Genomic DNA, 57,482 nt, shown 5'->3' on the forward strand with positions numbered 1-57,482 from the left:
ACCCATGTTGTTTTGTGCGTGTGGTTTCTGTGGTGCCTGCGTTATCGGCTTAAACCTGCGCTGATGTTATTTGCTATCCTCGCGGCTGCTATCCTTATCGGTCAGGGCATTAAGTCTGTTATTAAGAATAAAGTGCAGGAACCTCGCCCGTTTGTCGCGTGGCTCGAAAAAACTCACCATATCCCTACCGACGAGTTCTACAATTTAAAGCGAACACAGCGTGCTGAACTGGTCAAGGAACAGCTTGATGGGCAGCAAGAGATCCCCGTCTGGTTGCGTAATCACTGGCAGTTTGAGACCGGGTTTGCGTTTCCCTCGGGCCATACGATGTTCGCTGCCAGCTGGGCGCTTTTGGGCGTAGGGTTGCTTTGGCCTCGCAGGCGGACGTTTACCCTTGTGGTTTTATTAGTATGGGCAACGGGTGTTATGGGAAGCCGTCTGATGCTTGGAATGCACTGGCCGCGTGATTTAGCCGTGGCCACGGTTATCTCCGCTCTGTTGGTGATACTGGCGACCTGGCTTGCTCAGCGCTGGTGTGGTCCGCTTACGCCACAGGTTGAAGAAGCCCAGGAAATAGCCGAACGAAGCGAAAAAACTTGAGAATAGTGTTTTAACCCCCATTTCTTATGAATTGGCGGTGGTTTTTGGATTCCCCGGTTTCGCCTGAAATGGTAATTTATACCTCCGGGATTCACTTTTGGCCTGGCTGAGTCCTCTGTGACCACATAACGGGATGTAATGTGAAATATTTATTCATTTTCTTACTGGTACTTGCCATCTTCGTGGTGTCCGTCACGCTGGGGGCACAAAACGATCAGGTGGTGAACTTTAACTACCTGCTGGCGCAGGGCGAGTATCGTGTTTCAACTCTGCTGGCCACGCTGTTTGCCGCAGGCTTTATCATTGGATGGCTGATCTGCGGTCTGTTCTGGCTGCGAGTCCGCGTTTCGCTGGCCCGTGCCGAGCGCAAAATTAAACGTCTTGAGCAGCAGGTAACTCCCGCCGCTGATGTTTCGGCACCCGTTGTGCCGGCTGTGAAGGAATAAGCCTCTATGTTGGAACTGCTGTTTCTGCTGTTACCCGTTGCGGCCGCTTATGGCTGGTACATGGGGCGCAGAAGTGCGTTACAAGACAAACAGCAGGAAGCCAGCCGCCTTTCTCGCGACTACGTGGCGGGGGTGAACTTCCTGCTGGCCAACCAGCAGGACAAAGCGGTCGATCTGTTCCTCGATATGCTCAAAGAGGACACCGGCACCGTCGAAGCCCACCTTACGCTAGGCAACCTCTTCCGCCAGCGTGGCGAAGTTGATCGCGCCATTCGTATCCACCAGTCCTTGATGGAAAGCGCGTCGCTGAACTATGACCAGCGCCTGCTTGCCGTTCAGCAGCTTGGCAAAGACTACATGGCCGCCGGGCTTTATGATCGCGCGGAAGACATGTTCAGCCAGCTTATCGACGAGACCGACTTCCGGGTTAGCGCGCTGCAGCAGCTGCTGCAAATTCACCAGGCAACCAGCGACTGGCAGAAGGCTATTGACGTTGCTGAAAGGCTGGTGAAACTCGGTAAAGATAAACAACGCGTGGAAATCGCTCACTTCTACTGCGAACTTGCGCTGCAAAATATCGGCAATGATGATTCAGATAAGGCCATGTCGCTGCTGAAGAAGGGCGCGGCGGCGGACAGAAACTGCGCTCGGGTTTCCATCATGATGGGCCGAATCTTCATGGAAAAGAGCGAGTATGCAAAAGCGGTGGACTCGCTGAAGCGCGTAATTGAGCAGGACAGCGAGCTGGTCAGTGAAACGCTTGAGATGCTGCAGGTTTGCTATCAGCAGCTCGACAAGCCTGATGAATGGGAAGCTTTCCTCAAACGTTGTGTGGAAGAAAACAGCGGGGCGGTGGCCGAACTCATGCTGGCGAGTATTCTCGAGCAAAAAGAGGGCGCAGAAACGGCTCAGCTGTACATCAACCGTCAGCTACAGCGTCATCCTACGATGCGAGTGTTCCATCGCCTGATGGACTACCACCTGCACGAGGCGGAGGAAGGGCGAGCAAAAGAGAGCCTGATGGTACTGCGTGACATGGTCGGCGAACAAATTCGCACCAAGCCACGCTATCGCTGTCAGAAATGCGGCTTCACCGCCTACACCATGTACTGGCATTGCCCATCGTGCCGCGCGTGGTCGACGGTCAAACCTATCCGTGGGCTGGACGGGCAGTAGTCGTCCACGGTATTTTTTAAAACACTGCACTTTAGTTACAACATACTATTGTGTTCTGATTATCCCCATACCTCACCTCAGTGCAACTATCGCTTAGCAGGGCACAATCGCGGCTGTGAATTTGTCGGTCTGGCGGGTAGAATGCTGCCGTTTAACTTTTTTGCGCCGCGCTGGTGCCCAACAGTCAGAAGGTTTTGCCATGAACTCAACTGCGTCATCCTCCTCCCGTGTTGCCACTGAATCACCGATTGTCGTTGCACTTGATTACGATAACCGCGATAGCGCGCTGGCCTTCGTTGACCGTATCGATCCCCGCGATTGCCGCCTGAAGGTGGGCAAAGAGATGTTCACGCTGTTTGGCCCGCAGCTGGTGGGGGATTTGCATCAGCGTGGTTTTGACGTTTTCCTGGATTTGAAATTCCACGATATCCCTAACACCACCGCGCGTGCGGTTGCGGCCGCGGCGGAAATGGGCGTGTGGATGGTAAACGTTCATGCTACCGGTGGCGCACGTATGATGCGTGCTGCAAAAGAAGCGCTGGCTCCCTTTGGTGAAGATGCTCCGTTGCTGATTGCCGTTACCGTTCTCACCAGCATGGAAGCCAGCGATCTGGCTGATTTAGGCATTAATGCCAACCCGGCGGATTATGCTGAGCGCCTGGCTACCCTGACAAAAGAGTGCGGTCTGGATGGCGTAGTGTGTTCCGCGCAGGAAGCCGTTCGCTTCAAGGCTGCATTAGGTCACGAGTTTAAGCTGGTCACGCCGGGTATTCGTCCAGTAGGCAGTGATGCCGGCGACCAGCGCCGCATTATGACGCCGCAGCAGGCTCAGCAGGCAGGCGTAGATTTTATGGTTATCGGGCGTCCGATCACTCAATCCGCCGATCCTGCTCGAACGCTGCGTGATATCCGCGCATCTCTGGCGCTGGAGGCATAATGAAAGACGATAACAGCTGTCTTGTCTATTCCACGGCAATCGGCCGTATTGATGAGCCTAAAACCGAAGTCCAGCGTCCAAAAGGCGACGGGATCGTTCGTATCCAGAAGCAAACCAGCGGGCGTAAGGGGAAGGGCGTTTGCCTGATTACCGGTATCGATGCCGATGATACGACGCTTGCCAGCATTGCGGCCGAGCTTAAGAAGAAGTGCGGCTGCGGCGGAGCGGTAAAAGACGGCGTAATCGAAATCCAGGGCGACAAGCGTGATTTGATAAAGTCACTGCTGGAAGCGAAGGGAATGAAGGTTAAACTCGCGGGTGGTTAATCCGTTTAAAATATTAATTAATGGGCCACGGTAAATACCGTGGCCTTTTATTTTAACTGCTGTTAGTCAGACCTGAAAAATTAACACGTAATGAATTCGTCAAAGCGGGTTAGCTTTTGCCGGCGTCCTGCCTTATTTACCCACCTGGTGACCGATAATACCGCCTACCGCCGCCCCGCCAAGGGTTCCCAACGTGCTGCCATCGGTCAGCACTGCGCCACCCAGCGCACCGGCACCTGCGCCGATTGCCGTGTTGCGGTCACGCTTAGACCAGTTAGAGCATGCACTTAGGGACATTGCGAGGGTTATAGCCAGCATTGCAGCGGCCACTTTTTTGTTATTTAAGGTCATCATACTTTCTCCAGAATAATTGATTCACGGAAGCCAGTCTCAGTTAAGTATAGTAACAATTCACCACTTTACCGGGCGGGTCGTGAAACGATGTCGCGATATAAGCTCAAAAAACAGCAGGTGTGTTTATTACTCCCTGTTATATCGCTAAATTCTATTCTAAATCTCCCCTGAGATTAACACAGGTAAAAACTCTTAATTACAGCGTGGGATAATTCTGAGAGAGGAAAAGCCCGTGTCCGACACGGGCAAAAGGCTTTAAACGGCGGCGTAAGGATCGACGATATCGACCTGAAGATTGGCCGCTTTAAGCTGCGCCAGGGTTTCCTCGCTAATCGCCGCGTCGGTAATCACACGGTTGAAGCGTGCAATTGGGCCTAGCGTATAAGGGTGCATGTTGCCAAACTTGCTGCTGTCCGTCAGCACGATAGCCTCGCTGCCTTTCTCCAGCACCGAATTCACCACATCTGTACGTAGCATATCGCGACCGGTGAAGCCGGTTTCAGGCAAGAAGCCGTCGATGCCGATAAAAGCCTTACTGAAATGCAGCTGCTGGATAAACTGGCGGGTCAGCGGGCCGACCATACTTTCACTTTTCTTCTGATAGATACCACCGACCAGGATTACTTCGCAGTCGGTATCTTTCAGCAGATGTGCGATGTAGCTGCTGACGGTGATCAGCGTAACGTTTTTCTGTTCCGCCAACGTGCGGGCGAGCAGGGCGTTACTGCTGCCGTTCTCGATAAATACCGTTTCACCGTCATTCACCAGCGATGCGGCATATTGCGCAAGCTGCAGTTTGAGGGTGTAGTTATTCATCATACGGGTTTCAACGTCATCGCTATCCAGCGGGACGGCAAAACCATGGGTGCGTCGCAGGTAATTATTTTTTTCCAGCAGGTTTAAATCCTGGCGAATGGTGACTTCTGAAACGCCGGTTGTTTTCGCCAGGGAGGCCACGCTAACCCGGCCCTGATCGATGACCATTTGCAGAATAATTTGTTGTCTTGAGTTCATGTCAGCCAGTAGTCAGGCGGTGGGGTTAACCACCGCCTTCTCGTCAAAGAGTATGTTCCGTGCGGGCTATGATATCATCCTGAGCGTCAGGAGATAAGGCAGTAAAGAAGGCCGAGTATCCTGCTACCCTGACCACTAAATCACGGTATTTATCAGGGTTTTGTTTTGCCTCCAACAGTGTTCCACGTGAAACAATGTTGTACTGAACGTGCCAGCCTTTATGTGCTTCAAAGAAAGTGCGCAGCATAAACATCAGCTTTTCACGGTCACGTGGGTTGTCCAGCGTTGAAGGATTCAGTTTTTGGTTCAGTAAGACGCCACCAAGAATCTTAGTGGTGGGCAGTTTTCCGACCGAACTGATGACCGCCGTCGGGCCAAGGTGGTCGGTGCCTGACGCCGGGCTTGCTCCTTCTGCCAGCGGAGTGCGGGCTTTGCGCCCGTCAGGTGTCGCCATAGTGGCTGCGCCGAACGGCACGTTAGCCGAGATGGACGATGTTCCCGCGTAATATGTCCCACCGATTGGGCCGCGGCCAAAACGCGTATTGTGATACTGCTCAAGCTCGTCGATGTAGGTTTGATAGGCGCGGGCCAGCAGCATATCCACTTCGTCATCGTCATTACCGTACTTCGGCGCGCCGTTGATTAACCGCTGCCGGAGCTGCTCGCCGTTCAGCCCGGCAAAGTCATTGGCCAATGCATCCGCAAGTTGTTGCTGACCCATTATCCCTTGTTCGAAGACCAGTTTACGTACGGCAGCAAGGCTGTTGCCAAGGTTGGCAATACCAACCTGAAGGCCTGAAACCCAGTCATACTTTGCGCCACCTTGCTTAATGCTTTTTCCTCGTTCGATACAATCATCCACCAGTGCCGAGCAAAGAATGTCGTGCGCATTTTCCTCCAGCACGGTGTCTACAACGCACTCGATTTCGATAGATTTTTGCGTGTAGTAGCGAATCTGCCGATCCCATGCATCCAGCACTTCGTCAAACGAGGTGAAGTTGCCTTCAGACAGCGCTTTTTGTTGAGGAAGGAATATTTTACCGCTGGTCGCGTCGCGACCCTGTTCGAGGCTAGCCAGCATCACGCGGGCAAAGTTAATGAAGCTCATGCCGGTGCAGCGGTAGCCCCATTTCCCTCCGACGGCGGTTTCAATGCAGCCGATAGCTGCGTAGTCGTAGGCATCTTCCCGGCTGACACCCATTTTAATGAATTCATCGATAACAATTTCATCGTTGTTAAACGCCGGCATCCCGAACCCGCAGCGAATAACCTGCACGCATGCATCGAGGAAATCGTTGCTCATGCCCGCGTGGTAGCGAACGCTGAGGTTAGGCTGCGTGGAGCGCAGGCGGCCACAGGACTCGAGAATCGCGTAGGAGAGCGGGTTGACGGCATCAACCGCCACGCCGTGTACCAGCGTTTGCCCACCAATCGTTACGTTCTGGTAAAGCGGGCTGCCGGCGGAGGCTTTTGAATGCGAGCCGGAGCGAATTTTATTCACCTCAAGCAGCTTCAACCAGCAGCTTTGCAGCAGTTCGATGGCTTGTTCCCTGCTGGCTGTTTGCTGCAACTCAACGTCCCGGCGGTACCACGGATAAAGGTACTGATCCAGACGCCCGAAGGAAACGGAGTGGCCGTTGGACTCAATCTGCAGCACCAGTTGAATGAAGTAGCTCAGCTGCAGGGCCTGCCAGAAGGTGACCGGCGGATTGCTGGCGATATGCTCGCAGTTATCGGCAATCGCCAGCAGCTCATCCCGGCGTGCCTCTCGCGTTTCTTCAGCGGCCATTTTCTTCGCCAGCTCTGCGTAGCGCAGGATATGGTCACTCAGAGCGACAAAGGTCATATCGATAGCTTTGAGGAACTGCTCTTTATGCAGGTCGTCCCAGTCGGTTAGCTGTAGTCGCCCACGGCGCTCCGCGACTTTTTCTCGCAGGCCGCGAATACCAAGCTCCAGCAGCAGCGGGAAGTTGACCGCCAGGTGAGCATCGCCCGAAGTCATGTTGCCTTCGGCTTTAACTATCCCGGTAGCCAGCAGCGCTTTTTGTTCGTCGGTAAACATCCCGTAGCAGCGATCCTGCACGGTCTGGCCGCGCCACCACGGGCAAATTTCATGCATCACGGCTTTATCCGCCTCGGAAATCGAGAAGCCAGCGCCCGGACGATCGCCAAGTTCGTCTATTTCACTCTCAATCCAGCCAACGGTATATTCCGGGAAGAAGGGCGCGCCTCGCACGTGGCTTGCCTGATTCCCCACGATAAGCTCATCGTGTTTAATCCAGACAGTACGTTCGGCCAGGTGATGAGCAAGCGCCATCGCACGGCGAACCGGCAGCGGCTTGTCCTGATGCTGCTGGTAAACGGTGGTGTAGTGGCGGGCGCGTTCGGTGCAGACAGGGGGTTTAACGATATGTATCAACGCCTCTTTATGCGCCTTGATACGTGGGCTAAGCAAGTTCAGGTTCAGTGCGGTCATGATGGTTATCCTCTAATCCAGGCGGTCATGCCTTTTTGGCTGGCGTACTGTTCGGCAAAATGAAGAAGTTCTGGCGCATTAAGCGGTTTGCTGGCGGCCAGATAGGGCTGACCCAGCAGGTGATATTTGTTAATCCCTAAGGTGTGATAGGGCAGAAAATGGATGGACGTTGCGCCAATCTCGTCGGCGGCAAAATCGCTGATGGCGCGAATGGAGCGTTCATCAGCATTAAAGTCGGGAATGAGCGGTACACGAATCGTCATTTCTACATTGCGAGCCGCGAGCCTGCGAAAATTATCCATCACGCGTTCGGCATTGCCGTCGGTCCACTGCTGAAAACGCGCTTTGTCTACGTGCTTCAGGTCTGCCAGCAGCAGATCCAAAAAGGGCAGTGAAGGCGCAATATATTTCCACGGAACATGCAGACAGGATTCCACTGCGGTATGCAGTTCAGCCTCTTTACTGCGCTGCAACAGTTCCTGTGCCAGCCCTGGCTGCATAAAGGGCTCACCGCCGGAAAGCGTTATGCCGCCGCCGCTTCGGGCATAAAAAGGTTTGTCGCGCAGAACGGTAGCCATAATGGTGTCCGCCGTTTTTTCTTCGCCACAGACGGTTAAGGCCTGCGACGGGCAGCAGTCCCGGAGCGCGTTTACCGTGCCTTCGTTAAGCCTGCCGCGAGCGATGATCAACTCATCTCCAACACGAGAAACGGCATCTGGTGCGGCCTGCTGGCAGAGAACGCAGCCGTTCAGGCACAGGCGGTGGTCCAGCAGGACATCATATTCGCGGGAACGGCTTTCCGGGTTCTGACACCAGCGGCAACCCAGGGAACAGCCTTTAAGGAAGACGACCGTACGGATCCCTGGCCCATCGTGAGTTGAATAACGCTGAATATTGAACAGCATGGTAGCCTCTATTTTCTTCTTTCGTAAATTAAATTACTTTCGAATGAAGGTTATATTGATGTTGATCAGTTAAACAATCGACAGTCAGGTTATGATGCCGTCAGTGAGAGATGACTCTAATTCTGGAGAGCGTAATGGAACTGTATTTAGATACCGCTGATGTTGCCGCCGTTAAGCGTCTTGCCCGGGTTCTGCCGCTGCAGGGCGTGACGACCAACCCTTCGATCGTCGCTAAAGCCGGGATTTCCCTGTGGGAAGTGCTTCCCGCGCTGCAGGATGCACTGGGCGGCGAAGGTAAACTTTTCGCGCAGGTTATTGCCTGTCAGGCCGATGAAATGGTGCAAGAAGCGGAGCTGTTGACGGCTCGCGTACCAGGACTTGTCGTAAAGGTTCCGACCACGTCGGAAGGCCTGGCGGCGCTGAAACAGCTAAATGCACTGGGTATCCCAACGCTTGGTACGGCGGTTTATGGCGCGGCACAGGGCTTGCTGGCTGCACTGGCGGGGGCTGAATATGTTGCGCCGTATGTGAACCGCCTGGATGCGCAGGGCGGGGACGGTATTCAGATGGTGCAGGATCTTCAGCAGCTCTTAACGCTACATGCTCCAGGTGCGAAGGTGTTGGCCGCAAGTTTCCGTACCCCTCATCAGGCGATGTCATGCCTGCTGGCCGGCTGCGAAGCCATCACGCTGCCAATTGATGTGGTCGAGAAAATCCTGGTGACGCCTGCGGTGACGGCGGCGATCGGTGGGTTTGAAAAAGACTGGCAGGGCGCGTTTGGGTCACTGACCCTTTAGACTAAAACAAGGGCCGGAATCAGAGGCCCGTTAAAGATAAAAGCAGCCTTTCCTTAAGGCTGCTTTTATCGAGAGAGGAGATTTAAATTTCCCACGGTGATTTTTTTTGCTCACCGCCAGGTTTATTCCCGTCGTTATTTAAACTCAGCAGTTCGGCCTTGAGGATCTCAAGGTTGTTTATCGCTGAGGCATAATCTTTGGCAACCAAAATATCCAGCACGGTATCAATACGTTTGGCAAGCTGCTGCGGATCCAGTGTTGGCATTGTTAATCCTGTCAGTGTTAGCGAATGAATCATTATTCCATAATGCAAAAAATAGCCGCTAAAGAGAAGGGCGAGCGATGAATTCTTCGCCTTATCCTTCAATAAATTATCGCACAACATATAAGCAATAATTATTAATCACGGCTCCACATTCATCAAACAACGGCCGTGGATTAGTCTGATCCTGCGACTACCGCACATTCATTTTATGAGGATCTGGCTATGACAGTTATCAACCAACCAACCTGCAAGCTCTTTACCGATACTGCACGTTTTACACAACTGTCTGGATATTACGAAGAAGAGCGCCGTACCGTCTGGATGATGCTTCGTTCCCGCCCACGTCCCTGCTTTAATCACGGACTCATCGAGGAAATTATGAATCTGGGATATATCGTCCAGAATGCCGGATTTAAAGTTGATTTCTGGGTCACCGGCTCATTAGTCCCCGGAATGTACAATACCGGCGGTGATTTAGACTTCTTTGTCGAAACTATCCGTAACGGGCGCCGTGAGGCGCTGCGCGCCTACGCACGGGCATGCGTTGATTGCGTTCATGCCGCGTCTCGCGGTTTTGATACCGGCGCCATCAGTCTGGCGATGGTTGAAGGCAGTGCGCTTGGCGGTGGGTTTGAGGCGGCGTTAGCACACCATTTCCTGCTGGCACAGCGTGATGCAAGGCTGGGTTTCCCGGAAATTGCGTTTAACCTTTTTCCCGGCATGGGTGCCTATTCATTGGTAGCCCGTCGGTCCGGGATGAAGCTTGCGGAGGAGCTGATTTATAAAGGCGAGTCCCACACGGCGGAATGGTACCACCAGCATGGTTTAGTGGATCAGCTGTTTGAGCCGGGGCATGGGTATCTGGCAACACGCACGTTTATCGATACCCTGCAGCCCAAGCTCAACGGCGTGAAGGCCATGCTGCGCGCGCGTCAGCGGGTTTTACAGCTGCCAAGGTCGGAGCTGATGGACATCACCGAGGATTGGGTGGATGCCGCATTCAGCCTGGAGGCTAAAGACATTGCCTACATGGAACGACTGGTGCAGCTGCAAAACCGCCATACCTCGACGGCGTTACGTAAAGCTGGCTAGCGCTTTATTCTTGACTGATAGCGCTTAAACCAACGCTCGAATACGGCTGCGGGCATTGGTTTTGCAAACAGAAAACCCTGCCGTTCGTTGACGCCGTTCTTGGTAAGAAAGGCGTCTTCTTTTTGGTTCTCAACCCCTTCCGCAATCACCTGCAAATTCAGCGCCTGCGCCACGGCGACAATGGCCCTGACCAGTGACTGGGACACCGGGTGTTTATGCACATCGCGCACAAATGACTGATCCAGCTTGATGGCATCGATAGGGAAGTGTGCCAGTTGGGATAACGACGAATAGCCGGTGCCGAAGTCGTCCAGGTGAACCTGCGCGCCGAGCTGGCTGAACTGTTTAATAACGGATAATGCCAGCTCTTCGTTCTCTATAAGGCAACTTTCGGTCAGCTCAACGTCAATCGGGCAGTATTCAAAATTAAGATCTTTGAGCGCCTGCTTGAGATCGCTGAAGATCGTCTGATCGGCAAGCTGGCGGGCGGAAACGTTAACCGCCACGCGCAAATTAATCCCCTTATCCCGCCATTTTGCCACCTGCTGCACGACGCTAACCATCACCCAGCGCCCAAGAGGAACAATCAGGCCAGACTCTTCCGCGTAAGAGATGAAGCCCTGCGGTGGGATCAGGCCGCGTTCAGGGGACTGCCAGCGAACCAGTGCTTCCAGACTGCGAACTTCGCCGCGCCAGGTCATCTTTGGCTGGTAGTGGATAACCAACTGATCGTTATCCAGCGCTTTGCGCAAATTAGTGTCCAGCCACAAATACTCAAATACCCGCTGGTTCATTTCCGGGGAGAAAACGCAAAACTTGCCGCGTCCACTCTCTTTTGCGGTGTACATGGCGGTATCGGCATTACGAATCAGGTTCTCGCGCTCTTCACCATGCTGTGGGGCAAGGGAAATTCCCAGCGAACAGCCGCTGTAGACCTCAATCAGACCGATTCGGAACGGTTGTTTGAGGCGGGTTAAAATGCGTGAAGACATCGCCTCAAGCGACCCTTGCGAGGTGTTGGTTGCCAGCACAATAAACTCATCACCGCCGAGGCGCGCCAGCACCTGACCTTCTTCCAGGCAGCTTAAAATCGCTAACGACACGGCCTGCAACAGCTGATCGCCAAACATGTGGCCGTAGGCATCGTTCACTTTTTTAAAGTTGTCGAGATCCAGATAGACGATGCCGACCTGGGTGTCTTCGCGTTTTTCAATGGCCTCAGAGATCAGGTCGTAAATGGCGTTGCGGTTAGGCAATCCGGTAATGGTATCCGTGTTGGCCAACACCCGCAGTCGCTCCTGAGCGCGCCGCTCCTCGGTAATGTCGGTGCCGGAGCAGATCAGGTAGATCTCGTTTTTGCCGCTGCCGCTATGGACAAACTTATTGCGAAACAAAAACAGCCGCTGGCCTTTGCGTGTTTTTACCCAACGTTCAACTTCATAGGAGCTGCCGTTGCGAAAAAAACCGCTGATGTTACGCCTGGACGCAGCGGCTTCACTACGACTCATAAACAGCTTAAAGACGTTCTGGCCGATAACCTCATGCTCTTTCATCCCGGTGTACTCTTCGCTTAGCCGGTTGAAGCGCTGAATGTTTCCCTGCTTATCGAGAATAACGATCACTGAATTGGCTTCAGAGACAACCTGCTCGGCAAAGGAGAGCCCCTGCACCAGGTCTCGTGCGACAGAATGCGTATCGTGCCAGGCCGAAGCGGTGCCTGCCCATTCACGTTTAGACACTTTGCGGCCAACCATGTGTACCGGAACTTCTATACCGAATAGCGACAGCGTCATGGTTAAGCTGGAGGTGATCACCGTCATCTGCCGAATCTCGTCGGCCTGCGCGGTTTCCAGCGCCACCACCTGACCAGTGTCTGAATCTTCGCTGGCTGCCAGTTGCAAGGCATTGCTGTCTGCCGGTAAACGCCAGTATGGGCTTGTTGTTCCCAGATAACGATAAAGCAGGTTCTGCTCCAAATCGTCTTTCATTCTTGCTCCTGAGCCTCAGGGAAAAATATCACCTAAATCTATTATTTATAGTAGCAATAGAAAGCCGATGTTAAAGCCCCGGTTAAGAGGAAAAGATCTTGTTTTTGCAGAGGATGTCGAAAATAGCGGCACATTGAGAGGACGGCAAGAAAAAAGCCGGGCAGGGCCGCCCGGCTTTAAAGGGTTATATCAGAATCAGGCCGCAGGGCGTGCGATAACGCTGCGGGTTTCCATGCGAACTTCCGCGATGGTTACGTCGATAACGTCGGTCACTTTATAAACGGCTTCGCCTTTGATTTGCACGGTACCGTTTTCCTGGCTGCAGACCAGCTCATCACGCACCGCGTGAATGAACGGCGCAGGGATAAACGCGACAGCTCCGTTTTCAACAAGGCGCACGCGCATGCCGCCCCGGCTGACATCGATAATCTCTGCTGCGAAGCGAGTATCGGTACCGGCTTTCGGACTCAGGTAGCGGGCATACAGCCAGTCACCTACGTCGCGCTCGGCCATACGATTCAGCCGGCGGCGTTCTGCCATCTGGATCGTTGTTTCGTCTGCCGGGCGAACAGCGGTTTCACCTTTAATGATCGCCTTCAAAAGACGATGGTTAACCATATCGCCGAACTTACGAATCGGTGAAGTCCACGTCGCGTAAGCCTCAAGCCCAAGGCCGAAGTGCGGGCCTGGCTCGGTGCTAATTTCAGCGAACGACTGATAGCGGCGAATGCGGCTGTCGAGGAACCCGGTTGGCTGCGCGTCCAGCTCGCGGCGTAGCTTGCAGAAGCCGTCCAGGGTCAGCACTTCCTGTGCATCCACGGTGATACCGTGAGTTTGCAGCATAGCGGCCAGCTGTTCGGTATTGGCAGGATCGAAGCCGGTATGAACGTTATAAATCCCGAAGCCCAGCTTCTCGCGCAGCACGATGGCCGCACAAACGTTAGCCGCAATCATCGACTCTTCAACGATGCGGTTCGCGATGCGGCGAGGCTCGGCCACGATATCCAGCACTTCGCCTTTTTCACCCAGAATAAAGCGGTAGTCCGGGCGGTCTTTGAAGACCAGCGCGTGGGTATGACGCCATTCCCCGCGAGCCAGGCAAATGCGCTGCAACAGGCGAATTTGATTCGCAATTGCTTCGCTCTGCGGCTGCCAGTCACCTTTCTCTTCCAGCCAGTCAGACACTTCGTCATAAACCAGTTTGGCTTTGGACTCGATGTTGGCGGCGAAGAAATGCATGTCGCTGGCAATCGCGCCGTCCTGCTCAATGGTCATGCGGCAGGCGAGAACAGGGCGGACAACGTTGGCGCGCAGGGAGCAGAGGTCGTCCGACAGCTCGCGCGGCAGCATTGGAATGTTGAAGCCAGGCAGATAGTTGGTAAAAGCACGAATTTTGGCGATGCCGTCGAGCTTGCTGCCTTCAGCGATCCACGCCGTAGGGTCGGCGATGGCCACGGTAAGCTGCAGTTTGCCGTCGGCCAGTTCTTCAACGTACAGCGCATCGTCCATGTCTTCGGTGCTGGCGCTGTCGATGGTGACAAAATCAAGCGACGTTAAGTCTTCACGTACCAGACCATCGTCGAGCATCTCGGTGGCCACGCCGTCCGGTGCTTCGCGTTCAAGGTTGTGACGTGACAGTGTCACCCACCATGGCGCGAGGTGATCGTCGCCGAAAGTGATAAATTGCGTTAATTCCGCATAAAACCCACGATCTCCCTTCAGGGGATGACGGCGCATTTCAGCCACCGCCCAGTCACCGTTCTGGAATTCATGGCTGACGCCACGTGCCGCGCGGCACTGAATCGCGTCTCTCAGCAGAGGATGATCCGGCACAATCGACAGGCGGTCGTCTTTTTTCTGAACGCGGCCAACAAAACGCGTCAGGAAAGGTTCGATAAGCGTTTCCGGCTCGGCGGATTCACGATCTTTATCGGTGTGAATGACGGCGCTGATACGGTCACCGTGCATCACTTTTTTCATCTGCGGCGGCGGAATAAAGTAGCTTTTATTCGCGTCGACTTCGAGGAAGCCGAACCCTTTTTCCGTGCCTTTCACCACGCCTTCAGCGCGTGGAGTCTGGGAATGCAGTTGCTGTTTTAGCTGCGCGAGCAGCGGGTTATCCTGAAGCATATCGTTTCGTTTTCGTGGCCAAAAGAGCGGCTGACAGTTTTACGCGAAACCTCACCTTGCGGCAAGCGCTGATTGCCGGGAAGGCTTATGGATTCAGCGCTTGAGCGGTATTTCCCAGGCCAATTTTCAGGCGGTTTATCCACCCGGCCAGCCCGGCACTAACCAGTAATTTCAGCACCTGTTGTTCGCTAATACCTTGCTCATACAAAGGTTGAAGCTGCGCGGCGCTAAATCTGTCCGGCGCGCGGGTTAACAGCTGCACGGCCTGAATAATTGCTTTTTCACGAGGATGGTTGTGACTCCATGCGTTAAGCGCACGCTCGCCGTTGCGCATTGCATCCGGCAACCCGGCATCTCCCTGCCAGGCTGCCACGGCATCGCTAAAGCAGGCGGCGCTGCCGTTAATCCGTGACGTCAGCATCACCACAAGCTGCGCATCGTCTGGTTGCTGCGATGTGGTCTGCCAGAACAAACGGGTAAGCTGGCTGAGGTAAGAAAGTGCCCGCTCATCGTGGGCAAGCAGCCAGGCAATATCACGCAGCGTACGAAGCGGCTGGCTGATGCTCAAGACTTCTAGCTGTTCCGGGCGGGCATAGCGCATTTCAACGGGCGCCAGGCCCGGCTGCCAGCTTGCAGGATGCGGCGTAAACAGCTCGGGCTCCGCGTCCTGCTGCCCGTTAATCCCCGGCAGCCAGCGAACGGGCAGGCCCTGCTGGGCTTGCCAGACGGCAATGGCGCGAGCCTGGAAGCCAACAAAGCCGATAATCTGGGTAAATGAAACGATATCGTCGACAGAGAGACCGCATTCGTCCAGTTGGGCGAGCGCGGCGTCGTCGATAAGCGTCGGGTGGCTGGCAAGCTGGCGGGCAAACTGGGTGATTTGAGTCAGGCGGCGGTTGCTTTCCCGGGAAGAGTCGGGGCCTGGCTGCGGCGCCAGGCGAGCGGCATAGTGGTTACAAAGCCGCTGTACGCCATAAACCTGCGCGACGGTCAGCGCCGTGCTCAGGCGGTCATAGCTGCTGAGGGTATGCAGGCGCGTAACGGGGATGCTGTCCGGGAGCAGCACGTCGGAAGCGGCTCGGGCTGCATCAAGCCACGGGGCTTCGACAATCAGCTGCGCTTCAGAGAGCGTTAAATCAAGCAGAAAGCGGTCTTCAACCTGCGCCGCTTCGGGAACTAAAGGCAGCACATCCGCCGGGCACAGACTGGACTGGGTTTCATGATACCAGTGGCTTTTACCAGAAAAGCGGCGTTGTTCCATGGTCGTTCCTTGGTCAAAAAGTTTGCAGACCCGGATACAACGTGGATGCCGGGCCTGGTTCGCTGTTTTATCCTGGCGCAAGCTTGGGAGGTGACAAAAGAATGATCGGTGATAATAAATATCGGAAAGGTATAACTAATTAGGAGTAAGGCGGGAAAGGCTGGGGGAAATAGCGAAACGGGCCGAAGCCCGCTTCACTCTGAAGCTGAAATTAGTCTTTCAGTTCCAGCTCGTTCATGGCAGCGATGCTGAAGCCGCCGTCAACGTGAACCACTTCCCCGGAGATGCCGGCAGACAGGTCAGAACACAGGAAGGCTGCGGAGTTACCCACGTCTTCGATGGTTACGGTACGGCGAATTGGGGTAACCGCTTCGCAGTGGGCCAGCATTTTACGGAAGTCTTTGATGCCGGAAGCGGCCAGAGTACGGATTGGGCCAGCGGAGATGGCGTTAACGCGCACGCCTTCCGGACCCATAGCGTTAGCCATGTAGCGAACGTTAGCTTCCAGAGACGCTTTTGCCAGGCCCATAACGTTGTAGTTAGGGATAGCACGCTCTGCGCCCAGGTAGGACAGGGTCAGCAGGGCGGAACCTGGGTTCAGCATTTCACGGCAAACTTTAGCCATTGCCACAAAGCTGTATGCGCTGATGTCGTGGGCAATTTTAAAGCCTTCACGGGTAACGGCGTTCACATAGTCGCCATCCAGCTGATCGCCAGGCGCGAAGCCGATGGAGTGAACGAAACCGTCAAATTTCGGCCAGCTTTTCGCCAGTTCGGTAAACAGCGCTTCGATGCTCTCATCTTCAGCCACGTCACATGGCAGCACGAGGCTTGAGCCCAGCTCGGCAGCAAAACCTTCCACACGGCCTTTCAGCTTTTCGTTCTGGTAGGTGAAAGCCAGCTCGGCGCCTTCGCGATGCATCGCCTGTGCGATACCGTAGGCAATGGAGAGTTTACTGGCGACGCCAGTGATCAGAATGCGTTTACCGGTAAGAAAACCCATAGCTTTAATCCTTAATAGTCATTGTTGTTGCGGCCAGCAGGTGAAAAAACAGGCAGGCCGACGTTAAGACCGGGCGATTCTAACATGACTCCCACGCAAGCGTTAATCCGACCACTTTTCCACGTCATAATTTGAGCTGCAGGGGTGTTGGCTGCACGCCCATTTCTCAGTCACTTACTTCAGTAAGCTCCTGAAAACTGCGCCCTTGCCGCCTGGCTGCAACTCAAATTATCGAGTGGAAGCTGGGGCAAAATGGCCGTGACGAAGTCGTCTAAATTAACGATCCCTGCGCCAGGCGTCAGCGGTTAAAGCCTCGCCGAAGTGGCTGTTAATCAGCCGCTTAGTCAATTCATGCAGCGGGGAGGCCAGCACGTCAGCCGTGCTGCCGCGCTCCACCACTTCGCCTTCGTGCATCACCATCACCTGGTCGCTGATGTGCTTCATCATGCCAATGTGCTGGGTCACGTAAATATAAGAAATTCCTTGTTTTTCCTGCAGCTCAAGCATCAAGTTGATCAGCTGTGAGCGCATGGACATATCCAGCGAGGCCAGTGCTTCGTCGGCAATAATCACCTTCGGCCTGAGGATCAGCGCGCGGGCCAGGCCAAGACGCTGTTTTTGCCCCGGCGCCAGCATGTGCGGATAGTAGCTGGCGTGATCCGGCAGCAGGCCGACCATGCGCAGCGTCTCCAGAATACGTTTCTGGCGCAGCTCAGACTCAAGCTCGGTATTCAGCCGCAGTGGGAAGTCCAGAATCTGCGAGATGCGCTGGCGCGGGTTCAGCGAGGTGCTCGGATCCTGAAATATCATGCGGATCCGCTGGCTGCGCCAGGAGTAGTCGCCGAAGTGAAGAGGGTGATCGTCAATCACCAGCTCGCCGGTGGTGGGCTCAATCATCCCTGCCAGCATTTTTGCCAGCGTAGACTTGCCCGAGCCGTTTTCGCCAATAATGGCGAGCGTCTGTTTCTCGCGCAGCGTAAAGTTAAGCGGCTTGACCGCTTCTACATGCTGGCGGCGGAACAGGCCGGTACGGTAGCGAAACGTCTTACTTAAATTGCGAACTTCCAGCAGCGTTTCGACCATTACTGACTCTCCATATTCAGCGGGAAATGACAGGCATACAGGTGGTTTTTAGCCCCTTCGAGCCTCGGCGCTTCAATGCATTTGCGCTGGGCATAAGGGCAGCGTGGCCCAAGGCGGCAGCCCATCGGTAATTGCTCCAGCAGCGGAATTGCGCCCGGCATGGTGTTTAAGCGGCTCTTATGCGGCATCGGGCTACCAAAATCAGGAATAGCGCGGATGAGCGCCTGGGTATACGGGTGATGCGGCATTGTGACCAGCTCTTCGCTGGTGGCGCTCTCCACGGTTTGCCCGCAGTACATCACGTTAATTTTATCCGCCCACTGGCTCAGCATCTGCAGGTCGTGGCTAATCAGTAAAATGGTGGTGTTGTTGTTCTGATTGAGCCGCGTTAACAAACGGAAGATCTGCGACTGAGTGGTCGGCTCCATGGCGTTGGTGGGCTCATCCGCAATGAGCAGGCGCGGCTGGTTTGCCAGCGCGATGGCGATCATCACCTTCTGGCATTCGCCTTCCGTCAGCTCGTACGGATAGCTGCTCATGGCGTCTTTATGATCTTTAATCCCCACGCGGTGCAGCAGTTCAATGGCCCGGCGTTTACGCCAGCCAAAGCGCTGCCACCAGCGGCCTTTATAAGTCCAGCCGGGAATGTTCTGGGTCAGCTGTCGACCAATTCGTTCAGAAGGATCCAGACAGGATTGCGGCTCCTGGAAAATCATCGACACGTTGTGGCCGACGAGACGGCGGCGTTCACGCGGCGAGAGCCGCAGCAGGTCGATATCGTCAAAGCGCATGCGGTCGGCGGTGACCCGCCAGTTATCTTTGGTAACGCCACAGATAGCTTTGGCGATCAGGCTTTTCCCCGAGCCAGACTCGCCGACCAGGCCGCGAATTTCGCCTTCGCCAAGCGTCATGCTGATGCGGTCAACGGCTTTCACCCAGCCTTCGGACGTCATAAATTCGATGGTCAGATTGCGGATATCAAGTAACGGCATTATTGCACCCCCGCATTAATCGCGCGGCGCAGGCCGTCGCCAAGCAGGTTAACCAGCAGGACGCTTATCATGATTGCGGCACCCGGCAGCATAACCGTCCAGGGCGCAACGTAAATCAGCTCCAGCGCATCGCCAAGCATAGCGCCCCATTCCGGGGAAGGCAGCTGCGCGCCAAGATCGAGAAAACCGAGTGCGGCAATGTCCAGAATCGCCATAGACAGCGCTCGCGTAATTTCCGTTACCAGCGTGGCGGTGATATTGGGCATGACGGCAAACCAGAGAATATTCAGCGTAGAGGCGCCGTCAAGGCGGGCGGCGACCACGTACTCTTTCTCCAGTTCATCGTGCACCGCGCTGTAGACCGAACGCACCATTCGCGGCAGCAGCGCCAGCCAGACGGCAAACATCGCATGGCTGAGATGCGGGCCGGCAAAAGCCACAACAATAATCGCCAGCAGCAGCGAAGGGATCGACAGCAGCGTATCGAGAATATGGTTCAGCACCGCCGAACGCAGGCCGTGGGTCGACCCGGCAATCACGCCGAGCACGATGCCGCAAATTGTCGCCGCAAGCGTGACGACAAACGCGCCTCCCACCGTTGGGGCAGCGCCGCTCAGCAGGCGGCTCAGCACGTCACGACCGAGATCGTCGGTACCTAGGAAGAACGACACCTCGCCGTAGCGGGACCAGGAAGGCGGCAGAAGCTGATAGCCCAGAAACTGCTGGTCGATTTGATAAGGGGCAAAAAGGCTGCCGAACAGGCACAGCAACACCAGCCCGCCGCAGCCATAGAGGCCAATCATCGCGGTGGTATCGCCATAGAATTTTCGCCACGTCAGGCGCAGCGTACTGGGCGGTCGCTTTTCGCGGTAGACGCTATCGTAAGGCATACCATTCCTTATGCTTCAGTGGGTTGGCCATAGCGCCCAAAATATCGGAGATCACGTTAACAATAATGACCAGCGACCCAATCACCATCACCCCGGCGGAAATCGCCATGTAATCCTGCTGGCGAATGGCGTTAATCAGCCAGCGGCCCAGGCCCGGCCAGCTAAAGACCACTTCGGTGATCATCGCCAGCGTTAGCATGGTTGAAAACTGCAGGCCCAGACGAGGGATCACCGGCGGCAGCGCGTTGTGCAGCACGTGGCGATGCAAAATAGTAAAGCGAGAAAGCCCACGCGTGGCGGCCGCTTTGACGTAGTTCTGATCGAACACTTCGATGGTGCTGATGCGCATCAGGCGAATAACTTCGGTGGTCGGGGCGACGGCCAGCGCGGCGACCGGGAGCACCATATGGCGCAGGGCGCTGACGATCATTTCGCTGCGGTAAGGGGAATCAGAGAGCCACGCATCCACCAGCGCAAAGCCGGTGACGGACTTCACCTCGTAGAGTAAATCAAAGCGACCTGAGACAGGGAACCAGCCCAGCGTCAGCGAGAAGAACAGCGTCAGCAGTAGCGCCAGCCAGAACACAGGAATCGAAAAGCCCACCAGCGCCAGGGCGCTGATCAGCTTATCCTGCCACTTGTTGCGCATGATGCCCGCCAGCATACCGACAGGAATGCCAATCAGCAGCGCCAGGCCAAAGGCCAGAATGCACAGCTCCATGGTCGCCGGGAATACATCGCGTAATTGTTCATTAATCGACTGACCGTTAATGCTGGAGACGCCAAAGTCCCAGTGCAGCAGGCTTTCAAACCAGAACACCCAGGCGTTCCACATCGAGGCGCCCTGCAGCGGCGCGTGCGGGGTGAAATAGTTGAGGCTAAATCCGACCATCGCCAGGAACAGCAGGGTGATCAGCAGCAGCAAGAGGCGGCGTAACGTAAAGATAATCATTATTTTTTCGCCTCTTCATTTTCCCTGGATACGCCCGCAAACGAGGCGTTGCCGAACGGACTCAGCACCAGGCCTTTCATATCATAGCGGTAGGCCTGCAGCCTTAACGACGAGGCCAGCGGCAGCACCGGCAGCTCGGCAGACAAAATATCCTGCGCTTCGTTATAGGCTTCAATTCGGGCGGAAAGCTGCTGAGAAGAAAGCGCTTTTTGCAGCACGCTGTCGAACTGCGGGTTACACCAGCGCGCATAGTTGGTTTGTGAGCCAATTGCCGCGCAGCTCAACATCGGGCGGAAAAAGCTGTCCGGATCGTTACTGTCCGTTGCCCAGCCGGCAAGCGTCAGATCGTGGTTCATGTCCATCAGCCGGGCTTCCTGGAAACGGCCTTCCATAGGTACGATCATTACCTTCACGCCAATCTGCGCCATATCGGCCTGAATAAGCTCGGCGGTTTTCAGCGGGCTTGGGTTCCAGGCCTGAGAGCTGGTTGGCACCCACAGGCGCAGCTCGAGGTTATTCACGCCCAGCGCTTTAAGCTGCTCGCGGGCCTTAGCCGGATTGTATTCGGTGATTTTTGCGTCGTTATCGTAGGCCCAGGAAGCGCGAGGCAGAATCGACGCGGCGGTTTCGGCGGTACCGTAATAAATAGACTGCATCAGGCGCTGGTTATTGATCGCCAACGCGAGGGCATGACGCACGGCCGGGTTATTCAGCGGCGGCTTATTGGTGTTAAATGCCAGGTAAGCGATGTTCATGCCGGGGCGCAGCGTCAGGCGTAAACGCGGATCGTCACGCAGGATAGTCAACTGGCTTGCCGCAGGCCAGGCCAGCACGTCGCATTCGCCGGTCAGCAGTTTGGAAAGTCGCCCCGTGCCGCCGGAGCCAAGGTCTACCACTACCTGCGGCATCAGCGGGACGCCACGCCAGAAGTGCTGGTTGCGCGCCAGGCGAATGTACTGGCCCGCGCGGTATTCGCTCAGCAGGAACGGGCCTGTGCCGACCGGCTGCCTGTCCATCAGTTCCTGACGATCGGCTTTGGTCAACTGCGTGGCATATTCGGCGGACATCACCGAGGCGTAATGCGTCGCCAGATGCCAGAGGAAGGAGGCGTCCGGCTTATTGAGACGGAATTCAACGGTATTGTCATCCAGCTTGCGAACGCTTTTCACCGTTTCCGGGAACTGGAGGCTGTCGAAATAAGGGTAGCTGCCGCCGTTAACGTTATGCCACGGGTGGTGGCGGTCGAAAATACGCTCGAAGGTAAACACCACATCATCGGCGTTTAACGTGCGGGTGGGCTTAAACCATGCGGTGGTCTGGAACTGGACATTGCGGCGCAGGTGGAAGCGATAGGTCGCGCCGTTATCCAGCACTTCCCAGCTTTCCGCCAGCTCAGGTACCAGACGGTAGGTATAGGGGTCAACGTCCAGCAGACGATCGTAAAGCTGCGCCGCCAGCGTATCAACGGTCAGGCCGCCGCTGGTCATCTGCGGGTTAAAGGTATTGACCTGCCCGTTGACGCAATAAACGAACCCGCTACGGCGAATATCTGCCGGTTTTTCAGCGGGCGCTGCGGCACGCGCCGCGCCGCTCAGGCAGCATAAACCCAGTAACAGGGAGGAGAGCATTCCGCGCATAAGTTTTTGAGTTATCTCAGGTGATAGGCAAAGTGTATCGCACTCTTGCCTTCTCCCCAAAATAACTGGTGACGATCGGCAATTTTCTGCGCAGGGCGATGAAAAAAACGCCGTTCAGTCCGGCGTCAGGCTGCTTAACTGATGCTTTTTCAGCATCGCTCGTAGCTGATGATAACTCACGCCCAGCAGTTCTGCAGCCCGACGCTGGTTAAAAGCCGCCTGCTTCAGACTTTGTTCCAGCAGGTTTTTCTCCTGCTCGTTCTGCCAGCTTCGCAGATCGAGCGGCAGGCCGGGCATACTCGCCGGAGTCTCTTTTCTGGCCTGATGGAGCGGGGCGGGTTTATGGGTGAAAGGGTTAAGGATAATGTTATCCAGCGCTTCATCGCTGGAGCCGTGGCGGTACACCGAGCGCTCGACCACGTTTTTTAGCTCGCGAATATTACCCGGCCAGCCATAGTTAAGCAGCGTCTCGCAGGCCCTCCCGGTAAAGCCGGGGAACAGCGGCAGATTTATTTCCCGGCACATTTGAATCGCAAAGTGATCGGCCAGCAGCAGGATATCAGAGCGCCGTTCACGCAGGGGCGGAAGCATCACTACGTCAAACGCCAGCCTGTCGAGCAGGTCGGCGCGGAATTTCCCCTGTTCGGCAAGCTCCGGCAAATCGGCATTGGTGGCGCAGACCAGGCGAGTATTCACCTGCAGCGGCTGGCTGCCGCCAACGCGTTCGAGTTCGCCGTATTCCACCACGCGCAGCAGTTTTTCCTGCACCAGCATCGGGGCCGTGGCCAACTCATCAAGGAACAGGGTACCGCCTTCCGCGCGTTCGAAACGCCCCTGATGCCGCTTCTGCGCGCCGGTAAATGCGCCGGCTTCATGGCCAAACAGCTCGCTGTCGAGCAGGTTTTCGTTCAGCGCCGCGCAGTTAAGGGAGATAAATGGCCCCTGCCAGCGCTGTGACAGGAAGTGCAGGCGGTTGGCTATCAGCTCTTTCCCGGTACCACGTTCGCCGATGACCAGCACGGGTTTGTTCAGCGGGGCCAGGCGGGAAACCTGCTCCATGACCTCAAGGAAGCTATTGGCCTCTCCAATGAGGCTGTCCTTGTTTTCTGACATGGTTAAATTCCCTAATAGTTAGTTAATTTAACCAATATAGCGGTTTTTATATTGACGTCAAATTTGCATGAATCCTTATTAATCAATGAAATAAAAAGTTGGCACGGATGCTGCAATATCTTGCCAGAGCAGAGTGCCTGGCACCTGAGATAATGACTAAGAGGATTGAATTATGGGTATTTTTTCTCGTTTTGCCGACATCGTGAATGCGAACATCAACTCCCTGCTGGAGAAAGCGGAAGATCCGCAGAAGCTGGTGCGCCTGATGATTCAGGAAATGGAAGACACGCTGGTGGAAGTTCGCTCTACTTCAGCTCGCGCGCTGGCCGAGAAGAAACAGCTGAGCCGCCGCGTTGAACAAGCTACCGCGCAGCAGGCCGAATGGCAGGAAAAAGCCGAGCTGGCGCTGCGTAAAGAAAAAGAAGATCTGGCTCGTGCCGCGCTGATTGAAAAACAGAAGCTGACCGACCTGATTGTGACGCTGGAAAATGAAGTGGTTCACGTGGATGAAACCCTGGCGCGCATGAAGAAAGAAATTGGTGAGCTGGAAAACAAACTGAGCGAAACGCGTGCTCGCCAGCAGGCACTGACCCTGCGTCATCAGGCTGCGTCTTCTTCACGCGACGTTCGCCGCCAGTTGGACAGCGGTAAACTGGACGAAGCCATGGCGCGTTTCGAATCTTTCGAACGCCGCATCGACCAGATGGAGTCCGAGGCGGAAAGCCACGGGTTTGGCAAACAAAAATCGCTGGACACCCAGTTTGCCGAACTGAAAGCCGATGATGAAATCAGCGCTCAGATAGCGGCGCTGAAAGCAAAAATGAACCAGGATCGTCAATAATAATCCAGGCCGCGGTGCGCAGGGCGTACCGCGAATCAAGCCTGAACGGTAAGGAGTACACATGACCGCGCTTTTTCTTGCTATCCCGCTGACCATCTTTGTGCTGTTTGTGGCGCCGATTTGGCTGTGGCTTCACTACAGCAACCGTCCTAACGGGGAGCAGCTTTCACAGAGTGAACAGCAGCGCCTCGCCCAGTTGACCGATGAGGCGCGACAGATGCGGGAGCGTATTCAGTCTCTGGAACAGATCCTTGATGCCGAACACCCGAACTGGAGAAACAACTAATGGTCAATTCATTTTCCGGTCGTAAGCTGTGGCGCATCCCTGAGAAAGGGATGGTGAAAGGGGTTTGCGCGGGCATTGCGCAGTATCTTGATGTCCCGGTAAAGCTGGTCCGCGCCATTGCGATTTTATCGATATTTTTTGGCCTGTCGTTTTTTGTGCTGGTGGCCTACATCGTGATGACTTTTGTTCTGGATCCGATGCCCTACGGCGCAGATGAAAAAAACGCCCAGCCCACCAGCCGTGATTTGCTTAACGAGGTGGATGCGGAGCTGGCAGCGGGTGAACAACGTTTGCGTTCTATGGAACGTTACATCACCTCTGATACCTTCACGCTTCGCAGTCGTTTTCGTCAGCTTTAATTCGAAATCAGGCGGGAGTAATCCCGCCGTTGTGAGGAGTCAACATGACTAAGTTTCAGTCCGTCTCTCAAAAAGCCAAACCTGGCCTGAAACTCGCCGGTAAGCTGGCTCTGCTTGCCGCACTGCGATTCGGCCCGGCCGGTTTTGCCGCGTGGGCAATAAAATCCGTTGCCCGTCGTCCGCTTAAAATGGTGTTGGCCGTGGTGCTGGAGCCGTTACTGACCCGCATCCTGCGTAACGTTTCCGATCGTTACGACCGCCGCATGGCAAAATAGCCTCCTACAACGGTAAGAATTCTCGCCATAACGCTTTGATTCGTGGCATTTCGCCCCATTTGATATTATCAATGAAGGTATTTCCCGAAACGGAAGGCAATCAGGACGCTTATGAACCGAATCAAAAATGAACTTAACGCCCTGGTGAACCGGGGCGTCGATCGTCATTTACGCCTGGCGGTGACCGGGCTGAGCCGCAGTGGTAAAACGGCGTTTATCACTGCGATGGTCAACCAGCTGCTGGGTATTCATACCGGCGCACGCCTGCCGATGCTTAGCGCCGCGCGTGAAGAGCGACTGCTGGGCATTAAGCGCGTCCCCCAGCGTGACCTGGGCATTCAGCGTTTCACCTATGATGAAGGCATGGCGCAGCTTTTTGGGACGCCGCCGGCCTGGCCGACGCCGACTCGCGGCGTGAGCGAAATGCGCCTGGCGCTGCGCTACCGTTCCAATGACTCTCTGTTACGCCACTTCAAAGACACCTCAACGCTGTACCTGGAAATCGTGGATTATCCGGGGGAATGGCTGCTCGACCTGCCCATGCTGGCCCAGGATTACCTGAGCTGGTCACGTCAGATGACCGGCCTGCTGCAGGGGCAGCGTGCCGAATGGTCTGCACAATGGCGTCGACTTTGTGAAGGGCTCGATCCTCTTGCGCCCGCCGATGAAAACCGCCTCGCCGCTATCTCTGAGGCGTGGACCGACTACCTGATGCGCTGCAAAAAAGAAGGGCTGCACTTTATTCAGCCGGGGCGTTTTGTCCTGCCCGGAGATATGGCCGGAGCTCCGGCCCTGCAGTTCTTCCCGTGGCCGGACGTCGACGATTACGGCGAGTCGAAACTCGCGCAGGCGGATAAAAACAGCAACATCGGCATGCTGCGCGCGCGTTTTGACTACTACTGTGAAAAGGTGGTGAAAGGGTTCTATAAGAATCACTTCCTGCGCTTCGACCGGCAGATCGTGCTGGTGGACTGCCTGCAGCCGCTTAACAGCGGGCCGCAGGCGTTTAACGACATGCGGCTGGCGTTAACCCAGCTAATGCAAAGCTTCCATTACGGGCAGCGTACGCTGTTCCGACGCCTGTTTTCACCGGTTATCGATAAGCTGCTGTTTGCCGCGACCAAAGCCGATCACGTTACTGTCGATCAGCACGCCAACATGGTCTCTCTGCTGCAGCAGCTGGTGCAGGACGCCTGGCAAAATGCGGCCTTCGAAGGTATCACTATGGACTGCATGGGGCTGGCTTCCGTTCAGGCGACGCAAAGCGGCATGGTTGAAGTTCAGGGCGAGCAAATTCCGGCGCTGCGCGGCAACCGCCTTAGCGATGGTGAACCGCTGACGGTCTATCCGGGTGAAGTCCCTTCGCGCCTGCCCGGCAATGCTTTCTGGCAGAACCAGGGTTTTCAGTTTGAACAATTCCGCCCGCAGGTGATGGACGTTGACCGTCCGCTGCCGCACATTCGACTGGACTCGGCGCTGGAATTCTTGATTGGAGATAAATTGCGATGAGCGATCCTATTAAACCGCGCATCGATTTTGCGCAGCCGCTGGACGTGGAAAAAGAGCAGGACTGGAAAGCGGCTCATGCTTTCAGTGAACCAGAAGCTCAAAAGTTTACGCCCGTCGCAACCAGCACTGAAACGCTTGCCGAAGAAGAAGGGCAGGCTGAGGCGGTTATTGAGGCTGCTTTAAGGCCGAAACGCAGCCTGTGGCGCAAAATGGTGACTGCCGGGCTGGCGCTGTTTGGCGTCAGCGTCGTGGCGCAGGGCGTGCAGTGGACCCACAACGCTTTTGTGACTCAGGACTGGATCGCGCTAGGCGGCGGCGTAGCCGGGGGGCTTATCGTCGCGGCTGGTGTCGGCTCGATTGCCAGCGAATGGCGGCGGTTGTGGCGTTTGCGCCAGCGTGCAGAAGAGCGCGACGAGGCCCGGGAGCTGCTTGCCAGCCACGGCACCGGGAAAGGGCGAGCGTTCTGCGAAAAATTAGCCAGCCAGGCCGGGCTGGATAAAGGCCATCCGGCACTGCAGCGCTGGTACGCTTCCATTCACGAAACCCACAACGACCGGGAAGTCGTGGCGCTTTATGCTCAGCTTGTTCAGCCGGTACTGGACGCGCAGGCCCGGCGTGAAATCAGCCGTTCGGCCGCCGAATCTACGCTGATGATTGCCGTCAGCCCGCTGGCGCTGGTAGACATGGCGTTTATTGCCTGGCGCAACCTGCGCCTGATTAACCGCATTGCCACGCTGTACGGCATTGAGCTGGGCTACTTTAGCCGCATTCGCCTGTTCCGCCTGGTGTTGCTGAATATCGCTTTTGCCGGGGCCAGCGAGCTGGTGCGTGAAGTCGGTATGGACTGGATGTCGCAGGATATCGCCGCCCGGCTTTCGGCCCGTGCCGCGCAGGGCATAGGAGCCGGGTTGCTGACCGCGCGTTTGGGGATCAAGGCCATGGAACTGTGCCGTCCGCTGCCGTGGCTGGAGGGTGACAAACCCCGGCTGGGCGATTTCCGCAAACAGCTTCTGGTCCAGCTCAAAGAAACCCTGGCCTCCGGGAAAGATAAAACGGCTGGATAAGGCGAGCGCATAAGGGCGGCCTTAGCTGCCTTTATGCGTTTACACTCAGGCGTAAAAATAATTGCCACGTTGACCAATGGTTTGCCTTTTGGTGTCAACATTTCATGACAGGTCTCTTCTTGCTAACGGCTAACTGGGTTATCATCTTCCCAACTCTATGAGGTCCTTCAGCTCGGCTGAGGGGCATATAGGCCGTTTACCGTAAAATAAGGTCACCTGCATGCGTCTGGAAGTCTTTTGTCAGGACCGCCTTGGTCTCACTCGCGAACTGCTCGATCTGTTAGTGCTGCGCGGCATTGATTTGCGCGGTATCGAAATTGACCCGATTGGGCGTATTTACCTTAATTTTTCCTCCCTTGATTTTGAATCCTTCAGCAGCCTGATGGCTGAAATTCGCCGTATCCCCGACGTTACCGACGTGCGCAAAGTACCGTGGATGCCGTCCGAGCGCGAGCATCGTGCCCTGAGCGCACTGCTTGAGGCGCTGCCGGAGCCGGTGCTGTCGCTGGATATGCGTAGCAAAGTTGAACTGGCGAACCCGGCGAGCTGCACGCTGTTCGGGCAGAGCGAAGACCGCCTGCGTAATCATAATGCGGGTACGCTGATTAACGGTTTTAACTTCACCCGTTGGCTGGAGAGCGAACCGCACGACTCGCATACCGAACATGTCGTGATCCACGGGCAAAATTTCCTGCTGGAAATCACGCCGGTTCACCTGGATGGTGAAGATAAACAGCCGCTGCTGGTTGGCGCGGTGGTGATGCTACGCTCTACCGTTCGCATGGGGCGCCAGCTGCAGAACCTCTCCAGCAGCGATTTCAGCGCCTTTGACCAGATTGTTGCCGTCAGCCCGAAAATGCGTCACGTGGTTGAGCAGGCTCGCAAACTGTCGCTGCTGAATGCCCCACTGCTGATTGTGGGTGACACCGGTACAGGCAAAGACCTTCTGGCCAACGCCTGCCACCTGAGCAGCCCGCGAGCGCAGAAGCCTTATCTGGCGCTGAACTGCGGATCTATCCCGGATGACGTTATCGAAAGCGAACTGTTTGGTCATGCGGCCGGAGCCTATGCCAACGCCGTCGAAGGTAAAAAAGGCTTCTTCGAGCAGGCTAACGGCGGCTCGGTTCTGCTGGATGAAATCGGCGAAATGTCACCGCGCATGCAAACCAAGCTGCTGCGCTTCCTGAACGACGGCACTTTCCGTCGCGTAGGCGAAGAACACGAGGTGCATGTCGATGTTCGCGTAATTTGCGCGACGCAAAAAAACCTGGTGGAGCTGGTGCAGAAAGGCGAGTTCCGTGAGGATCTCTATTATCGTCTCAACGTGCTGACCCTGAATTTGCCGCCGCTGCGCGATCGCCCGCAGGACATCATGCCGCTGACCGAACTGTTCGTGGCGCGCTTTGCCGACGAGCAGGGCGTGCCGCGGCCTAAGCTGTCTCACGATTTAAGCAGCGTGCTGACCCGCTACGGCTGGCCAGGTAACGTTCGCCAGCTCAAAAACGCCATTTACCGTGCTTTAACCCAGCTGGAAGGCTACGAGCTGCGTCCGCAGGACATCCTGCTGCCGGACTTTGACTCGGCCAGCCTGGCGGTGGGGGAAGAGGCGATGGAAGGCTCGCTGGACGATATTACCAGTCGCTTTGAACGCTCGGTATTAACGCAGCTTTACCGGAGTTATCCAAGCACGCGTAAGCTGGCAAAACGGTTAGGTGTTTCCCATACCGCGATCGCCAACAAGCTGCGCGAATATGGTCTGAGCCAGAAGAAAAGCGAAGAGTAAAAATAAAAAACCCCGGCAAGCCGGGGTTTTCTTTTCATACAGGCTTGAGTCTTAAGCCTTCAGCACTTCCAGTGCCGCAGCGTAGTCCGGCTCGGTGGTGATTTCATTCACCAGCTCGCTGAAGATCACTTCATCGTTTTCATTGATAACCACTACCGCACGGGCGGTCAGGCCTTTCAGCGCGCCTTCGGCAATGCTGACGCCGTAAGTCTGCTGGAACTCAGGGTTACGCAGGGTGGACAGGGTGACAACGTTGTTCAGGCCTTCAGCACCGCAGAAACGGGACTGAGCGAACGGCAGGTCGGCAGAAATACACAGCACAACGGTGTTATCCAGCTCGGTAGCCAGCTGGTTGAATTTGCGCACGGACGCGGCACATACGCCGGTGTCGATGCTTGGGAAAATATTCAGCACTTTACGTTTGCCGGCAAACTGGCTCAGCGCAACGTCAGAAAGATCTTTCGCGACCAGAGAGAAGGCGGCGGCTTTGCTGCCCGTCTGTGGGATCTGACCTGCAACCTTGACCGGGTTGCCCTGGAAATGAACGGTTTGTGACATGTTTAATCTTCCTTTTACATAAAATTAACGCCCGGGACAGTGTATTCCAGGAAATCCGTGATGAACATAAAAAACTGAAAGTGCACGTAAAAGCGTGGGCTCGCTATACTCAGGCGATAACCCAGGGGAGGCTGACGATGAGAACAGTGAAAGTTTACCAGGAAGCATGGCCGCTCCATACGCCATTTGTTATATCAAGGGGAACGCGCAGCGAAGCGGTTGTCGTGGTGGTTGAGCTGGAAGAGGACGGCGTGAAAGGCGTCGGCGAATGCACGCCATACCCACGCTATGGCGAAAGCGATGCCTCAGTGCTTGCCCAGATCACAACCCTCTTGCCGCAGCTTGAACGTGGGCTGACGCGTGCTGAATTACAGCAGGCGCTTCCGCCTGGGGCAGCGCGGAACGCCATTGATAGCGCGCTTTGGGACCTGGAAGCCCGCCTGAAACACACGACGATATCAGCCCTGAATGCGGTCGAACTACCGGAGATGGTGACCACGGCTCAAACGGTCACGATTGCCGCCCCGGAACAGATGGCCGCTTCAGCGGCTTTGCTGTGGGAGAAGGGCGCACGCCTGCTTAAGGTCAAACTTGACGATCGTCTTATTACCGAGCGCATGGTTGCCATCAGGGCAGCGGTACCGGAAGCCATTTTGATTGTGGATGCCAACGAGTCCTGGCGCAGCGATGGTCTGGCCGCGCGCTGCCAGCTGCTGGCAGACCTCAACGTGGCGATGCTGGAGCAGCCGCTTCCCGCCGGGGACGACAGCGCCCTGGCCAATTTTATCCACCCGCTGCCGATTTGCGCCGACGAAAGCTGCCACACGCGTAGCAGCCTGCCTGCACTTGCCGGGCGTTACGAGATGGTGAACGTTAAGCTCGATAAAACCGGCGGCCTGACAGAGGCATTACTGTTAGCCAACGCTGCGCGGGAGCAGGGATTTGACGTCATGCTTGGCTGTATGCTCTGCACGTCACGCGCGATTGCCGCCGCTTTACCGCTGGCGGCTAAGGTACGCTTTGCCGATCTCGATGGCCCCACCTGGCTTGCCGTAGACGTGGAGCCATCGCTGCATTTTGAGACAGGAAAACTTTATCCCTAATGTTTACCTGTGCCAGTGCAAAAGGTCGGTCATCGCCCGCAGGTAGCGCTCGCTGGCCTCATCTGCGGAAATTGGCGGGAATTCAGCCGTAATGCACGGCAGGCCTAAATCAGCACACCAGCTACCGAATGACCCCGGCGTTTCATACCCGACGCTGGTCACCAGTGGGAGCGCAAAGGCTTCTGCCAGCCAATGTCCCAGGGCTGAACTGTGCGGATCTTCAATACAGCCCAGCGGATCGTGAAAAGAGACTACCCAGGCGGGCTGCAGCTGATGAATAAGCTGGCACAGCGCGGTAGTTTCCGGTTCGGAACCCGGCGTTTGCCCGGTAGAAAGCACCACGTCTCGTTTATCTGCGCTGCTGTTCCAGCGGTAAACCGTGTCGCCTTCTTTCCAGTTTGCTGCAGGGAAGTTTCGGTTTAAATCCACGCCGTGAGCGTTCGCCCTCAGCCCCAACTGGCAACCGTCCGGGTTCACCGCCAGTACCACATGATGCCGCCTGAATTGCGGCTCGAGTGTCCTTAACGCGCAGGAAAGCGCCACCATCGCGGCGTTCTCATCGCCGTGAGTCCCGGCAATGATCAATCCGCTGCGCTCTTCCGTTGCTGTTGCAGGGAAATAGAGCAGCGGCGCGCCTAATGCCGATTTTCCGTAGCGTTCACAGCCCGGCGGCAAATGGCCGCGCTGGGGGCGAGGGCGGGTCGTGGGCATGATATTCCTCTCACTGAGTCAGACGGCTATTAACGTCATTAATAGCAATGTTTTAGGGAAAACTCACCTTAATCCGCAGATGTGAGCTTTTTCCTGGAATCAAAAGAATAAATTACGCTACAGTAACTTACACAAATCTCCTGAATGCAAAAACACGGAAGGATAGAGATGAAAAAAAGCCTCAGTTTTAGCTGTTGTGCGTTGGCCGTTGCCGCCATGCTGCAAAGCGCCTGGGCGGCGGATGTGCCCGCAGGGACGAAGCTTGCAAGCAGTCAGGAGTTGGTCAGACATATTAAAGATGAACCCGCGAGCCTTGATCCGATCAAAGCGGTCGGCCTGCCGGAAATTCAGGTCATTCGCGATCTTTTTGAAGGCCTGGTTAACCAAAACGAAAAAGGCGAACTGGTTCCCGGCGTGGCGACCAAATGGCAAAGCAACGACAACCGCGTCTGGACGTTTACGTTACGGGATAACGCCCGCTGGTCCGACGGCTCACCGGTAACGGCGCAGGACTTTGTTTACAGCTGGCAGCGCCTGGTTGATCCGAAAAACACCTCTTCCTTTGCCTGGTTTGCCGCGCTGGCGGGTATCACCAACGCTCAGGCCATTATCGACGGGAAAATGCCTGCCGATAAGCTCGGCGTAACGGCCGTGGATGCCAGGACGCTGCGCGTCCAGCTTGATAAACCCGTGCCGTTCTTCCCAAGCCTGGCGGCAAACTTTGCCTTCTATCCAACGCCTAAAGCGGTCGTTGAAAAATTAGGTAATGAGTGGACGAAACCTGGCAACCTCGTGGGCAACGGCGCATTTACGCTGCAGGACCGCGTGGTGAACGAGAAGCTGGTTGTGGTGCCGAATAAAAATTACTGGGATAACGGGAAAACGGTGCTGACTAAAGTGACCTTTATTCCGATCAACCAGGAATCGGCGGCAACCAAGCGTTATCTGGCCGGCGATATCGACATCACCGAGTCGTTCCCGAAAAACCTCTACCAGAAACTGCTGAAAGACATTCCGGGGCAGGTCTACACGCCGCCGCAGCTTGGCACCTATTATTACGCGTTTAATACGCAAAAAGGGCCTACGGAGGATGCTCGGGTTCGCCTCGCCTTGAGCATGACTATCGACCGCCGCCTGATGGCGGAGAAAGTCCTGGGTACGGGGGAGAAACCAGCCTGGCGCTTTACGCCAGACGTCACCGCAGGCTTTAAGCCGGACCCTTCACCGTTTGAAGAGATGAGTCAGCAGGAGCTGAACGCTCAGGCGAAAATGCTGCTGCGGGCCGCAGGTTACGGCGATACCAAACCGTTGAAGCTGACGCTGCTGTATAACACCTCCGAAAACCACCAGAAAATAGCGATTGCCGTCGCGTCAATGTGGAAGAAAAATCTGGGCGTTGACGTGAAGCTGCAAAATCAGGAGTGGAAAACCTACATCGACAGCCGCAACACCGGCAATTTCGACGTCATTCGAGCCTCATGGGTAGGGGATTACAATGAGCCTTCTACTTTCCTGTCGCTGCTCACCTCCACCCACAGCGGCAATATTTCACGCTTCAATTCTCCGGAATACGACAAGCTGCTGTCCCAGGCTGCGTTGGAAACCACCGATAAAGCGCGTAATACGGATTACAATGCAGCGGAAAAAATCATTCAGGAAAAAGCGCCTATTGCGCCTATCTATCAGTACACCAATGGTCGCCTGATCAAACCGTGGCTGAAAGGTTACCCGATTAACAACCCGGAAGACGTGGCCTACAGCCGGACGATGTACATTATCAAGCATTAGTGCTGGCTAAAATTTGTGCGGTAAAAGTGCTATTATAGTCACCTCAGGCATAGCGATTGCGGAGGTGACGAGATGGCATCAGGTTGGGCCAATGACGGCGCCGTTCAGGAGCAAATCGACAGTACCGTGGACGACGCCGTTGCCAGAGCGCGCAGCGAGCTACCGAAGGGCGAAAGTCTCGAATACTGCGAAGAGTGTGGTGAACGCATTCCAGACGCACGGCGCAAAGCGATTCAGGGCGTGAGGTTGTGTATTAACTGCCAGCAGGCGGAAGATGTGCACCGGGCCACGTTCTCAGGCTATAACCGCCGTGGCTCGAAAGACAGCCAGTTGCGCTAATAAGAACCGGGCCATCGCCCGGTTTTTTTACGTCTGCCATTAAGGTTTATTTACGCTTTTCTCTGCAATTTCAGCGCCTTTGATAACTGCTTGCGGTTGCCTTCGTATCAGAGATGACTAGACTGACAGAAAGAACTGACTCAGCTTGAGGATTGCGCAGTGGATGTAATTAAAGGCAGCGAGCTGCACGTGCCGGATGCGGTATTTGCCTGGCAGCTGGACGGCAGGGGCGGCGTAAAGCCCATCGACAGCAACGAAATCATCGACAGCGAGCATCCCTGCTGGCTGCATCTCAATTACACCAACGCCGACAGCGCGGACTGGCTGGCCAACACGCCGCTGTTGCCCAACTATGTCAGAGACGCATTAGCCGGTGAGAGCATGCGTCCACGCGTTTCTCGTGTCGGTGACGGCACGCTGATTACCCTGCGCTGCATCAACGGCAGTACCGACGAACGTCCGGACCAACTGGTGGCCGTGCGGCTTTACATCGATGAACGGCTCATTGTTTCAACCCGCAGGCGGCAGGTGCTGGCGCTGGACGATGTGGTTAACGATCTGAATGAAGGCACCGGCCCGACCGACTGCGGCAGCTGGCTGGTGGATGCCTGTGATGCGCTCACCGATCACGCCAGTGAATTTATTGAGCAAATGCACGACAAAATCATCGACCTGGAAGACAATTTGCTCGACCAGCAGGTACCGCCTCGCGGGGCTTTGGCGCTGTTGCGTAAACAGCTTATCGTGATGCGTCGCTACATGTCTCCGCAGCGGGATGTTTACGCTCGCCTGTCCAGCGAACGGCTTAGCTGGATGAACGACGATCAGCGCCGCCGCATGCAGGACATTGCCGACAGGCTGGGGAGAGGACTGGACGAAATTGACTCCTGTATCGCCCGCACGGCGGTGATGACCGATGAGATTACCCAGGTCACGCAGGAGTCGCTAAACCGGCGAACATACACCATGTCGCTGATGGCAATGGTGTTTTTACCCAGTACATTTTTAACCGGGCTGTTTGGCGTTAACCTCGGGGGAATTCCGGGAGGTGGCTGGGCGTTTGGCTTCAGCCTGTTCTGCATTATGTTGGTGGTTATGATTGGTGGTGTTGCCTGGTGGTTACACCGCAGTAAATGGCTGTAAAATTAAATTATTCTATCTGCGTTGGTCCCCTAAAACGGCATTGTTATTGAGCAAAATCAAGAAACCAAAAATCGCATAGGGGCAAACTCTCTCTCGCAGGTGAATGCAACGTCAAGCGATGGGCGTTGCGCTCCATATTGTCTTACTTCCTTTTTTTAGAATTACTGCATAGCACAATTGATTCGTACAATGCCGGCTTTAAGAGTCGGCTTTTTTTTGCCTGTGATTTGTGGACTATGCTTTAAAGGGTGATTCACTGACCAGGAGATGACGATGCTGTATCGCGACAGCCTGATGATGAGCGACCCGGCTTTTCCCACCGAACCCGTGCCGGTACCTGACCCGATCCCCAAACCGCAGCCGATTCCAGACCCGCCGACCGACCCGGATCCGAGGCCGATAATCGACCCACCAGCACACCATTGAGGTTTTCCCTCTCCGGGCGGAGAGGGAAGTAAGCTTATTTTATTTCCAGAATATCCAGGCGCTGCAGAGAGACATCCGCGCCGTCTTCTTCCGGCTGCCAGCCAACCGGCTGCATCGGAATGTCTTCGCGATCGAACGCCAGATCGCCGCCGTTCACCACTTCTGAACCGTGGGTAATACCCGCGAAATCAAACAATTCGGTATCACACAGATGAGATGGGACCACGTTCTGCATGGCGGTAAACATGGTTTCAATGCGGCCCGGATAGCGTTTATCCCAGTCGCGCAGCATATCGGCAATCACCTGGCGCTGCAGGTTTGGCTGCGAGCCGCACAGGTTACACGGAATAATTGGGTATTCGCGGGCAATGGCAAAACGCTCTATGTCTTTCTCGCGGCAGTAGGCCAGCGGGCGAATAACGATATGTTTGCCGTCATCGCTCATCAGCTTCGGTGGCATGCCCTTCATCTTGCCGCCGTAGAACATATTCAGGAACAGCGTCTGCAGAATATCGTCGCGGTGGTGGCCCAGCGCGATTTTGGTACAACCCAGCTCGGTCGCGGTGCGGTACAGAATACCGCGGCGCAGGCGAGAACACAGTGAACAGGTGGTTTTGCCTTCCGGGATCTTCTCTTTAACGATGCCGTAGGTGTTCTCTTCCACAATCTTGTATTCAACGCCGATGCTGTCCAGATAAGCCGGCAGAATATGCTCAGGGAACCCTGGCTGTTTCTGGTCGAGGTTTACCGCTACCAGGCTGAAGCTGATTGGCGCGCTCTGCTGAAGGTTACGCAGGATTTCCAGCATGGTGTAGCTGTCTTTGCCGCCGGAAAGGCAAACCATAATGCGGTCGCCGTCTTCAATCATGTTGTAATCGGCGATCGCTTCACCCACGTTGCGACGCAGGCGTTTCTGTAACTTGTTCAGGTTGTACTGTTCTTTTTGAGTGGTCATGAAAGTCTCGGGCTCTGAATCCAACACGCACAGCGTGTCATGCTGGCGTGTATGGTACGGATTGCGGCGGCGAATGCCAGCAGGATTTACGGACATGCCACACCCATCGACTATGCTTTACTGGGTTAAATGCAATTCATAGCGACGAGGAGTGAGGTTTATGACCTTCGTAAAGACGAAAGATGGCGTCAATATCTTCTATAAAGACTGGGGGCCGAAAGAGGCTCAGCCGATTGTTTTTCATCATGGTTGGCCGTTAAGCGCCGATGACTGGGATAACCAGATGCTGTTTTTCTTAGGCGAAGGCTTCCGGGTTATCGCGTTCGACCGTCGTGGGCACGGCCGTTCAGACCAGGTCAGTGAAGGGCATGATATGGATCATTATGCTGCGGATGCCTCGGCGGTAGCGGAACATCTGGATCTGAAAAATGCCGTGCATGTGGGGCACTCTACCGGCGGCGGCCAGGTGGCTCGCTATGTTGCGAAATACGGGCAGCCTCAGGGGCGCGTTGCGAAAGCCGTTTTAGTCAGCGCCGTTCCGCCGTTGATGGTGAAAACCGCGAACAACCCGGGTGGAACGCCGCTCGACGTATTCGACGGTTTCCGTAAGGCGCTGGCGGCAAACCGTGCGCAGTTTTATCTCGATGTTTCCTCTGGCCCGTTCTATGGCTTTAACCGCGAGGGAGCCGATGTTTCTGAAGGAAGCATTCGGAACTGGTGGCGGCAGGGCATGGCCGGCAGCGCAAAAGCGCACTATGACGGCATTAAAGCGTTTTCAGAAACCGACCAGACCGACGATCTGAAGGCCATCACCGTGCCGGTTCTGGTTCTGCAGGGGGATGACGATCAGGTTGTGCCGTACAAAAATGCGGCTATTCTGCAGGATAAGCTGCTCAGCAACAGTACGCTGCATATCTATCCCGGCTACCCGCACGGGATGCATACCACGCATGCCGATATCATCAATGCGGATATCCTGAAATTTATCCGCAGCTAATAGCCTGTTGTCAGGGGAGGCGAAAGGCATCCCCTGATTTATATTTGCCTGCTTATATACCCGATGCCAGAGACGACAATGCCGCCATCGCCGATTCGGTGTCTTTATGAGCCACGAAAATATGGTCGTGGTAATAACCCGCCACCACGTTACAGCTGATGCCTTTATTTGCCAGTGCGCGTGAAAACGCGGCGGTAAGGCCCACGGCGGCGAGGGACGAGTGAATTTTCAGGGTTACCCAACTGGCGACATAGTCGTAGCTAACGGCATGTTTATCCGCCAGATCCTGCGGCAGAACCAGCGTCACGCCTTCAGCCTCGCGCACGATCACAATGGCGGCATCTTTTAATTCCGCAGAAGGTGAGGCTAAAGTGCAAAATACATATTTACCCGGGTTAAGCTCCGGGGCAGCATTGCTCAGCAGTATTGCCAGGTTATTCTCGCCAGCCATTTATCGGTCTCCTTTTCATTGATTGAGGACGAATTAAATAGCGTTTGAGCGATAAATAAAAATTAAAAAATATGCTGTTGCATTAGGTACGCTAATGATGAGGCGGCGCGCCTTTGACGCACCGCCCACGCTTATTTCTCGGTCAGCATCTGCCAGAGAAACTCTTCGATCATGGCCTGATGGGCCGCCGTCTGGCTATTCTCCGGCGCGCTGCCGTGGCCAGCATCCGTTTCCTCATACAGCCAGACGTTCTCGTGCCCTTGTTGCTGCATCCGCGCCACCATCCGACGCGCGTGGGCCGGGCTAACCCTGTCATCCTGGGTGCCGGTGGTGAACAGCGTGGGGGGATAATCCACATCGGCGGACACTTTGTCGAACGGAGAATAACGCTGCAGCCACTCTCGCTCTTCGGCAATGTCCGGGTCGCCATACTCGGCAATCCAGGAGGCTCCCGCGAGCCAGCGGTGATAGTTCAGCATATCCAGCAGCGGGACTTCGCACACCAGCGCGCCAAATAATGCTGGGTAGTCGGTAAGCATATTGCCGATCAGCAGGCCGCCGTTGCTCCCACCCTGAGCGGCAAGCTTCGCGGCACAGGTAACTTTCCGCGCCGCCAGATCGCTTGCCACAGAGGTAAAATCTTCCCAGGCGCGATGGCGATGCTGTTTGAGCGCGGCCTGGTGCCAGGCCGGGCCATATTCACCGCCGCCGCGAATATTCGCGACGACATAAACCCCGCCTTTTTGCAGCCACGTCGCGCCTTTTGAGTCAAGGTAATGAGGTGTTAAAGAGACCTCGAATCCGCCGTAACCGTACAGCAGCGTCGGATTATCACCGGACAGCGCCAGCGCTTTGGCTGCCACCTGGAAGTAGGGGACGCGGGTGCCATCCAGTGAAAGGGCAAAGTGCTGAGTCACGCTGAATGCTTCAGCATCAAAGCAGGCTGGATCCTGTTTCACAAGAGTGAGTGTGTCGGTGTCGAGATCGCCATAACTGACGCTGTAGGGCTGCAAAAACCCGTGACTGACCAACCGGTAGCGGTTGCTTTCATCATCAATACCGCCGGCGGAGACGTTGGTAAAATCAGGCAGCTCCAGCGTTTTCACACAGTGGCGTTGCCCGTTTTCGATTTTTATAAAATCGACTTTTTCGACAGCATCCTGGCTCAGGTTAAGCAGGAGGTAATCACGGGTCGAGCCGTAGCCTTGCAGCGTGGTGCGCGAGTTGGGCGTGAAGAGCGAAATGAAATGGCGCTCACCTCGCTGAAAATCAGCTAAATCAATAGCCAGCAGGGCACCTGCGGGCCAGGTTGTCTCAGCTATTGGCCAGTCGGAGGTTAGCGTGACCAGCAGCCAGTCTTTAAAAAATCCGCAGGAGGCATCCTCCGGGACGGCGATAAGCGTCAGCGTGTCCTGCCCGGTCAATAGCCAGGTCTGCCCGCGGTAGAAGTCTTTGCTGCGGTGCACCAAATCGCGCTCAAAACCGGGGGTATCGTCATGCCAGGCTGAAACGGCCATATCCGTAGCTTCGCCAGCGTAAATCAGCGCGGCATCCTGCGGCGATGTGCCACGGACCCAGCGGTAAGCGCAGCGTGGATAGCCGGAGGTGGTGAGCGTGTCGTCACCCGCGTCCAGCGCCAGCAGCAGGGTATTTTCATCCACCCAGCTTGCCGAGCTTTTGCTTTCCGGCAGGAAAAATCCGTCGCGAATAAACGTTTTATTCACCAGATCGAATTCACGTATTTCACAGGCATCGCCGCCGCTGGATAAAAAGATCAGCGCCCGCGAATAGTCAGGATGAAGCAGGTCTGCGCCGTGGTAGCTCCAGTTCGCGCCTTCGTCTTCATTCAGGCGATCGATATCCAGCACCGTTTCCCATTCCGGCGTGGCCGTCAGATAAGAGGCTTCAGACGTCCGGCGCCAGATACCCCGAGGATGCTCGTCATCCTGCCAGAAGTTATAGACCTTTTCGCGGTAATGACTTCCCCAGGGAATGTTGGTTTTATCATCAAGCGACTGCAGGATGGCGCCCCGCATCTGCTGAAAACGCTCTCCTTTGGCGAACCTGTCCGTGGTGCGCTGGTTTTGTTTTTCCACCCAGCTTAGCGCCGCGGCATCTTCCGGGGTTTCGAGCTGGTTAAGCAAATCCTGAATCTCTGGCTGTGTCATCACGCATCCTTTTGTTGGGTAACGGGCCTGCTGATGACCATATCACTATGCTCTTTTTCATTACACCTTAAGGCTTTTATGGATTCTGTCTGCGGGCTAGAGTTTTTTCGTTTGCAAAACAAATGGCTTAGCAAAAGTGCGTGTTTTCTTGCTTGAAGTGTCTTTTTTACCTGATACTGTATATATAAACAGTATTTGCATTGGCGGTATCATGAACCTTCTCAAACCTGCGGCGCATTGCCCCGACTCTTCTTTACCTCTCTTTGGCGACCTGGTGCAGTGCGGGTTTCCGTCACCGGCACAGGACTATGTTGAGCAGCGTATCGACCTCAACAAGCTGCTGGTGCGCAATCCCGGCGCGACTTACTTCGTGAAGGCGGCGGGGGACTCGATGGTGGAAGGGGGAATCGGCGAAGGAGATTTGCTTATCGTTGACAGCTCAAGAACGGCGTCGCAGGGCGATATTGTGATTGCAGCGATTGACGGGGCGTTCACCGTGAAGCGCCTGCAGCTTCGCCCGACGGTGATGCTGTTGCCGATGAACAGCGCTTACTCGCCGATCTCTGTCACCGACGAAGGCTCGCTCGATATCTTTGGCGTCGTCACTTTTATCATCAAAGCGGCGAGCTAAGCATGTTTGCGCTGGTGGATGTCAACAGCTTCTATGCCTCCTGTGAAACGGCATTCCGCCCGGATTTAGCCGGAAAGCCGGTGGTGGGAAGCAGACTCGTTTTGGTTCCACGCATTACTTAACGGTAAGTAGGTCAGAAAATCGTGTTGTGTATCGAGGTGAAAGCATTTCCCGTTTCATCTGCCATTGTTGCTGAATGCCCTGACCAGCGAAGTAGAGCGTCCCACTGCCTTTTTCAGCATTCAGATGATCTAATACATCCATTAACTTTTTGCTGTTTTTTCTTGGAGCATTGTCATCGAACAGATTAAGTTGCGCGACGCCCTGGCTATAAAAATCGCCCAGTAGTACGCCAGCTTTCTGGTACCGATATCCGCTTTTCCAGATTGCATCCAAACAGCGTGTTGCCGCCGCGATGATATCTCTGCTGTCGTGGGTTGGCGTGAGCAGCTTTAGCGATGCGCTATTGCCGTAACAGGGCTCGCTAACCGCGAAGGGGGATGTTTTCACAAACGCCGAGATAAATCGGCAGTATTGATGTTCCAAACGAAGTTTCTCTGCAGCCCGAGCCGCATAGCTGCAGATAGCCTGACGCATATCCTCGTATTCGGTGACGCGATCGCCGAACGAACGAGAGCAGATGATTTCTTGCTTTACCGGGGCGAACTCTTCCAGCTCAAGGCAGGGTTCACCCCGTAATTCACGGACGGTTCTTTCCAGCACGACATTGAAGTGTTTTCTGATGAATTGGATATCAGTGTCTGCCAGTTGCAAGACTGTCTTTATCCCCATCATCTCAAGTTTCTTCGTGATGCGTCGTCCTACCCCCCAGACCTCGTTTACCGGTAGTACAGCCATCAATTTTCGCTGTCGACCCACATTTGACAACTCAACAACGCCTTCCGTCTGCCGTTGCCATCGTTTAGCTGCATGATTTGCCAGTTTAGCCAGGGTCTTTGTTGGTGCTATCCCTACGCCGATTGTCAGGTGTGTGTGCTGCAGAACGGTCGCTCTCATCTCCCGGCCTAATTCGGAAAGATCGCGACAGTTTCGTACGCCGGTAAGATCGCAAAAGATCTCATCAATTGAATATATTTCGCTACGAGGGGACATCCCTTCAAGCGTGGTCATAACCCGGTTGGACATATCAGCATAAAGTTCATAGTTACTACTGAAGCACACCACACCATGATGCCTGAACAGCTCTTTGTGTTTGAAATACGGTTCCCCCATCTTCACCAGAGGTTTTGCTTCCGCTGAACGAGAGATGACACAACCATCGTTATTGGACAAAACCACGACGGGTCGGCCCTTCAGGTCAGGACGAAAAGCAGTTTCGCAGGATGCATAGAAAGCGTTCACATCACACAGTGCAAACATGCTCATCTCGCAGAGGCCATGATACAGGTCACACTGAGGTGTTGAATCATCGGTTCATTCAGAGCGGTACGACGCTCAATGTAGCCCTGTGCCGGACCTGGAAAGACGCAGGGAACAGGGGCATTGCACATCGGGTGAGCGACTATCTGGTGTCGCTCAGTAGGTGTGAAAAGCTGCATTATGATCACCGCTGATTAATACTGTATTTATATACAGTATTGTATGTTGATAGCAAAGATCAAGGGGGAATCACGAGCAGGGCAGTCTGGATAGAGGATAAGGGGTATCTTTGCCGAACAGTGCTACTTCATCCCCCTGATATTGTGTAAGTATCCTTGCAAACCTGCCTATTCTGCGGCTACACGCTGAAGATGCGGATGGAGAAGGAACCAGAACGGGTCTCACTGGCGTTGGCTCCATCGGCCATACCGGGCAGAAACCTGATCAGCCCTCTGAATGAAACACGGGAAATTACATAGCGCTGACTGATGGACTATAACAACGATCGGTCCCATGAATCCCTGACACCGGAAGAGTATCAGCTGGTGGCTGAAAAATCGGAACTCTCAAAAAGTGTGGGGAATTAAAACGGGGAGACTTACAGCACCAACAGGCAAATACTCGCTATGAGAGTTTAATTTTGGATGGTGATATGGATAACTATATAAATAACAGATGCTTACATCAATTTTTATAGAAAGAATTAATATTCGTAACTAAACTTGAGTCAAATTGTTTTGTTTTGTGTAAACATGGATTATTTGGATTTAAAAACCTTTTTAATTCAATTTTTGATGATGGTTTAGCTAAAAATATCGAATTAAAGTAAATAATGGCCGATATTGACAGTGAGTGCCAGGTGTTATAACGCATTGATTATAGGGGTGTTTTTATCAATTTATCGAAAACATTAACATTGGTAACAGTTTCGTATAGTGATTAATGCGAACCGTTACGACTATTGCATTGTGATAATCATCACATCTAAAATGTGGCTACTCGGAAACATACATTCGGTTAAACATACTACAGAAAATCACGCATCACATTTTTGACTTCAAGCAAGATAATGTTAGTTAAATTACTTGTGAATAAAAGCGTATGGTCAGTTACGTCAGGAAATTAACGATCTCGATTCAATAAAGACACTGAATCGGTTATGTTTTGTTTTTCATTGGGGATAGCCATTTCTTCCCTGAAGAGATAGTGACGCCCGCGTTAAAAAGATTCAGTATGATTAACTCATGTGCTGGTGAAACAATTCGTTTCTTTCGCAAAGAAAAAAAATTACTGGTGCTGAATTTGGCCGTATGGTTGGATTAAGCCAACAACAAATATCAAGATACGAAAGGGGAGTAAATCACCTAACATTAACCATGTTAATAAGGATGCTGATTGCCCTTGATGTTACTTTGGAGGACTTTGTTTATAGACTTAGCGTCATCTGTGGTTTTACAGATGCAAAGGGGATGCTTTTACTGTACGCCAATACAAGAGTATCTTCTGATTCATTTACAAACAAAACGCTGCTTTTTGGTTAAGTTAGATAAAATGTGGAAATTTGTATACATCTCAAATATAGCGTTTGTGAGTTTATTTATTTTCGATATATAGCAGATTTGACCTCGGTTGCATTTTTATATTGGTGATTTTTTTCTGTCGTTACATCATGGCTAATATCTTTGTGTGCTGATTGTTGGCATTTTTTTTGGTAATGATCAAATATGCAAGGTGTCATAAAAAACGCCTATGCTTTATATAATGACGATTCCACTTACACCCTGTTCTCTTACCCATTAAGCACGGGTCTACTGAGTGGCTCAATTTTATTTTAGGCGAAAATATTATGAACGATGAGTTGGATATCAAGCGGTTAAGGTTGCTTGAGAATGCCATAATGAATTACTCCTGTGGGATTGTGAGTCTGGAAGAAAGGGTTTTGAGTATGCTGGGTGAAGAACAATTGCTTTCACATACTACAAAGTCATTGTTAGAGGATATTGCGATATACTTTCGTGATATAAAATTTTTCATCAAGATTGATGATTAAGTGGGTGCTCTGCCTGTATGAAGAGACTTTATATGGTTTTGTAGTTCATGGAGAGTGCTGTTGGAAAGAATGTTTGGGAAGGAGTCCCACGATATGCATTTTATCATTAAAAAAAATATTGATTTTTCGCGGGCGACTGAAAACGTTAGTATCAAAGTCGTCATTATGACAGAGAATTTATATCTTTTAAAAGGTATGAATCATTTGATTTTTGAAACTATTTCCTGTAGACATTTGTTTGAAGTTACACATTGTTATAACTTGAGTGTTTTGTTGGAAATGGACTTTGATTTTTTAATTATAGATGGCGCATTGAGAAGTGCTTTTTTATTGTTGATAACTCCGGCTAGTTCAATTAATTACTTATTTAGACATGTTTCTCGGCCTCATCGAGTCACTCATATACTGGATGCTTTCTTTTCAGAAGGTGCTAAGCAACAGAGTCTGTCTGGAAAATATGGCTGTTTTAATCTAACCCCGCGTGAAGTTGAAATCAGAGACTACTTGTCCGCCAGTAAATCACTTATTGAAATAGCCAGATTGACAAATATGAGCAATAAACGCGTCAGTTATTTTAAACAGAAACTCAAGAAAAAAACCCATTGTATAAGTGATGTAGAACTATTCAATGCACTGAATATGATAAGAAATATTCAGTTCCACTGCTAGATATTTTTAATATGGAGCGTGCGGATACAGTTAATTCATCTTAATCATTATTTTGTCTAAGATCGTATCCTGAAAGGTTGATTACTACTGAGTTTGAAATCTTGAATAATCATCTAACCGTGATCGGGCATCATCGGCTTTAAGTTGGTGCCGTGCCCTGGTCCCTGGCAGATTTCTCTGACAATTCTGCCGGGGGCATCTCTCTGAGATGCAAAATGTGGGTGTCTGAGTTCAATGCTGTTGAGTCTCTTCGTAGCTTGTTCGGTCGTATATGCACCCAGACATGATTGAGATTCTGGCCCTGAGACTGCAACTTGCCTGCTGTACAAAGGCGAATTGTTGTTTTTCGGGGCCATTCCATGCCTGTTACCGCTTGCTCTGTCGCGCGGCAGAGTCAGTTTTTTTCAGATTATCCTGCCAGATTGTCTTGTTGAGTCTCTGATTGGCGATCCACCTCTTTGGTCGCATTTTATCACTTCTCCTGGTGACGTAAGCCCTCAGCGCTTCTTTACGTCACGCATAGAAAATGGTGTCGGTAATGGCCAGATTGCGGCAGACGTCCGACTAATAAGCCGGCCTAAGAGGCATAGGTAATTTTTCTTCGGTGAAACGAGTTTTTTCATCTCTGCTGAGAGATGTATCAAATATGCAGAATTATGTTTATGAATAGGGTGGGTTCTCGGGCCAGTGGCCTTCGAGTAATTTTTTTTATCATTATTGAAAATGCAATGAACTAAATCTATGTTTGGATTTGTATGTGTTATGTAAAGATTTGTGATTCAAGAACGGAGGGTTATCGCAGGTGAAATAAGCTATGTGTATGATGATTGAGGTTTTTATCAAAAAATTATAAATAATCTTAACGTGCTTATTATATCTTTTGTTTGTTCTTTGAGTCATGGAAGGATCCCCGCATTTTAATCCTTGTGGGGCTGGAATTTAATAAATGATTCTCATTTCTAAAATTAACGGTGTTTTGACAGTGCCCTGTTTATTCCTCAGGGCTCCCAGCGTGTTGATCTTTTTTAGAGAGATGGTGGGATTAAAATGAAGATATATAATCATTCTATTGAAATCCTTGAAGATATAATTCATTTGAACAGCGTTTATAGCATGAGGAAAAAGGCAAAGGGGGTTTTAACAAGAGGCTGCGTCGTTACTTCATTAGTTGTTATATTTTTTATTGCTAACAGCGTTAAAAAAGTAGAAGCAAATACTTATTCTCCAAGCGTAGGGAACTGTGTCTCTACCCCTGCGAGCCTCACTGTTGGGCAAGTAACGGCTCCGGGTACAACCGCTCTCCCGGCGGACGGTTCAGGTACTTTTTCAAACGTTATTGGATGTAACGCAAGTGGTAATGGTCAGGATGGGGTGTCAGTTTTTGGAACCTATGCGCAGGGCACAGGCTCCGGTGCTTCTACATTTGGCTTTTTCTCAACTGCGGCTCAGTGGGCCTCTGCTTTTGGATTATCAGGCACGGCAACAGGTGTAGCCAGTACTGCCCTGGGATTTGGTGCCCGGGCACTGAGTAACAGCTCTGTTGCGATAGGTGGGGCTGGGGGAAATGGCACAACGCCGCTAACGCCTGCCAATTCAACAACGGCGTCTGGAGTTGGCGCCATTGCTATTGGTAGCAATGCAACGCGAGGAGCACAGACAAACGCGAATGACGCGATTGCAATAGGTGGGCAATCAACAGTATCCGCAATTTCAGGTATCGCAATTGGACGAGGGAGCTCTGCTACGGGGACATTTGGGTTGGCGGCTGGGGACGGCGCGAATGCGGGTGCCAATGCAATTGCTTTTGGCCATGGGGCCAGCGCGTCAGGTTCAGCCAGTATAAGCATTGGTACTGGAAATACTGTTTCAGGAAATAACTCTGGAGCAATCGGCGACCCCAGTACCATATCTGGAAATAATTCATACTCTATAGGTAATAATAACTCAATTATATCCAATAATGCTTTTGTGTTAGGTAATAACATCAGTATACCTACAGGTCTGGATGGCTCCGTAGTACTGGGCAATAACTCTACTGTGTCTGCCTCAGTACCCACCGCCACCGGAACAATTAATGGGGTCACCTACAACTTTGCTGGTTCTGCACCCGTGGCTGGAGGGGTTGTAAGCGTCGGGGCGGCAGGCAGTGAGCGGCAGATAACCAACGTTGCGGCAGGCCGGATCAGCGGCTCAAGCACCGATGCGGTCAACGGCAGCCAGCTGTTTGCCACCAACACGGCGGTGGGTGGTCTGGGCACATCACTCAATAACATCATCAATAACGGCGCGGGGATCAAATACTTCCACTCTAATTCCCTGCTGGCTGACAGCTCCGCCACCGGCACGGACAGCGTGGCCGTCGGTCCGGCAGCCAGCGCTACGGCGGCTAATGCTCTGGCGCTGGGCAACGGTGCCACCGCAGGTACCGCGAACTCGGTTGCCCTGGGCAGCGGGGCGCTGACCGCCGCGGCTAACGCCGTGACCGGGGACACGCTGAACGGCACGGCCTACACCTACGCAGGTGGCGCCCCGGTGGGTGTCCTGAGCCTGGGGGCGGCGGGCAGTGAACGGCAGATAACCAACGTTGCGGCAGGCCGGATCAGCGGCTCAAGCACCGATGCGGTCAACGGCAGCCAGCTGTTTGCCACCAACACGGCGGTGGGTGGTCTGGGCACATCGCTCAATAACATCATCAATAACGGCGCGGGGATCAAATACTTCCACGCCAATTCCCTGCTGGCTGACAGCTTTGCCACCGGCACGGACAGCGTGGCCGTCGGTCCACAAGCGACCGCTTCTGGCTCTCAATCCTTTGCCGCTGGCGTAGGGGCGACGGCTGCGACTAACGGAAGCGTGGCATTGGGTAACCAAACCAGTGTGCAAGTGCTCGGTGGTGTTGCTCTTGGCCAGGGGGCTATATCCGATCGGGCGATTGCCTCCTCCACAGGTTCCATTCCTGTTGGAAGTGGGGCTATTCACTATGACACTTCCGATGCCACGTTACTGGGGGCCGTATCATTAGGTAAAGCGGGTGAATACAGGCAAATCACCAATTTGGCTGATGGGACCCAGGCCCAGGATGCTGTGACTTTACGGCAGTTGACTGGTGCAATAGGGTCGATCAGTTCGACGGGGACTATGTACTTCCATGCTAACTCAACGAACCCACAAGACTCCCTGGCCGCAGGACAGGAGTCTATCGCCGTTGGTCCTGGTACTGTAGTCAATGGAGATAGTGGAATAGGTATTGGTAATCAGTCTGTCGTTGGGCAATCAGCCGTAGGCGGTATCGCGATCGGCCGTAATTCTCAGGTGCAGCTGGCTTCTGGTATAGCTATCGGTTCACAGGCCGACGCTCAGGGGGAACAGTCTTTGGCCCTGGGGGCTGGTGCGGTGGCAAGTCAGGCTACAAGTATTGCATTGGGGTCAAGCTCAATAACAACTGTCGGCGCACAAACCGGTTATACGGCTTATGGTCTCAGCTCTCTGCAGACATCGGTTGGCGAATTGGGTATTGGAACCGCCGCGGGAAATCGCAAAATAACGGGGGTTGCCGCTGGGTCTGCACCTAATGATGCCGTTAACGTGGCACAGTTGACATCCGTTGGGGATCAGGTGGCGCTCAATACCACTAACATATCTAATCTCGGCGGTCGTGTAACGACTATTGAGGGGAGCATCAACAATATTACCAACGGCGGCGGCGTGAAGTATTTTCACGCTAATTCCACTCAGGTTGATTCAGTCGCGGGCGGTACAGAGTCTGTGGCAGCAGGTGGCGGCGCAATTGCATCAGGGAATGGTACCGTTGCAATAGGTAGCGGAGCTACTGCCAGTGCAAATGGCAGCGTTGCCCTTGGTCAGGGATCCAGTGATAACGGTCGTGGTGCTGAGAACTATGTCGGTAAATATTCCAACAGTAATAATGCCTCCGTGGGGACCGTATCCATGGGGAATTCTCTGACTGGGGAAACCCGGACAGTGAGTAACGTTGCTGATGGTGTACAGGCTACAGATGCCGTCAACTTACGCCAGCTTGATGGCGCTGTGGCGGAGTCAAAAAAATATACCGACGACTCTCTTAGCACTATTAACAGCAATATTACTAATGTTACTAACGGTATTGCTTCGGTGGACAGCCGTGTTACACAGGTTGAGGGTAACGTTACAAAACTTCAGGACGGCACCGATGGTATGTTCCAGGTCAATAATACCAGTGCTGCTTCTAAACCTTCAGCTACCGGGAGTAATGCGGTGGCGGGCGGAGCAGGTTCAATTGCCTCTGGTAATAACAGTACCGCGGTTGGTACCAATTCTTTCGCATCTGGCACGAATTCTGTGGCAATGGGAAGTGGGGCGAGAGCGACGGCAAACAACAGCGCTGCGATTGGTGCTAACTCTGTCGCTGACCGTGACAACAGCATTTCGGTTGGATCTGTGGGTAATGAAAGACAAATAGCCAATGTGGCAGCCGGTACTCAAGGTACGGATGCTGTGAATTTAGATCAATTGAATAAAAGTGTGTCAAACATCACTAACAATGCTAATGCTTACTCTGATAGACGTTTCACTGAACTGAAGCGTGATTTGGATAATCAGGATGACAAGCTAAGCGCGGGGATCGCGAGTGCTATGGCTATGGCAAGCCTGACGCAACCGTATTCTCCTGGTGCGAGCATGGTGTCACTTGGTGCTGCTGGCTATAGGGATCAATCAGCACTGTCACTTGGTGTATCGACGATCTCTGATAATGGGCGTTGGGTCAGTAAACTTCAGGCTTCAACGAATACACAAGGTGATGCCAGTATTGGTGTTGGCATCGGTTACCAGTGGTAAGACGCACTGTTTAATAAATGACAAGCGGGCTGCCAGGTGCAGCCTGCTTTTTTTCTAAATCAGTACAAGGTTAATACGCCATGGCATTACTTAAATATTTAGGAAGGATCCTTCCACTTCTTTTGCTCGCTGGTTGTGATAACAGCCCTCGTCTTGCCGTCGATAATACGGCGCAAACGATCGCAATACCGGCACTTCCGATTATCCAGAGAGCGGTTATGTCACTGGTTCCCATGCCCAATGGTCAACGTAATGAGCTGATGATGAAGCAAGTATGCGCGTTAGCGCGAGGAGAAAGTACTCAGCAGCAAGTTGAGCAAAATCTTTTACAGCAAGGTATAGATCTGAGCCAGGTTCCTCAGGAAGGCCATCCACTGTCAATATTGGTAAATCAAAATTTATCGCAACGTATTACGGCATGTGCAGCCTATATAGCGACATCAGTTATGGCAATTCCCAAAACAAGTGAATTTATGGTGGAAAGAAATCCCCCCTCAGCCTCAATAAAAAAACAGCTGGAGGTGGATGTAAAAAAACTAAACTATTTTTTGGGGGTGCAACTGGCTGTCGCCAGGGCGGATGCTGATATATTTGCATTAATTGCGACAAAATTGGAAGGGGAGAAGGGGTTAACCCTGGATAAATATAGCCAGCGTGCAAGGGATATATTCTCTGATAGCGCCTCTTTCTATTTGCAGAGAGTCAAAGAACATTACTCTCAAGCTCAGGGGATTCAATATAAGCTCATTGATTATGCAGATGATGATTTTAAATTTACTACCAGTAATGGATATCTCTTTGAGTATGGCTATGATGGTCTTAATCTAAGTTTCAATCGGATATTATGGTTGTCTGGGAATGACTTACTAGGGAAAACCTATATGTTGAACGCGAAATACTTAGACCAAAGTATATCTAAATCAGAGCCAGTAACGCGATAGTCATAAAATTCTTTAGGACGAAATGTTAGGGGTGTGGGCAAGTGTTAAACCGGTGATGATCGTATGTGTTAACACCAATAGCGAAGATTTACTGACAGCCTTCTTCGCTTCATATAGTGTTTCTTTGTCTACTCAGGCCGGTCAGGAAACGTCAGGATTCCCGCCGGTCATGAGTATATAATGTTAAACACTGTGATTGATTTCCCCTCATCGGTGATGAGGGTTTATAGTGATTTAAGTATCTTACGGGTAAGCAGGTTACTCATTTTTAGAGTAATTAATCCCAATTAGCAACCATTCTTACTACCCCGGTTGCTTTCCCTGTTTTAAGTCCCCCAGTGCTGCACAATACCCAGTTGTATTGGTATGTGCCAGGCGTGAGTGAGATTTTTTCCATCCCAGCGTTAGCGGTGAAATATACAACGCCCTTCAATCTATCAAGTCGACCATTGCATTCACCGCCAAGAGGTATATTTGAACCTATAAAGCCGCGTACTTCTGCTGGAGCTGTACCACCGTCGGACATTTTCAATGCCAGTGTATCTGAAAATCTTCCCTGGTCGCCCTGCATTTCAATACTAACAGGGGCATTGGTTGCATCATCACAGCGTATTGAAATATTACCACTCTTATTCGCCAGTGCCCGGCCATTCACGCCACTGGAGACATCCACTGGGGGAAAAGTGATAAGATTGTCTGTACTGATAGTGCATTCACGCGCCCTCACGGTGATGGTGCCTGACCATAATGTCTTTAATAAACCGCTGGGCGCAACGGAAACACCATAATAAATATTGACGGGAATGGTCTGGGCGACAGCCTTTGGTCCTGCATATATATTTAAGCCTCCTCCCGAAGGATGGGAGATGCTATAGTAGCCACCCTGCCAGTTAATGCCTTCTATATTTCCTAAATATGCACAATATATTCTTGGGTTTGAGCTCTTCACTGCGTGTGTTGTAAAAGTAACACCTTCAGTTCCAGGATTCGCAGTAAATCCTCCTGAGGAAGAATATCGTCTGCCGTTTCTAGTAGACTCTGTCCCCCCCCAGGTGTCTCCATTAAAGGAAACTATAACATCTTCTGCAACCTTCAATCCCCAGTATTTGTGATCGGATGACCATCCAAATTTTGCACTCCAATTGTTGCAATCTCTTTTTGTGATGTCTGATTCATGATCGGAGATTGCCCCTGTCACTATTACATTGTTAATGTTAGTTAATGTTGCTTTCATTTCTGAAAATGCCACTGGGGTTTTAAATACCGTCTGCCCTGGCATTAATCTTACATTGTCTGCTGCAAAGGCGGTATTGCAAAGCAGAAGGGCAGAGATTGCGGTGAAATTGATTCCCGGTCTGCCAAAAGATATCAAATGAAATGGGCTTCTTTTGTTTTTTGGAGGGTTATTTAAGTTTTCCATTTTTATTCCTGATGCGGCGTTGGGTTTATACTTGTTTGGCCTGAATGTTAAAAATATTATATAGTTAATTAACGCACTGATAAGATACCTGACGAACGGGCATATCTTCGCTGGTCTTCATATTGCGCAGATCGAAACTGACTTTACATTGTTGCGCATCTGTCTCTCCCCATTTTACCTGTAAATTGCCGGTTTCCGGCAGAGCCGTGAGATACACTTGCCCCGCATCGCCGACTATCCCACCGATAGTCTCACCTGCAGGATTGCTCAGCAGAGTGGCGATAGCGCCAAATGGCACGCTTTTGCTGCCTTGTGTCAGCGTCATCAGCACCTGGTAGCCCTGGCGGGTGGCGAAGTGCGCTTTTACCACGGCCCCCTGAGTCGGGTAGACATTGATGTTGGAATGCACTAAATCTACATTCTCAGGCAAAGTGGAGGGATCCAGCCCGATACTGTTTTTATTATAATCAGAAAGAGAAGGCGCCACGGCATAACCACTGCTGTCAGTCACAGCGCTGCCGCCGTTGACGCTCACACCGCCCGCGCCGGGTGCACTGACGAGTGCCACGGAGTCACCCATTGTGCGACTAAAGATAATACCGTCCTGATGGAGAAGTACGCCGCCGGAGGCATTCATATTCAGGGCCTGGGTATTGCTGCTGTAGCCGTAACCTGCACTGATACTCCCTTTGCTGCCTTGGTAGCCGGTATTAAGGTTAGTGTTCGCAATCTGGCCTTTATTTCCCCAGCTTTGTGACGCCCCGTAAGAGAGTTTCCCGTCCATCGTGCTGCCGCTAAAGCCGGAGTTGTTTTGTGTTCTTCCGCTGTTATCACGTGTGATTGAGTAATTGGCATACATGGATTGCAGATTCTGCCCGTAGCCGAAGATGCTAAAGGGAATGCTTACATTGAGGGATAACTGACGATTCTCCGGCCAGCTATTGTTGCTGTCTTTAATCTGGTCGATGTTGTAGTTTACGCTGTAGCTGACGCCTTTAAAGCTGTTACTGTAGCCCAGTGAAAGCCCTGTCAGCTTACGGTCACTTCCCCAGTAGTCATCCCGACTTGCGCGGAAATGCAGGGATCCATAATGCCCCAGTTGCTGGCTGAACTGAGTCTGGAAACTGGTGCGGCGGCGCTGTAATACCCACGAATTGACGCCATCTTCAAGCTGATATCCATGGCTATTGAATTCACTGAAGTTATAAAAGTGCTCGGTGGAATAGCGCAGGGCAGTTAAGTCCACGGAGGTTCCCGTTGACAACATGCTTTTGGAGTAACGGATGCGGTAAGATTTGCCGCTTTTCTGCTCGTCGCTCACCTGGTTTGCACTGGTAAATGTCGCCGTTGAATGCGTGATATCCGCAGATAGCGCGCCGAGATCGCCGATCGATACCCCACTGCCCGCACTGAACGCTTGATAATCTCTTGCCAGCAGCGCGCCGCCATAGAGCGTGACAGTATTGTACAAGCCGTAGATCAGGGTTCCGCTGAGAAAATCGGAGCGGCGTGAACTGGTTGTGATATTGCCGTCATAGCGGCCGGCAACCACTTCATATTTCCATCCGCCAGGTCTTAGCATTACGGCCAGCGACGAGTAGGGCACCACAAACTGCCGCTCTGTGCCGTCGGCTTCTGTAACGGTAACATCATAGTCCCCGGATAATCCTGCCTGCTGGATATCATTAATATAGAAAGCCCCAGGGGCAACATAGGTTTCATAAATAATGTTGCCACTCTGACGTACAGTGATACGGGCATTACTGTTTGCTACGCCGCTGATCGCAGGGGCATAGCCACGCATATAGCTCGGCAGCATCTGCTCATTGGACGTCAGTTTTATTCCACGAAAAGAAAAACCGTCAAAAACGTCACTGGCAGTGCTGGTTTCCCCAACTTGCAAAGAGGAGCGCAGTGGCAGGATATCCCGAGACAGGTAGGTATTCGTAAATGAGGTTTGGCTTTGACTGCTGGCGGATTCATTATGTCCGCCGCTATATTCTGATTGAGTATGCGTAATGGTGCTACGCAGGCGCCATGGCCCAGCGTTGGCGCCTACGCGTGCAGAAGCGAACAGGTTATTGCTATTGGTTTTCAGGCCGCTGCCATAACTGCTGCTTGTGCGGCCTGCGCTCAGATTGTAGTTCATCATCAGCGCAGGAATACCGTCATCCCATAAGGCCGGATCTGATTGGCGGTCGAGCGCGGGTTTCATGGCGACTTGTGGAATGCTGATATCCAGGCGCAGACGACTCAGTTCCAGCCTGGCGGATGCATCGGGTATCGTGGTACTTAAATCGGTCAGAGGAAGCTCTTTCGGCAGTTTATTTAATTCTGCTATCTGTGGGACATTGACGCCCCAGTCTTCCAGCTGTGCAGGGGTTATTTCAGGGGCAACCGTTCCCTGTTCATTTTTTACAAAATTAAGTGTGTACTGCCCAGCATCTTGCTGGTTGACAAAAACGGAGACCGTATATTCCCCTTCCGCCACACTGCCTGCCTGCGAATATACGGACAAATCAACGTTGGAATTGTCACCAGCAATCCCCAAAAAGCTGGGATCAAAATAATCGTCTGCCATCACAGGTGTCGTTACCGTCAGCAATAGCAACGCCAGTGGGGTAGGGCGTAATGACAGTGGCAGTGATGTGTTTTTATTTATCTGATGAGATGCTTTCATATGTTTTCTCCGATCTGCGGACGCAGTGCTCCTTCCGTTGCGTTAAAAACGGCTTGATCGTCTGTGTGTGGTCTTTGTTTATGGTTAACCTGTCGGGCGGGAGATCGCTTTGCCCGGGCGCCCCTGATCGGTTATGAGTTGCCAGCGAAGTTCCCCGCTCGCAGAGGGGGGTAGCGGCCATGTCTGTTCTGAGAACGGAGGCACCATCCGGGTGTTTTTTTGATCAATGACGGTATTTCCGACAGACAGTGAACTGAAAGTGACATAAAACGGCGCAGTGTTTTTAACGGTCAACAAATTGCCTTTACGCCTAAACTCGAGCTGTTCAGCAAGCTTCGTTTCATCCATCGGTGGCAGGCCGTCCGGGCGGTAAAACAGCTTTAAATTGTTCTGCGTGCTCATTGCGATGCTCGTCTGCTGAGCGTTCTCATCTGCCAGCGATGGAATAGCATTCAGCGCCAGCACAAAAACGGACTCCCGTTCCTGGGGGAGTGAATTTTGGGTCAGGCGGATACTCAATGTCAGCGTGGCATAGGGTTCAAAACGAGTTAATGGGGGCAGCACAATAAAAGGCGGTTTTTTAGCCTTATCTTCATCATTACCTTCTGATGCACTGCTGCTATATGGAAGCACCCATGATTGCAGTAGATACGGACGCGGCGTGTTATTGGTCAGCGTGTAAGTAATGCCGCTACGGGCATTACCTGGGTAGATGACACGAGTTTTGCTTAGCGTGATACCGCCCGAAGCCTGGGACAGATTACTCGCCTGAGTGGTAACACTGGCAGCAGCGGTAAGCAGCAAAGCTACCGTATTCAGGATATGGCCACGCAGCATTATTATTTTCCTGTGGTAACGGCAGCGGAGTAGGTCGGTCCCATATCACCGTAATCCGTGATCACCGCCCAACGCGCTTTTGAAGCCGTGCTTTCAGCCGGGAAAGCAGTGCTGGAAAACGGGGCTATCATCGGGTCACGGTCCTGCAGTGCGACAGGTTTATCGTTAAATGACAGCGTCGCCAGTGTCAGGTAATAAGGCGTCGGGTTGCTCACTGTGATCCGGCTACCGTCACGCTGGAAAGTTAGCTTTTCCTGAGCACGCTCAAAGGAAGGGGATAGCCCGGCAGGGCGGTAAAATAACTTAATGACATTACGGATGCCGACAGACACCTGTGCACTGGTCATATTACTCAGCGTATTGTCATTCTTGCCGACGGACGGGATGGCGAGAAAACTGAGCCAAAACACGGATTCTCTGTTCGCCGGCAATTGTGCGCTACCGTTACGAACAATCAAGGCTGTGCTTTGGCTCTCTTTTTCTAAACGAAACATTGGGGGCGTTACCAGGAAAGGGGCTGCCTGCAATGCCGGGTTATTACCCTGAGGGGTGTTCATTACATCAGTTTTGATTAAATAGGTTTGCTGGCCATTATTTTTAATAACAGCTCCTGTGTTTTTATTATTTGCATTAAAAATAACGCGAGTCTGGGCGAGACGAATGCCTCCGTCTGCTGCCTGCAAATCAGCGGACAGTGACAAAAAAATAAGAGTTGTCAGCAGATACGACTTGCAAGAAATAAGTGATTTATTCATGGCTGTTCCGAATGTCAGTTATATAAAAACGTAAAGGTCACGGTGGATTTTAGTTCGCCATTCTGCAATCCGGCACCTTGCCTACAGGCGCCACAGGATAAATACCCTGTGAATTCAAGCGTGCCGTTTATTTTCTTCATATCATCACTGCCTTCGAGCGGCCAGTTTTTAGCACTGATGATATTGTTGATGGCTGCATTGTTATTGGCGTTAAAGTTCGTATTGCCTGCTGTGGCCAGTCGTACGCCATATCCTTGCGTTGTGCTGGCTGTATCAGCAAATAATGTCACACCATCACTGGTGGTAATGGTATTCCCGGTAATGGCTATTTTAGGTGCCATGAAATACCCCTGACAGCCAGTCAGAGAAACTGAAAATTGTCTGCTGTATTTGTCATTGATTATTTTGTCATCGGGTATCGGTGCGCCATTGTTAAAGCTCAATTGTGATGGTGCGGTTATTTCACAGCTTCCGCCGTAAAAGGTAGCATTAAAATTAATAATTTGATTAAGACCGTTTGCCGCCATCGATTTAACAGGCAGTAATAACAGGGTTATTACCATGGCTAGCGTATGATTGGCCTTTTTCATTTTCATTATTAACCCTGGTGCTCAGTAAGTAAAAGTGATCTATGGCTGTCAGTTATAGACAAAATTAAAGGTGACATTCGTTTGCAGTTCGCCGCCCTGTATATCAGCATCGGTACTGCAACTGCCGCAGCTGACAGCCGCCTTTAAGGGGATATCACCGTTCAGCGTAGAGGCCATCGTCGTTGACCAGATTTTGTTAGTGGCCGTCAGTTTCATATTTGAAGCAAGATTATTATTTGCTTTGAAATTAGCGTCACCATCAAAAGTCAATAAGATACCGTAACCTTTAGTAGTGCTGGTGTTTGTAAGGAATAGCTTGGTGCCTGAGATATCAACAACGTTTCCCTCGAGAGAGATTGACGGTGTCAAACCATAACCTTTGCATCCTGAGAGTTTAATATTGAATTTTTCGACAGGACTGTTACCGGCAATGATATCTTCTGATGGTATTACAGCGCCTTTATTAATAGAGACTGTCGCTGGGGCGCTGATGTCACAGG

At 52.9% G+C, this 57,482-nt stretch carries 53 protein-coding genes and 1 pseudogene (1 of these 54 running past the window's edge); 26 read left to right on the plus strand and 28 right to left on the minus strand.

All coding sequences use genetic code 11. The features are described 5' to 3' along the window. From pgpB to yciH, 5 genes are all read left to right on the plus strand, one after another. Positions 1–600, plus strand: a 600-nt coding sequence (gene pgpB, locus VGM55_RS05015) for a phosphatidylglycerophosphatase B (protein WP_331634786.1), incomplete at its 5' end; no start/stop codon positions are given. A gap of 140 nt (positions 601–740) precedes the next feature. Continuing rightward, positions 741–1,046: a LapA family protein gene (locus tag VGM55_RS05020; protein ID WP_331634787.1), complete on the plus strand. Its 306-nt coding sequence runs from the start codon at positions 741–743 to the stop codon at positions 1,044–1,046. Positions 1,047–1,052: 6 nt separating this feature from the next. Then, positions 1,053–2,222 carry a lipopolysaccharide assembly protein LapB gene (gene lapB, locus VGM55_RS05025; RefSeq protein ID WP_331634788.1) on the plus strand — a complete coding sequence of 390 codons (1,170 nt, stop codon included), beginning with the start codon at positions 1,053–1,055 and terminating at the stop codon, positions 2,220–2,222. Between the two features lie 199 nt (positions 2,223–2,421). Further along, on the plus strand, positions 2,422–3,159 hold the full coding sequence (pyrF, locus tag VGM55_RS05030) for an orotidine-5'-phosphate decarboxylase (protein ID WP_154186882.1): 738 nt from the start codon (positions 2,422–2,424) through the stop codon (positions 3,157–3,159). Then, a complete protein-coding gene (gene yciH, locus VGM55_RS05035; protein ID WP_331634789.1) occupies positions 3,159–3,485 on the plus strand; it encodes a stress response translation initiation inhibitor YciH in 327 nt (108 codons plus the stop codon). Before pyrF ends, yciH begins: the two co-directional genes overlap by 1 nt. 132 nt (positions 3,486–3,617) lie before the next feature. Here yciH and osmB read toward each other — a convergent pair whose 3' ends face one another. From osmB to VGM55_RS05055, 4 genes are all read right to left on the minus strand, one after another. Continuing rightward, positions 3,618–3,836 carry an osmotically-inducible lipoprotein OsmB gene (osmB, locus tag VGM55_RS05040; protein ID WP_008461331.1) on the minus strand — a complete coding sequence of 73 codons (219 nt, stop codon included), beginning with the start codon at positions 3,834–3,836 and terminating at the stop codon, positions 3,618–3,620. Positions 3,837–4,094: 258 nt separating this feature from the next. Further along, positions 4,095–4,853 (minus strand): DNA-binding transcriptional regulator YciT, encoded by a 759-nt coding sequence (locus tag VGM55_RS05045; RefSeq protein WP_154186884.1) that lies wholly within the window; start codon positions 4,851–4,853, stop codon positions 4,095–4,097. Between the two features lie 43 nt (positions 4,854–4,896). Continuing rightward, positions 4,897–7,329 carry a formate C-acetyltransferase/glycerol dehydratase family glycyl radical enzyme gene (locus VGM55_RS05050; RefSeq protein ID WP_331634790.1) on the minus strand — a complete coding sequence of 811 codons (2,433 nt, stop codon included), beginning with the start codon at positions 7,327–7,329 and terminating at the stop codon, positions 4,897–4,899. A 5-nt stretch (positions 7,330–7,334) separates the two neighbouring features. After that, positions 7,335–8,234 (minus strand): glycyl-radical enzyme activating protein, encoded by a 900-nt coding sequence (locus VGM55_RS05055; protein WP_331634791.1) that lies wholly within the window; start codon positions 8,232–8,234, stop codon positions 7,335–7,337. A gap of 134 nt (positions 8,235–8,368) precedes the next feature. On the opposite strand from VGM55_RS05055, the gene fsa reads away from it, so the two are divergent. Beyond that, positions 8,369–9,031: a fructose-6-phosphate aldolase gene (gene fsa / locus VGM55_RS05060; RefSeq protein ID WP_154186887.1), complete on the plus strand. Its 663-nt coding sequence runs from the start codon at positions 8,369–8,371 to the stop codon at positions 9,029–9,031. A gap of 82 nt (positions 9,032–9,113) precedes the next feature. On the opposite strand, the gene VGM55_RS05065 is transcribed toward fsa, so the two are convergent. Continuing rightward, positions 9,114–9,296 carry a hypothetical protein gene (locus VGM55_RS05065; protein WP_154186888.1) on the minus strand — a complete coding sequence of 61 codons (183 nt, stop codon included), beginning with the start codon at positions 9,294–9,296 and terminating at the stop codon, positions 9,114–9,116. A 222-nt stretch (positions 9,297–9,518) separates the two neighbouring features. Between VGM55_RS05065 and VGM55_RS05070 the strand changes: the two genes are divergently transcribed. Beyond that, on the plus strand, positions 9,519–10,388 hold the full coding sequence (locus VGM55_RS05070; protein ID WP_154186889.1) for a crotonase/enoyl-CoA hydratase family protein: 870 nt from the start codon (positions 9,519–9,521) through the stop codon (positions 10,386–10,388). On the opposite strand, the gene pdeR is transcribed toward VGM55_RS05070, so the two are convergent. The 10 genes from pdeR to pspF all read right to left on the minus strand — a co-directional run bounded on the left by pdeR (position 10,385) and on the right by pspF (position 23,437). Beyond that, a complete protein-coding gene (gene pdeR / locus VGM55_RS05075) occupies positions 10,385–12,376 on the minus strand; it encodes a cyclic di-GMP phosphodiesterase (RefSeq protein WP_154186890.1) in 1,992 nt (663 codons plus the stop codon). The genes VGM55_RS05070 and pdeR overlap by 4 nt on opposite strands. A 195-nt stretch (positions 12,377–12,571) precedes the next feature. Beyond that, positions 12,572–14,506, minus strand: a complete 1,935-nt coding sequence (locus VGM55_RS05080) for an exoribonuclease II (protein WP_331634792.1) — start codon at positions 14,504–14,506, stop codon at positions 12,572–12,574. 85 nt (positions 14,507–14,591) lie between these two features. Next, entirely contained in the window at positions 14,592–15,767 is a 1,176-nt protein-coding gene (locus tag VGM55_RS05085; protein WP_331634793.1) for a CMD domain-containing protein, read from the minus strand. Positions 15,768–15,978: 211 nt separating this feature from the next. Beyond that, positions 15,979–16,770: an enoyl-ACP reductase FabI gene (gene fabI / locus VGM55_RS05090; RefSeq protein WP_045782749.1), complete on the minus strand. Its 792-nt coding sequence runs from the start codon at positions 16,768–16,770 to the stop codon at positions 15,979–15,981. A gap of 276 nt (positions 16,771–17,046) precedes the next feature. Further along, positions 17,047–17,853: a putrescine export ABC transporter ATP-binding protein SapF gene (gene sapF, locus VGM55_RS05095; protein WP_154186893.1), complete on the minus strand. Its 807-nt coding sequence runs from the start codon at positions 17,851–17,853 to the stop codon at positions 17,047–17,049. Next, on the minus strand, positions 17,853–18,845 hold the full coding sequence (gene sapD, locus VGM55_RS05100; RefSeq protein ID WP_154186894.1) for a putrescine export ABC transporter ATP-binding protein SapD: 993 nt from the start codon (positions 18,843–18,845) through the stop codon (positions 17,853–17,855). Before sapD ends, sapF begins: the two co-directional genes overlap by 1 nt. After that, positions 18,845–19,735, minus strand: a complete 891-nt coding sequence (gene sapC, locus VGM55_RS05105; protein ID WP_154186895.1) for a putrescine export ABC transporter permease SapC — start codon at positions 19,733–19,735, stop codon at positions 18,845–18,847. Before sapC ends, sapD begins: the two co-directional genes overlap by 1 nt. Continuing rightward, the gene (sapB, locus tag VGM55_RS05110) at positions 19,722–20,687 is read right to left on the minus strand and encodes a putrescine export ABC transporter permease SapB (RefSeq protein ID WP_154186896.1); all 966 of its coding nucleotides are present in this window, start codon (positions 20,685–20,687) and stop codon (positions 19,722–19,724) included. Before sapB ends, sapC begins: the two co-directional genes overlap by 14 nt. Further along, complete coding sequence (sapA, locus tag VGM55_RS05115) at positions 20,687–22,324, minus strand: ABC transporter substrate-binding protein SapA (protein ID WP_154186897.1); 1,638 nt, start codon at positions 22,322–22,324, stop codon at positions 20,687–20,689. The genes sapB and sapA overlap by 1 nt, the downstream gene beginning before the upstream one ends. Positions 22,325–22,438: 114 nt before the next feature. Continuing rightward, entirely contained in the window at positions 22,439–23,437 is a 999-nt protein-coding gene (pspF, locus tag VGM55_RS05120; protein ID WP_331634794.1) for a phage shock protein operon transcriptional activator, read from the minus strand. Positions 23,438–23,609: 172 nt separating this feature from the next. On the opposite strand from pspF, the gene pspA reads away from it, so the two are divergent. The 7 genes from pspA to tyrR all read left to right on the plus strand — a co-directional run bounded on the left by pspA (position 23,610) and on the right by tyrR (position 29,554). Then, positions 23,610–24,278, plus strand: coding sequence for a phage shock protein PspA (pspA, locus tag VGM55_RS05125; protein ID WP_038471992.1), 669 nt, complete (start codon positions 23,610–23,612; stop codon positions 24,276–24,278). A gap of 61 nt (positions 24,279–24,339) precedes the next feature. Then, positions 24,340–24,564: an envelope stress response membrane protein PspB gene (gene pspB / locus VGM55_RS05130; protein ID WP_038471995.1), complete on the plus strand. Its 225-nt coding sequence runs from the start codon at positions 24,340–24,342 to the stop codon at positions 24,562–24,564. Continuing rightward, on the plus strand, positions 24,564–24,923 hold the full coding sequence (gene pspC, locus VGM55_RS05135; RefSeq protein ID WP_096754016.1) for an envelope stress response membrane protein PspC: 360 nt from the start codon (positions 24,564–24,566) through the stop codon (positions 24,921–24,923). Before pspB ends, pspC begins: the two co-directional genes overlap by 1 nt. Before the next feature lie 44 nt (positions 24,924–24,967). Continuing rightward, the gene (gene pspD, locus VGM55_RS05140; protein ID WP_096754017.1) at positions 24,968–25,198 is read left to right on the plus strand and encodes a phage shock protein PspD; all 231 of its coding nucleotides are present in this window, start codon (positions 24,968–24,970) and stop codon (positions 25,196–25,198) included. A 111-nt stretch (positions 25,199–25,309) separates the two neighbouring features. Continuing rightward, positions 25,310–26,707 carry a YcjX family protein gene (locus VGM55_RS05145; protein ID WP_331634795.1) on the plus strand — a complete coding sequence of 466 codons (1,398 nt, stop codon included), beginning with the start codon at positions 25,310–25,312 and terminating at the stop codon, positions 26,705–26,707. Continuing rightward, positions 26,704–27,771: a YcjF family protein gene (locus VGM55_RS05150; RefSeq protein ID WP_331634796.1), complete on the plus strand. Its 1,068-nt coding sequence runs from the start codon at positions 26,704–26,706 to the stop codon at positions 27,769–27,771. Before VGM55_RS05145 ends, VGM55_RS05150 begins: the two co-directional genes overlap by 4 nt. A gap of 220 nt (positions 27,772–27,991) precedes the next feature. Further along, on the plus strand, positions 27,992–29,554 hold the full coding sequence (gene tyrR / locus VGM55_RS05155) for a transcriptional regulator TyrR (RefSeq protein ID WP_154186901.1): 1,563 nt from the start codon (positions 27,992–27,994) through the stop codon (positions 29,552–29,554). Between the two features lie 51 nt (positions 29,555–29,605). Here tyrR and tpx read toward each other — a convergent pair whose 3' ends face one another. Further along, the gene (gene tpx / locus VGM55_RS05160; RefSeq protein WP_039303554.1) at positions 29,606–30,112 is read right to left on the minus strand and encodes a thiol peroxidase; all 507 of its coding nucleotides are present in this window, start codon (positions 30,110–30,112) and stop codon (positions 29,606–29,608) included. Positions 30,113–30,249: 137 nt separating this feature from the next. Between tpx and ycjG the strand changes: the two genes are divergently transcribed. Then, on the plus strand, positions 30,250–31,215 hold the full coding sequence (ycjG, locus tag VGM55_RS05165; RefSeq protein WP_154186902.1) for an L-Ala-D/L-Glu epimerase: 966 nt from the start codon (positions 30,250–30,252) through the stop codon (positions 31,213–31,215). 3 nt (positions 31,216–31,218) lie between these two features. Here ycjG and mpaA read toward each other — a convergent pair whose 3' ends face one another. Next, complete coding sequence (gene mpaA / locus VGM55_RS05170; RefSeq protein WP_331634797.1) at positions 31,219–31,926, minus strand: murein tripeptide amidase MpaA; 708 nt, start codon at positions 31,924–31,926, stop codon at positions 31,219–31,221. Positions 31,927–32,094: 168 nt separating this feature from the next. On the opposite strand from mpaA, the gene VGM55_RS05175 reads away from it, so the two are divergent. The 4 genes from VGM55_RS05175 to VGM55_RS05190 all read left to right on the plus strand — a co-directional run bounded on the left by VGM55_RS05175 (position 32,095) and on the right by VGM55_RS05190 (position 35,622). Further along, positions 32,095–33,714: a peptide ABC transporter substrate-binding protein gene (locus tag VGM55_RS05175; protein WP_331634798.1), complete on the plus strand. Its 1,620-nt coding sequence runs from the start codon at positions 32,095–32,097 to the stop codon at positions 33,712–33,714. A gap of 72 nt (positions 33,715–33,786) precedes the next feature. Next, a complete protein-coding gene (locus tag VGM55_RS05180; RefSeq protein ID WP_154186905.1) occupies positions 33,787–34,053 on the plus strand; it encodes a DksA/TraR family C4-type zinc finger protein in 267 nt (88 codons plus the stop codon). Positions 34,054–34,212: 159 nt separating this feature from the next. Continuing rightward, positions 34,213–35,196 (plus strand): zinc transporter ZntB, encoded by a 984-nt coding sequence (gene zntB, locus VGM55_RS05185; protein ID WP_331634799.1) that lies wholly within the window; start codon positions 34,213–34,215, stop codon positions 35,194–35,196. 273 nt (positions 35,197–35,469) lie between these two features. After that, on the plus strand, positions 35,470–35,622 hold the full coding sequence (locus VGM55_RS05190) for a hypothetical protein (RefSeq protein WP_331634800.1): 153 nt from the start codon (positions 35,470–35,472) through the stop codon (positions 35,620–35,622). Positions 35,623–35,656: 34 nt separating this feature from the next. Here VGM55_RS05190 and ttcA read toward each other — a convergent pair whose 3' ends face one another. Next, positions 35,657–36,577: a tRNA 2-thiocytidine(32) synthetase TtcA gene (gene ttcA / locus VGM55_RS05195; protein ID WP_331634822.1), complete on the minus strand. Its 921-nt coding sequence runs from the start codon at positions 36,575–36,577 to the stop codon at positions 35,657–35,659. A gap of 160 nt (positions 36,578–36,737) precedes the next feature. On the opposite strand from ttcA, the gene VGM55_RS05200 reads away from it, so the two are divergent. Then, on the plus strand, positions 36,738–37,574 hold the full coding sequence (locus VGM55_RS05200; protein ID WP_331634801.1) for an alpha/beta hydrolase: 837 nt from the start codon (positions 36,738–36,740) through the stop codon (positions 37,572–37,574). 52 nt (positions 37,575–37,626) lie between these two features. Here VGM55_RS05200 and VGM55_RS05205 read toward each other — a convergent pair whose 3' ends face one another. Together VGM55_RS05205 and VGM55_RS05210 are read right to left on the minus strand one after the other, a co-directional pair. Further along, positions 37,627–38,025, minus strand: a complete 399-nt coding sequence (locus tag VGM55_RS05205) for an ACT domain-containing protein (RefSeq protein ID WP_331634803.1) — start codon at positions 38,023–38,025, stop codon at positions 37,627–37,629. A 131-nt stretch (positions 38,026–38,156) separates the two neighbouring features. Beyond that, complete coding sequence (locus VGM55_RS05210) at positions 38,157–40,193, minus strand: prolyl oligopeptidase family serine peptidase (RefSeq protein WP_331634804.1); 2,037 nt, start codon at positions 40,191–40,193, stop codon at positions 38,157–38,159. Between the two features lie 211 nt (positions 40,194–40,404). On the opposite strand from VGM55_RS05210, the gene umuD reads away from it, so the two are divergent. Next, entirely contained in the window at positions 40,405–40,824 is a 420-nt protein-coding gene (gene umuD, locus VGM55_RS05215; RefSeq protein WP_331634805.1) for a translesion error-prone DNA polymerase V autoproteolytic subunit, read from the plus strand. Positions 40,825–40,938: 114 nt separating this feature from the next. Here the strand turns inward: umuD and VGM55_RS05220 are convergent, their stop codons facing one another. Then, positions 40,939–42,204: a Y-family DNA polymerase gene (locus VGM55_RS05220; protein ID WP_154189594.1), complete on the minus strand. Its 1,266-nt coding sequence runs from the start codon at positions 42,202–42,204 to the stop codon at positions 40,939–40,941. 1,286 nt (positions 42,205–43,490) lie between these two features. Here VGM55_RS05220 and VGM55_RS05230 point away from each other — a divergent pair. The 3 genes and pseudogenes from VGM55_RS05230 to VGM55_RS27470 form a co-directional block, all read left to right on the plus strand. Beyond that, positions 43,491–43,745, plus strand: a complete 255-nt coding sequence (locus tag VGM55_RS05230; RefSeq protein WP_331634823.1) for a helix-turn-helix transcriptional regulator — start codon at positions 43,491–43,493, stop codon at positions 43,743–43,745. A 578-nt stretch (positions 43,746–44,323) separates the two neighbouring features. Next, entirely contained in the window at positions 44,324–44,923 is a 600-nt protein-coding gene (locus VGM55_RS05235; protein ID WP_414648201.1) for a helix-turn-helix transcriptional regulator, read from the plus strand. A gap of 1,113 nt (positions 44,924–46,036) precedes the next feature. Next, positions 46,037–46,441 (plus strand): annotated as a pseudogene (locus VGM55_RS27470) (hypothetical protein); the annotation flags it as partial. On the opposite strand, the gene VGM55_RS05240 reads toward VGM55_RS27470, so the two are convergent. Next, positions 46,369–46,908 carry a hypothetical protein gene (locus VGM55_RS05240; RefSeq protein WP_331634807.1) on the minus strand — a complete coding sequence of 180 codons (540 nt, stop codon included), beginning with the start codon at positions 46,906–46,908 and terminating at the stop codon, positions 46,369–46,371. The pseudogene VGM55_RS27470 and the gene VGM55_RS05240 sit on opposite strands and share 73 nt — an antisense overlap. Between VGM55_RS05240 and VGM55_RS05245 the strand changes: the two genes are divergently transcribed. Both VGM55_RS05245 and VGM55_RS05250 read left to right on the plus strand, forming a co-directional pair. Then, positions 46,892–49,759, plus strand: coding sequence for a YadA family autotransporter adhesin (locus tag VGM55_RS05245; protein ID WP_331634808.1), 2,868 nt, complete (start codon positions 46,892–46,894; stop codon positions 49,757–49,759). The two genes, VGM55_RS05240 and VGM55_RS05245, sit on opposite strands and share 17 nt — an antisense overlap. An 80-nt stretch (positions 49,760–49,839) precedes the next feature. Continuing rightward, on the plus strand, positions 49,840–50,700 hold the full coding sequence (locus VGM55_RS05250; protein ID WP_154188986.1) for a hypothetical protein: 861 nt from the start codon (positions 49,840–49,842) through the stop codon (positions 50,698–50,700). Between the two features lie 277 nt (positions 50,701–50,977). Here the strand turns inward: VGM55_RS05250 and VGM55_RS05255 are convergent, their stop codons facing one another. The 6 genes from VGM55_RS05255 to VGM55_RS05280 form a co-directional block, all read right to left on the minus strand. Beyond that, entirely contained in the window at positions 50,978–52,120 is a 1,143-nt protein-coding gene (locus VGM55_RS05255; protein WP_154188985.1) for a hypothetical protein, read from the minus strand. A 64-nt stretch (positions 52,121–52,184) separates the two neighbouring features. Beyond that, positions 52,185–54,800 (minus strand): fimbria/pilus outer membrane usher protein, encoded by a 2,616-nt coding sequence (locus VGM55_RS05260; protein WP_331634810.1) that lies wholly within the window; start codon positions 54,798–54,800, stop codon positions 52,185–52,187. Between the two features lie 84 nt (positions 54,801–54,884). Further along, positions 54,885–55,637 carry a molecular chaperone gene (locus VGM55_RS05265; RefSeq protein ID WP_331634811.1) on the minus strand — a complete coding sequence of 251 codons (753 nt, stop codon included), beginning with the start codon at positions 55,635–55,637 and terminating at the stop codon, positions 54,885–54,887. Positions 55,638–55,639: 2 nt separating this feature from the next. Next, positions 55,640–56,392, minus strand: coding sequence for a molecular chaperone (locus VGM55_RS05270; protein WP_331634812.1), 753 nt, complete (start codon positions 56,390–56,392; stop codon positions 55,640–55,642). A 14-nt stretch (positions 56,393–56,406) separates the two neighbouring features. After that, the gene (locus VGM55_RS05275) at positions 56,407–56,988 is read right to left on the minus strand and encodes a fimbrial-like protein (RefSeq protein ID WP_331634813.1); all 582 of its coding nucleotides are present in this window, start codon (positions 56,986–56,988) and stop codon (positions 56,407–56,409) included. A gap of 42 nt (positions 56,989–57,030) precedes the next feature. Then, positions 57,031–57,482: the 3' portion of a fimbrial protein gene (locus VGM55_RS05280; protein ID WP_154188981.1), read on the minus strand. Its footprint extends 127 nt past the window's final position; the window shows 452 of its 579 coding nt (coding positions 128–579); the start codon falls outside the window, past its right edge; the stop codon is at positions 57,031–57,033.

The sequence above is a fragment of the Cedecea sp. genome (assembly GCF_036500665.1).
Lineage (GTDB): Bacteria > Pseudomonadota > Gammaproteobacteria > Enterobacterales > Enterobacteriaceae > Cedecea.

Bases quoted from the DNA above. Each gene is read 5' to 3' on its own strand.
- fsa (WP_154186887.1), top strand. From the start codon at position 8,369: ATGGAACTGTATTTAGATACCGCTGATGTTGCCGCCGTTAAGCGTCTT.
- VGM55_RS05240 (WP_331634807.1), bottom strand. From the start codon at position 46,908: ATGTTATTACCTAACACAAAAGCATTATTGGATATAATTGAGTTATTA.
- tpx (WP_039303554.1), bottom strand. From the start codon at position 30,112: ATGTCACAAACCGTTCATTTCCAGGGCAACCCGGTCAAGGTTGCAGGT.
- VGM55_RS05080 (WP_331634792.1), bottom strand. From the start codon at position 14,506: ATGCTTCAGGATAACCCGCTGCTCGCGCAGCTAAAACAGCAACTGCAT.
- VGM55_RS05270 (WP_331634812.1), bottom strand. From the start codon at position 56,392: ATGAATAAATCACTTATTTCTTGCAAGTCGTATCTGCTGACAACTCTT.
- VGM55_RS05145 (WP_331634795.1), top strand. From the start codon at position 25,310: ATGAACCGAATCAAAAATGAACTTAACGCCCTGGTGAACCGGGGCGTC.
- umuD (WP_331634805.1), top strand. From the start codon at position 40,405: ATGAACCTTCTCAAACCTGCGGCGCATTGCCCCGACTCTTCTTTACCT.
- pspD (WP_096754017.1), top strand. From the start codon at position 24,968: ATGACTAAGTTTCAGTCCGTCTCTCAAAAAGCCAAACCTGGCCTGAAA.
- ycjG (WP_154186902.1), top strand. From the start codon at position 30,250: ATGAGAACAGTGAAAGTTTACCAGGAAGCATGGCCGCTCCATACGCCA.
- pyrF (WP_154186882.1), top strand. From the start codon at position 2,422: ATGAACTCAACTGCGTCATCCTCCTCCCGTGTTGCCACTGAATCACCG.
- osmB (WP_008461331.1), bottom strand. From the start codon at position 3,836: ATGACCTTAAATAACAAAAAAGTGGCCGCTGCAATGCTGGCTATAACC.
- VGM55_RS05070 (WP_154186889.1), top strand. From the start codon at position 9,519: ATGACAGTTATCAACCAACCAACCTGCAAGCTCTTTACCGATACTGCA.
- VGM55_RS05220 (WP_154189594.1), bottom strand. From the start codon at position 42,204: ATGTTTGCACTGTGTGATGTGAACGCTTTCTATGCATCCTGCGAAACT.
- fabI (WP_045782749.1), bottom strand. From the start codon at position 16,770: ATGGGTTTTCTTACCGGTAAACGCATTCTGATCACTGGCGTCGCCAGT.
- VGM55_RS05210 (WP_331634804.1), bottom strand. From the start codon at position 40,193: ATGACACAGCCAGAGATTCAGGATTTGCTTAACCAGCTCGAAACCCCG.
- VGM55_RS05065 (WP_154186888.1), bottom strand. From the start codon at position 9,296: ATGCCAACACTGGATCCGCAGCAGCTTGCCAAACGTATTGATACCGTG.
- sapC (WP_154186895.1), bottom strand. From the start codon at position 19,735: ATGCCTTACGATAGCGTCTACCGCGAAAAGCGACCGCCCAGTACGCTG.
- tyrR (WP_154186901.1), top strand. From the start codon at position 27,992: ATGCGTCTGGAAGTCTTTTGTCAGGACCGCCTTGGTCTCACTCGCGAA.
- VGM55_RS05055 (WP_331634791.1), bottom strand. From the start codon at position 8,234: ATGCTGTTCAATATTCAGCGTTATTCAACTCACGATGGGCCAGGGATC.
- sapA (WP_154186897.1), bottom strand. From the start codon at position 22,324: ATGCGCGGAATGCTCTCCTCCCTGTTACTGGGTTTATGCTGCCTGAGC.
- VGM55_RS05050 (WP_331634790.1), bottom strand. From the start codon at position 7,329: ATGACCGCACTGAACCTGAACTTGCTTAGCCCACGTATCAAGGCGCAT.
- ttcA (WP_331634822.1), bottom strand. From the start codon at position 36,577: ATGACCACTCAAAAAGAACAGTACAACCTGAACAAGTTACAGAAACGC.
- sapB (WP_154186896.1), bottom strand. From the start codon at position 20,687: ATGATTATCTTTACGTTACGCCGCCTCTTGCTGCTGCTGATCACCCTG.
- VGM55_RS05265 (WP_331634811.1), bottom strand. From the start codon at position 55,637: ATGCTGCGTGGCCATATCCTGAATACGGTAGCTTTGCTGCTTACCGCT.
- pspA (WP_038471992.1), top strand. From the start codon at position 23,610: ATGGGTATTTTTTCTCGTTTTGCCGACATCGTGAATGCGAACATCAAC.
- pdeR (WP_154186890.1), bottom strand. From the start codon at position 12,376: ATGAAAGACGATTTGGAGCAGAACCTGCTTTATCGTTATCTGGGAACA.
- VGM55_RS05205 (WP_331634803.1), bottom strand. From the start codon at position 38,025: ATGGCTGGCGAGAATAACCTGGCAATACTGCTGAGCAATGCTGCCCCG.
- VGM55_RS05175 (WP_331634798.1), top strand. From the start codon at position 32,095: ATGAAAAAAAGCCTCAGTTTTAGCTGTTGTGCGTTGGCCGTTGCCGCC.
- sapD (WP_154186894.1), bottom strand. From the start codon at position 18,845: ATGCCGTTACTTGATATCCGCAATCTGACCATCGAATTTATGACGTCC.
- pspF (WP_331634794.1), bottom strand. From the start codon at position 23,437: ATGTCAGAAAACAAGGACAGCCTCATTGGAGAGGCCAATAGCTTCCTT.
- VGM55_RS05190 (WP_331634800.1), top strand. From the start codon at position 35,470: ATGCTGTATCGCGACAGCCTGATGATGAGCGACCCGGCTTTTCCCACC.
- VGM55_RS05275 (WP_331634813.1), bottom strand. From the start codon at position 56,988: ATGAAAATGAAAAAGGCCAATCATACGCTAGCCATGGTAATAACCCTG.
- VGM55_RS05180 (WP_154186905.1), top strand. From the start codon at position 33,787: ATGGCATCAGGTTGGGCCAATGACGGCGCCGTTCAGGAGCAAATCGAC.
- lapB (WP_331634788.1), top strand. From the start codon at position 1,053: ATGTTGGAACTGCTGTTTCTGCTGTTACCCGTTGCGGCCGCTTATGGC.
- VGM55_RS05255 (WP_154188985.1), bottom strand. From the start codon at position 52,120: ATGGAAAACTTAAATAACCCTCCAAAAAACAAAAGAAGCCCATTTCAT.
- pspB (WP_038471995.1), top strand. From the start codon at position 24,340: ATGACCGCGCTTTTTCTTGCTATCCCGCTGACCATCTTTGTGCTGTTT.
- yciH (WP_331634789.1), top strand. From the start codon at position 3,159: ATGAAAGACGATAACAGCTGTCTTGTCTATTCCACGGCAATCGGCCGT.
- VGM55_RS05235 (WP_414648201.1), top strand. From the start codon at position 44,324: ATGTTTGGGAAGGAGTCCCACGATATGCATTTTATCATTAAAAAAAAT.
- VGM55_RS05150 (WP_331634796.1), top strand. From the start codon at position 26,704: ATGAGCGATCCTATTAAACCGCGCATCGATTTTGCGCAGCCGCTGGAC.
- VGM55_RS05045 (WP_154186884.1), bottom strand. From the start codon at position 4,853: ATGAACTCAAGACAACAAATTATTCTGCAAATGGTCATCGATCAGGGC.
- sapF (WP_154186893.1), bottom strand. From the start codon at position 17,853: ATGGTCGAAACGCTGCTGGAAGTTCGCAATTTAAGTAAGACGTTTCGC.
- VGM55_RS05250 (WP_154188986.1), top strand. From the start codon at position 49,840: ATGGCATTACTTAAATATTTAGGAAGGATCCTTCCACTTCTTTTGCTC.
- VGM55_RS05085 (WP_331634793.1), bottom strand. From the start codon at position 15,767: ATGGAACAACGCCGCTTTTCTGGTAAAAGCCACTGGTATCATGAAACC.
- VGM55_RS05200 (WP_331634801.1), top strand. From the start codon at position 36,738: ATGACCTTCGTAAAGACGAAAGATGGCGTCAATATCTTCTATAAAGAC.
- VGM55_RS05260 (WP_331634810.1), bottom strand. From the start codon at position 54,800: ATGAAAGCATCTCATCAGATAAATAAAAACACATCACTGCCACTGTCA.
- mpaA (WP_331634797.1), bottom strand. From the start codon at position 31,926: ATGCCCACGACCCGCCCTCGCCCCCAGCGCGGCCATTTGCCGCCGGGC.
- pspC (WP_096754016.1), top strand. From the start codon at position 24,564: ATGGTCAATTCATTTTCCGGTCGTAAGCTGTGGCGCATCCCTGAGAAA.